Origin of the sequence: Endozoicomonas arenosclerae, from assembly GCF_001562015.1 — a bacterium.
Lineage (GTDB): Bacteria > Pseudomonadota > Gammaproteobacteria > Pseudomonadales > Endozoicomonadaceae > Endozoicomonas_A > Endozoicomonas_A arenosclerae.
In genome coordinates this window covers 1-47,068 of sequence record NZ_LASA01000136.1, presented here as the reverse complement: position 1 = coordinate 47,068, position 47,068 = coordinate 1, and the positions used below count along the sequence as shown (strand labels likewise).

Genomic DNA, 47,068 nt, shown 5'->3' with positions numbered 1-47,068 from the left:
AAAGATTGAGTGACATCAGGTGCAGACAGCTTACCCACACTTTCAAAGGCTTATGGTGTCCTGAAAAAACAGAAAGTGTCAGGTCATCAAAACGACGCTGACATTCTTTACAAGAATATCTCTGTCTGTCAGGCTGTGAATCGTCCTTGCCTTGGCGGGTTATGTCTGAGCTGGCACAGTGTGGGCATTTCACCCCGTCAGGCCAGCGAATCTGGCGTATCTGTTCAAAGCACTTGGCGTTGTCGAGGAGGTCATAAAGTTTCATGACACTTTTGTACAAGAAAACGTCTTCTATTCATAGTCAAATAACTCGTCCTCAACCAGCTCCCCAGAATCCATTAAGAGCCTCTCGGGTTAGGCATGAACCAACGCCTGATCGCGTACGACAACGAGCGTGCATTTGGGCTAGGTTATGACTTTGCCACTAAAAGGAATGTTAAAAAAAATGTAAGGACCTCACAGAAAAATTATCAGAATTACTTTCTTAAGAAGCTCTGTCTGATCTCTGACGAAGTGAGGGAAAATCTGCTACAACTTTCTAGAGAGGATGATCCTGCCGAGACGTTGGAAAATCATATTCAGGCTGTCGACTTTGATTCTTTCACCCTTGCCCCACATATGACCTCACTCCACAGGGCCATATTCAAGCAACGAATACTAAATGCTTTGAAACACTTCGAGCAGTGCCCATCTCTCTCAAGTATTAACCCTTAATTACTTCAAACGGTTTAAGTGCAATAGTTTGAGGTTTTACTGATTAAACTGAAGTCATCATGAATGTACGCCCCGTTCTGTTTGTCATAGGCCTGTTCCTGATGGTGCTGTCAGTACTTATGCTACTGCCGGCTCTGTATGATCTGGTGACAGGTGCAGACGGTGTTTATGCCTTTGCTTTATCCGCATTGATCACATTGCTGGCTGGAGCCCCCCTGTTTTATTTCTGTCGCCTTAAGGTGTTCAGCCTGAAACCCCGCCAGATATTCCTGCTGACTAACTGCTCCTGGTTTACGCTCAGCGCCTTTGCGGCACTGCCTCTGTATATCGAACTGAATATCAGTTACACCGATGCCTTTTTTGAAACCATGTCAGGTATCACTACCACAGGCTCAACGGTTCTGAGTGGCCTTGACCAAATGAACACGGGCATCCTGCTTTGGCGCTCCCTGCTTCAGTGGCTGGGGGGTATTGGCTTTATTGTACTGGCTGTTGCAGTACTGCCTTTTCTGAAGGTAGGTGGGATGAGATTGTTCCAGAGTGAATCATCTGACTGGTCAGACAAAGCCATGCCTCGTTCAGGCAGTATCGCTAAACGCATCGTCTTTATTTATCTGGGCCTGACAGTCTTCTGTGCCTACCTCTACTTTCTGGGTGGTATGAATGGCTTTGAAGCCATCAACCATGCCATGACCACCCTTTCTACGGGTGGCTACTCAACCTCTGACAGCTCCATGGCCCACTTTCAGAACCCTTTCATTCACTGGGTGGCAACAGTGTTCATGATCATGGGCTCACTGCCGTTTGTCCTGTTTGTTAAATTCCTCAGAGGTGATCCCCACTCATTGCTCAAAGATAATCAGGTTCAGGCTTTTCTCAACTTCCTGTTTATCCTTTGGGGGCTTTTCACCCTATGGCTGTTTATGAACAGTGATTATTCACTGTTTAAATCCTTGACCCTGGTCGCTTTTAATACCGTTTCTGTCATCACCACAACAGGCTATGCATTGACGGATTACACACTATGGGGAGGCTTTGCAGCTACGCTGTTTCTTTGTCTTACCGTTATTGGCGGCTGCTCCGGCTCTACAGCGGGCGGGATCAAGATTTTTCGTTTCCAGATTGGAGCCCGCCTGCTGGGGATACAGCTGAAGCAACTGGCTCATCCAAGAGCCTGCTTTGTACAAAGCTATAACGGTCAGCAAATCACCAGCGACATCCTCAGATCCCTGATCGCTTTTTGTTTCTTCTTCGCTCTTCTGACTACAACTCTAACGTTGTTGCTCAGCCTTTTGGGGCTTGATCTTGTCACCAGCTTAAGCGGTGCCGCGACGGCTGTAGCGAATGTAGGACCCGGACTGGGTGATGTGATTGGACCCGCAGGTAACTTTGCCTCACTGCCTGACACAGCCAAGTGGCTGCTCAGTGTCGGTATGCTGATGGGAAGACTGGAAGTTATAACCGTTCTGGTCCTGTTTACACCGGCATTCTGGCAGGATTAGGAGACATATCTTTATGTCTACGAAGTGGGCGTCACAGCCCACCAGTCAATACTCAATCTCAAAAACTGCAAAGCCTAAAAGCCCAGCATACAAACTGTTACAAAAAAGACCCGCACTCGCCTCCGTAACTGATGTAAATCAAATAGTATTTATTCCCACTCCTGTAGTATTCTTCGCCGCCAACGATAGCATTGAAAGCAGGCTTCAATCTGTTTGATGCTTACACCAGATCAGCCATAAGCAGAAAGTGTCGTTTTTCAAAAACTGTGAAACCAGACACTTCCAAAAGATGTATATTGCTTGCCAATGAATGATAATCCTCCGTCGCACCTTATCAGCCTGATTCGTCAGCGCACTTATAATAACGCCAGTCAAACGGCTATCCGTTTTTCCGCCCATCATCAATGGCAATCCATGAATTGGCAGCAGTTCGGAGAAAAGATCGACCAGGTCTCCCGCGCCCTGCTGACCGACAAGCTTCCTGTTCAAAGCAACATCGGCATCTGGTCACAGAATCTGCCTGAGTGGACTATTGCCGACCTGGGCACACTGCAAACTCGCTGCGTAACGGTGCCTATCTACCCGACCAGCACTGCGGAACAGGCTCGCTACATTATTGAAGACGCCGAAATCTCTATTCTGTTTGTCGGTGAACAGGAACAGTTTGATGGTGCTCTGGAACTGCTGGAAAAATGTGAGAATCTGAAAAAGGTGATCGTACTGGATCCCCTGACAGATCTGAAAGGTTGTAAACAAGCCCAATATTTCAGTGATTTCCTGAACAGTGCCCCTGAAGAGTGTGAGCTTCTGAAAGAACGACTGGACAGTCAGTCTCTCGATGATCTGTACACACTGATCTACACCTCAGGTACTACAGGTCAGCCTAAAGGGGTCATGCTGGACTACACCAGTATCGGCGCGTCCTTTGAATCCCATGATCATCTGATTCACATTGATCACACCGACGTATCCATAGCGTTCCTGCCCCTGAGCCATATTTTTGAAAGGGCCTGGAGCTATTACGTGCTAACCCGTGGTGCGGTGAACTGCTACCTGAAAGACCCAACAAAAATTGCAGAAGTCCTGCCTACGTTGAAGCCTACTGTCGTCTGTGCAGTTCCACGTTTCTACGAGAAGATCTACACCGGTGTAAACACCATGATTCAAAAAGGATCACCGGTTAAGCGGGCCATCTTCAAAATGGCCATGAAGGTCGGTCTCAGCACTATGGAGCTGAAGCGTCAGGGCAAAACCGTTCCGGGATACCTGGAAAGCCTCAATCAACTGGCTGACAAACTGGTCTTCGCAAAGATCAAGGAAAAGCTGGGTGGACGTATTCGCTTTATGCCTTGTGGTGGAGCACGTCTTGATGACGAGATTAATCGCTTCTTCCATGCCCTGGGTATCAATGTCAAAGTGGGTTACGGCATGACCGAAACGACCGCAACGGTCACCTGTTTCAGGGATACTGGCTACCAGTTCGGCAGCTGTGGCACACCTCTTCCCGGTATTCAGGTGAAAATCGGACAGGAAGGAGAAATCCTGGTCAAAGGCCAGACAGTCATGCGTGGCTACTATAAAAAGCCTGAAGAAACTGCGAAAACCTTTGATGCGGATGGTTGGTTGAAAACCGGCGATGCCGGTCTGATTGACGAAACCGGTCAGCTGCGAATTACTGAGCGCATCAAAGAACTGATGAAAACGTCCAACGGCAAATACATTGCTCCTCAGTACATTGAGGGCACTATCGGCAAAGATCAGTTTATCGAGCAGATTGCCATTGTCGCAGACGCCAAAAACTACGTTTCAGCTCTGATTGTACCGGCCTTTGAAGCGCTGGAAGAATACGCCAGGAGCATCAATCTGAAGTATGAAAGCAAAATGGACCTGATCCGCAATGCGGACATCCAGGCTATGTTCCAGGACCGGCTGGATCATATTCAGGGAGAACTGGCTCGATTCGAACAGGTCAAGAAATTCACCTTGCTGCCCCGTGAATTCTCGATCGAAATGGGCGAAATTACACCTACCCTGAAACTGCGTAGAAAGATCATCATGGAGCGTTTCCGCAAGGAGATTGAATCCATGTATAAGCCTGCCACGTCACACTAAGCATCTACAGCAGGCCACTCCTGATGAATGGCCTGACTACAAATTAGTGCAGTTATACCCCATACCGTTCACACTGAGCCTGTCGAAGTGCATTACCAGCATCCTTCGACAAGCTCAGGATTAACGGAGTAAGTATGTCCATATACGCGTGGCAAAACGAGAATAGACAGCTCGGCCTCCTAGAGTTGCAGCGGAAAGCCCTACTTGCTTCAACAGTACCAAGTCGCCTATTCTTCGCCGCTTCTGATTTTAGCCTTCATCCACCTAAAGGTTTACGTGCTCATGGAGCAATATAATTTCACCTATAACGACATCCATAACACCATTCGCGCCGCTGCCGAGAAGATCAAAGCGTCCGGATTCGAACCTGACTACCTGCTGGCTATTGGTGGCGGCGGTTTGATTCCTGCGCGTATCATGCGTACTTACATCAACAAACCTATCCTGACAGTTTCCCTGACCCGTTACAGTGATGAGGTGGGTACAGCGCCATCCGATACTCCTATCAAGCTGCAATGGCTGGAGCCTGACACTAACCTGGATGGCAAGAAAGTATTGGTCGTTGATGAAGTGGATGACGAGCGAACCACTCTGGAATTCACCCTGAACCATCTGTTCGAAAAACACGCAGAAACCGAGTTTGCCGCTTTTGTTGTGCACAATAAGCTCAAAGAGAAGAAAGGCATTCTGCCAGAGAAACTGAGCCATTTCTTTACCGGTGAAGATATCCACGACTACTGGATTAACTACGCCTGGGATGCAGAAGACATCGATCAATTCGGCAAAAAGTAATCACCAGGAGCCGGATGCAATGATCCGGCTTTACCTACCCTTTCGCCTCAGAAAACAAAGCTCCTGCCACTGAACCCAACAGTTTTCTTTGAACAGACAGACTCTCTTCACTCAATGCCGATTGGCCGGACAATTTTTCTAATGCCTGTGCAGAAGAGAAGTACCCGGTACTGATATTGAAGAGCGTGACAATGGCCAGTATCACTTCCAGCTCGGATGCCTCTTTTTGTAAACCAAGATAAAGAACATAGGAATGTTTTTTTGAATAGCTCATCATTCATCCTGAACAATGAAACAAAAACAATCCTTGTACTTAACAGCCAGAGGCTAAGGAAAGTTTTTTAAAAATAAAGAATGAGTTAATTATTTCAACATGCTTTCAAGCATAAACTTCAACAAACAATCGTAATTGGATGAAATGTCATAAGACTCATCGTTCAACCAGTTAACCATCATGGCATTGATCATACCTACGGTAATTTCGGCGCAAAACCCGGTATCAAGATCCGGCTTGAGATCATCCAGATTATTTTCATAGAGTGTACGAAAACAATCATTCATAAAGTTCAGCTGATTCGCACTTTGGGTCCGGTTATTGGAAAGATTAATAATCATATAATCGATCATCTCTCTTTCAACCCTGTCCGCCTGAGCAATATTGCTCTGCATTTCATTAAAGATATACTTCAGACAGGCTTCCAGGCCTTTACAGTTCGCCAGTGCGCCTTCAACGTTCAACCGTGTTCTCAGCAACAAGTCTGACTGACAGATTTGTATGAGTAAGTCATGCCTTGAAGGGTAATAATTATAAAAAGTCTTCTTGGCTATATCTGCCCTTTCACAGATGTCCTCGATCGTTGTGCCTTCAATGCCGTGCAGCCTGATCAGTTCAACTGTTTCCTGACAGATCTTTTCCCTGACGGCTTGTTTTTTTCGCTCACGACGACCAATGGGTTGTGCAGTCAATGATAAAACCTCTTGATGTCTGCCTGCTTCTTATCAGAAAGCTCTAGAGCCATGTCTTCTTTCAGTGCGACCTGAAATCAATCACTCAACAGCCTGCTAATCGTGCCAGTTTGGCTTGATTGTACCGATCTGTCCGCTAATTTCCATGTCCAATCCGTTTAGTCTCCAGGAATCAGCTGAATAGTTTCTGGCAAATTCCTGGTCAACCATAAATCTTCTAGCGTTAATCCCAAGGTTTCCAGCATCATTTCCTGCAAGAAGGTTTCATGGAAGAGAATGTCTCGAAATCCTGAGTGTCTTGAATAAGTTTTGAGGAATCAGTTCACAAAAAAACGATTCAGTGCACAAATATCAGGCAATATTTTCTTTATCCGGATCTTAAGAAAGGCTGCCACGCTGAGTGGCAGCCAGAATCAGAAGACTAAATCCTTCTTTGAGCTCTCAACGGATTTCTCAAAGAACGTCAGGCGGTGTTGGATTCTCGGCGTTCAAAATCCACTCTGTCCTCTGTCGGAATGCAGCTTTTGATTTTTCACTGGTAGGCGCTATCCAGAACTTGTCTTCTCTCAGCTCTTTCAGGGCGAATTCTGCCACTTCTGCCGGCTCAGTTGTTTCCAGCGTTCTGCCATACTCCGCCATCATCGCTTTCATATCATCAACCGAAGTAATCCCTGAGTCTGGCTTATCAGGGTCTATAGGCAGATCTTCAGGGCGATTACGCTCTGAATTAAAAATACCACTATTCACTACATGAGGCCCGGGGAACAAGGCACTGACCTTGACCGGTGACTGAGACATCAGACACTGGAAGTACAGGTTTTCAGTAATGGCCTGAACAGCTGCTTTCGTTGCTGTGTAAATAGGCGTGTTAGGCATCATTAAGAAGGCACCATTGCCTGAACCCGTAACAACAAAGTGAGCTTCCTGATTCTGCTCAACCAGCCTGGGCATAAAGGCATTGATCGTATGAATAACCCCCCAGGTATTCACACGGAAGCCCCACTCCCAGTCATTCACGTCGTAATCCCACATCATTCCGCCCTCACCCGTGCCCACACCGGCATTGGCAAAAACAAGATGAATGGCACCGTATTGTTCCAGTGTTGCATCGGCTAATGCTTTCATGGAGTCGCCATCGGTGACATCCGCTTTCTGGCCATAACATTCGTAACCAGACGCCTTCAAATCTGTAATAACATTATCCAGCGCTGTGGTTTCAATGTCTGAAACCACAACCTTCGCACCTTCTTTTGCCAACAGGGTAGCCAAAGCCCGCCCTACACCACTGGCACCACCGGTCACTACAGCGACTTTGCCTTTGAAGTCTTTCATTTTTCTTATTCTCCGCAGCTCTACCTAAAAGCCACTACAGGAGCCTATTTCGAGTCAGGCTCTTGAGAGGCCATGGATTCCAGAAGCATCCGTTGCCTTCAAACAAGGTGACAGAAGACCAACTAGATACTTGATTAAAAAGTTACACCATTGTATAAATTTTCACAATGGTTACATCAAGCCATCTGCAAAACAGATTTTTAGCCCCTGATGCAGTGGAAAAAATCTGCACTCGATAACAACAATAATGATGCGGAGAACGAGTATGGAGCTGGTAGAAGACGCGGTTGAAACAGTCAGTGTAGATATCCGCAAAATATCATCAGACGCACCAAAAGAAGCCCTTCCACCCATTGAGGAAGTATTCAATCCTCACTCCAAGGAGTATTGTGATAACCCGATTCCACAATGCATGGAGCTGAAAAAAAGAGGTCGACTGGTCTGGTACCCCCCCTGGCAATCCTGGATCATGACCCAGATCCCCGACATTCTTGACTGCTGGCGTACTGAATACCTTTCTTCCGATTTCTACGACTGGGAGTTTGCCCCACAACGTCCGCCAGAGAGTGAATGGACCAATTTCGAGCGGGCCATGATCGGCCATAGTCTGGTGGCTGACAAAGATCATCATCGCCTGATCCGGAAAGTTTCTTCACCAGCCTTCTCCAGAAATGTCGTTGATGCGATTGAGAAAAGAATTGAACCGGATGTCGTCAAACTCTTTGATGATCTGGGTGAACCAGAAACCTTTGACTATATGGAGAGCATTTCCAATCACATTCCCTTTATTTCCATCACCCGGATGGTGGGCATCCCTGAAAAATACTGGGAAGACTTCAAACCAGTGGTTTCAACCTTCACTGAAGCATGGAATGCGACCATCTCTGAAGAGCGCCGTGAAAAGGCCCGTGAAGACAGTAACCGCGCCATAGACATTATCAAACAGGTCATTGCCGAGCGTCGGGAATCCCCCCAGCAGGATGACTTCCTCAGCGCCCTGATTCAGGTAGAAAAAGAAAACCCTGATTTTCAGGAATGGGACATCATCACTTTGATACTGGCACTTATTGGAGCGGGTGCTGACACAACCCTTGTTGCCCAGCAATGGAGCGTCTATGCACTCATGAAGCATAAAGACCAGGCTTTTGAAGCACTGGAATCTCCGGAATCGTTTGGTAAAGCCTTTACTGAAATCATGCGCTGGGCACAAAACTCCAAAATGGGATTTGCCCGTTACGCACAGGAAGATATGGACGTTCTGGGTCAGCAGGTTAGAAAAGGTCAAATGATTCTGATGATGCCGCACCTGAAAGATTACGACCCTGAGTACTTCGATGAACCTGAAAAGTTTGATATCCACCGCAAGTTTGATCCGGATGTCCTTTTTGGTTACGGCCCTCGATTCTGCATTGGAGCAGCCCTGGCGCGCAGACAGCTTTACCTGACCATGTCTGAATTATTCAAACGATTCCCTGACGCAGAGCTGGCTTACGAGCCCGAAAAAGACGAAACAGATCACAACTCTGTGGCCTTTAAAAAGTTGATGATCAAAACCAACATCAAAAAATCCTGACGAATAGCCATCTGAGCTTTATAGGCCATCAGTGGACAATAAGAATAAACAGCCTTGATCGGCTGAAACGATTTTTCATCACACCTGATATTAAGCAGTCATGAACAAATTAAAAAGTTGATGAAAAATCTTTCAAGATAGAAAGGACATGAGATGAGCAAGCGATACAACAAACCCATACCCTATGGCTGGTATTGCGTTGAACTTTCCAAAAACCTGGAAGCCGGCGACGTCAAACCTCTGAAATATTTTGGTGAAGACCTGGTGCTGTTCAGAACCGAATCCGGTGAAGCCAAAGTACTGGATGCCTACTGTCCACATCTGGGTGCACACCTGGGACACGGCGGCATTGTTAAAGGAGAATCGGTCAGCTGTCCCTTTCATGCGTGGGAATTCGACGGAACCGGCATGCTGCAGGACATCCCTTATTCAAAGCGTATCCCGCCAAAAGTGAAGGGGAAGCCCTGCATTCGAAGCTACCCCGTTCAGGAAAAGAACGAGATGATATGGGCCTGGTATCACCCGGAGGAAGCCGAGCCTCTGTTTGAACTCGAAGTAATGGAAGAGTTTGGCCACCCGGACTGGACGGACATCGACGTTTACGAATGGAAAATCAACTCCATTGTTCAGGAAACCGGAGAAAACGCCGCAGACCTGGCTCACTTTGTCACTGTTCATGACTCCCCTTTCCTGCCTGATGGCAAGGTCACTTATGAAGACCACAAGCGCATAACCATCATGGATAACGAAACCAATGTGATGGACGAGAACGGTGTTGTCGATCGTTCCGGTGAAAACCTCGAGCCTGCCCACCTCTACTCGTTCAATAACGGTCCTGGCCAGACCGGCCAGCGATTCACCCGGATGTTTGAAATCGTCATGATGGGCACTATCACCCCCATTGATGACCAGAGCATTCACATGCGTTTTGTCTTCTCCTTGCCAAAAGCTCAGACCGCTATGAATGTCCTTTATGCCCATGGCGTCCGTGATGAAATTGTTCATCAGGTGAACCAGGACATCCCTATCTGGGAGCACAAAATCTACAAGGAACAACCGATCCTCTGTGAAGGTGATGGTCCTATAGGCCAGTACCGTAAATGGTTTGAGCAATTCTATGTCAAACCGGAAACCACCAGCATTCAGGAAACTGAGTACGCCGAGAAAGAACGTTTGATCGTCAGCCAGTAGTTCTAACCATCCATAAAAAGAAAAACAGAAGGAAAGACAATGAGCTCAGAACAACAAGTCCCTCAGACCAATCCAGGGGAAATCATCAACTGGCCCCTGCTGAAAATAAAATACGACACGGACCCGGCCTGCATCGAGAAACTGTTGCCGCCTGGAATCACTCCCGGAAAAAACCCAACGGTGAATATCACTGTCTATAACTTCCCGGTTCTGAACGAACCGGAATACGGTTATGTCATCAGTGTGGATGCGGATCATGATGGTATTACCGGAGAGTTTACTCTGGCCATCGGTATCGACCAGGAAGCTGCGGTATTTGGCAGTCAGGAGCGCTGGGGTCAGCCGAAGTTTCCGGCTACTACCCAATATTTCCGAATGATGGATCAGGTGACTGCCAAATTAACCCATCAGGGTTACACCTTTCTGGAGTTTTCCGGCAAAGTCACTGGCACCGGTGAAATCCCACCTGAGCATGAAACCAATGAATGGTGGCTGAAGTACTCCCGCTCTGTAGATGTCATGAGCACAGAGTTTGATTACCCCCCCCATGTCGTGCGTGTATACAGCAAGTACGGCACAGCTCATATCGAAGAGCTGGAGTGTGAACTCAAACTCAATGAAAGCCCCTGGGATCCTATTGCCACCCTGTTACCTGTGAAGAGCAAACCAAAAGCCCACTTATGGACACCTGTTTTCCTGGATCGTCGGATTACCCTGGCAGGAAAACTGGATGCCGAAGCCTTCTTCCCTTATGCCGACACCATTGGTGGTTCAAGATGGCCCGGTGAAAGTGGCGGACCCAAGAAAACACTTTATAAGGAGTAATCCATCTCATGAGCCTGCTATTAATGGCAGGCTCTTTACCTCAGAAAACAAATCAAAACTCCTAACCACTTCATATACTGCTATTTTTTGAGGTCTGTAATAACAACAAGGCCTATGGAAATGCAGTATTCCTCCAGACCTCTATGGACAGTCATCGTTTTGCTTTTGCTGATCATTCCGCTGGACAGCTCTGCTGGCTATTGCCCTGTATGCCAATGTGAAACCTCTCCGGCCCCAGGAGACTGCGAGAACCAGCAATGTATTCTTGGCAGTGATGATCCTGAAGAAGAAGAGTCCCGTGAAAATATCCGCAGACGGGTCCAAAGAGATTATCGGAGAACCTGGGGACAGATATTTGATGGCATACTTAGCCAGGTGAGCAATGCCCTGCTGCCTATTCCGCTGCGCAACTGGGAATCAGAACTGGAAAAACTGAGAGTCAAACTCATTAAAAAGCAAAACTGGAATGATATCGGCATTGATATCAACCGTGTGCTCTCAGAGCTGGAATACCAGCAAGCTCATCCTGAAATATACCCTGTACCAGAAGTAGTAGACACTACCCCTCAGCCAGAAAATACTCAGGTGACAGCGCCCGAATGGATTACTGGTATGCAGATATGGTCAACGAATGGTGATCCGAATGAATGCCCTAACCTCGACAATACTGATCAAACGATGCGACGGAGTGGTTATACGGTCAGTACTATCAACCCGAATCAGGGACAGGATGTCATTGAGTTTGTCAAAGAACTATTAAGAGTCTGTAGCCAGAAACTGCTATTAATCTACAGCTTTGGTATTGATGGAGAAAATATGGAACAGTACTACCTGATTGAAGTGGACAGTCAGGGTCAGATTTTCTCATTTGCAGATATAGAGGATCTGGAAGGCGTACAACACTTTAACAACCCGGAAGATTTTGTAGCCGAGAGCATTGTTGACTTTGATCCTGACTCAGGTGACTCAGTGACCATCCATGCCTACTTCCTCGATGAGAGAAGAAGACAAAGAGACTCCAGAGCCCCCGAGCCCAAGTAATGGGCCGGGAACATAATAATTATGCTTGAGCTGGAATAATCGGAGCAGGGCTGACAACATCCGCATTCTGCCCACGGTGGCGCAGCAAGTGATCCATCAGGGTTATCGCCATCATCGCTTCTGCTATAGGTACTGCACGGATGCCTACACAGGGATCGTGGCGACCTTTGGTCACTACCTCTACAGGCTCACCGTCCATGTTGATGCTCTTGCCCGGCGAGGTCATACTTGAGGTGGGTTTCAAAGCAATGTGCGCCACAATGTCCTGCCCGGAGCTAATACCACCGAGCACACCACCCGCTGAATTGGACAAAAAGCCTTCCGGTGTCAATTCATCGCGATGCTCTGTTCCTTTCTGAGACACAGACTCAAAGCCGTCACCGATTTCAATGCCTTTTACAGCATTAATGCTCATTAAAGAGTGAGCCAGATCTGCATCCAGACGGTCAAATACAGGCTCACCCAGTCCTGGCATAACACCCGTAGCCATCACGGTCACCTTGGCACCGGTTGAATTACCATCACGACGCAAGTCGTCGATCAGTTGTTCCATAGCGGGCACTTTATCGGCATCAGGGCAGAAGAAAGGATTATTGCGAACTTCGCTCCAATCTATTTTATCAATGCTGATGGTTCCAAGCTGGGAGAGGTAACCTTTGATCTCAATCCCCTGGCTTTCCAGATACTTACGGGCAATAGCGCCTGCAGCCACACGCATGGCTGTTTCACGGGCAGAGGAACGACCACCACCTCGATAGTCACGGAAGCCGTATTTATGGGCGTAAGTGTAATCAGCATGGCCTGGACGGAAACGATCCATAATATTGGAATAATCCTTGGAGCGCTGATCCACATTCTCGATCAGAAGACCAATGGGAGTGCCTGTGGTTTTACCTTCAAAAACCCCTGAAAGGATTTTCACCTGATCCGGTTCACGACGCTGTGTCGTGTATTTGGATGTCCCGGGCTTACGCAGATCCAGATCTTTCTGAAGATCCGCTTCTGTCAATGGAATTCCCGGAGGGCAACCATCCACAATACATCCGAGGGCAATACCATGGGACTCACCAAAGGTAGTGACCTTGAACAATTGGCCTATGCTGTTTCCTGCCATTTTGACTTCCCCCTCCTCTGACGGGCATCCGTCGTTGCTCCCGCCAGGGATCAATTCTTCACTGTGAAGCCTTCCCTATAATGAAAGGCTTCTGTCATTCATTGCAGCTTAAGCCGACTTTTAAAAAGAGACTGATACTGACGACAGTTCTCGGCATCCAGTACCAGAATACCATGACCGCCTGATTCAAACTCTGGCCAGATGAAAGGCACATCCGGGTACTCATCTCTCAGCGCCCAGTGGCTGTTGCCCACTTCCAGCACCAGCAACCCCTGCTCATCCAGAAAATCTGCAGCACGAGCCAGAATAACACGGGCCATATCCAGGCCATCTTCTCCGGCCGCCAGTCCCAACTCAGGCTCGTGCCCAAACTCATCCGGGAAATCAGCCATGTCTTCAGCATCCACATAAGGAGGATTGCTGATCATAAGCTGGTATTTTGGTTTTTCAGGTGCATGATCAATGGCTTCAAACAGATCAGAGCGAATAGCCTGAACCCGCCCCCATAGTTCCTGACTGTCAATATTAATACCGGCCACTTCCAAAGCATCTTCGGAAATATCCAGCAGATCAACCGTGGCTTCTGGAAATTCATTAGCCGCAGCAATACCAATACAGCCAGAGCCGGTGCAAAGATCCATCACTCTTTCGACCCGAACATCACCCAGCCAGGGCTGGAACTGTTGCTGGATAAGCTCAGCAATCGGCGAACGAGGCACTAAAACCCGTTCATCAACATAATAAGGCTGGCCACAGAACCAGGCCTGGTTAACCAGGTAAGCCAGCGGCTTGCGCTCAGTAATACGGCGCTCGATCAACTCCGCCACTTTCTCCTGTTCATTCAGGGAAAGTCGGCAGTTCATGTAAGATTCCGGCAACTCCCAGGGCAACTGCAGCACCTGGAACACCAGATGAAAAGCCTCGTCCAGGGCATTATCACTGCCATGCCCGAAGAACAGCCCGGCTTCGTTAAACCTGGAGGCCGCCCACCGGATAAAATCCCGAATACTGACCAGGCCATCATAAGGCTTAACTTCGCTATGGTGCTTGCCTGAAGGCATCCCACTGATTTCAGTCACACTTTCTCCTCAGGGAGCACAATCGGGATCTCCCCTGCAAAACCGCCATAAGGTAGCATATTCAACCACAGGCAAAGAACCATTTTTTCGTCCACTTTTTCACCGAAAGACCCTCTGGCCCTCCTGTCACCAGTATTGTCAGACCACAATACAGGGTAGAATGTCCCCATTTCAGGCATGACCTGTTTAGAGATGAGTCCAGTGGAATGACCGAAGACGACAAAGACGATCTGGAAGGCCTGTTTAAAGAGGCCATGATGGACGTGCGGCCATTAAAAAAAACCAACCGCTCCGCTGAGCTCAAAAAGCCCACCGCCAAGGTTCCGGATAGCACACTCAAAGCCAGACGCAGGGCTGCTCAGATGGATGACAAACCGGGCGGTGCTGCCCTGTCAGAGGCCTGGGTAGAGCCCATTGATCCGGAACAGAAACTGGATTACAGCCGACCGGGTATTCAGCACACCCGTATGCGCCAGCTGCGTCAGGGTTTGCTGCCTGTTCAATATCAACTGGACCTCCATGGCTACAAGATTGATGAAGCCAGGGATCTGTTGTCGGAATTTTTATTATTCTGCCGAAACGAAGGCATGTCTTGTGTAAGGATTATTCATGGGAAATCTCACCGCAGCACCAATCGCCAGAACACCCTTAAAAGTCATGTAAACCACTGGCTGCGGCAATTGCCCGAAGTACTGGCTTTTTGTTCGGCACCACCTTCGGAAGGCGGCACAGGTTCCGTACTGGTTCTGATCAAGCGAAAAGCCTGAAAGAGACTCAATGGCCTCCTTCCAATACCTGCAACCTGGATCGGCGATGCTCCAGTCGATCCAGCTGCTGCTCCGAGACCACCGTTGACAGCTCCTCCATCATGGCGTCCATTTCAAACTGTAGAGACTCTCTGGAGCGGGTAAAAATAGCCTGAACCTTTTCACCATAGCGATTCAGAATCGGGTCGAGCTTTTTCTTCTGTCGTACAGAAGGTTCAAGCACACTCTCGATCTGCACAACGAACCCATCCTTATAGGTGAATTGCCGCGCCGCCTGAACCTTGTCCCGCACCACCATTCCAACCACCAGAGCCCCCAGCAGGCATCCGATCATCAGAGTGGCCAGAAGAATCAGAAGGGATTTGGCCTTGCTGCTTTTTATAAGCATACCGTTGTCTATCTCATGACTGTTTGACATCACGCTCTCCTTTTACAGGGCCACCATCATCATTTCGGGTGTAATGTCCTGAAGCCCCAGAGCAGCCTCCAGAATATTGCCACTTTCAGGACCCAACGGAATCATCAGGTTGTAGGCCATGAAACAAACAACCAACGCTGCAACGGGCAGGCTGACACGATAAAAAAGCCCTGTCAGATCTCTGGACAAGCCGGTCCAGAAATCTTCCCGGGTATCCTGCTCAAGCCTTGCCATCACACGGTTTGAAAACCCTTCCGGGAGGGAACCGAAAGGTTCGCCCGACAATAATTGTTGTAATGACTTTTCCTGTTTATTCATCATACATAAAATCCCTCAAATCCTCGGCCAGTTGCTTTCTGGCCCGCGCCAACCTGGAAAGCACCGTTCCCTGGGGCAGCTTCAGTATTTCAGCCGTGTCGTCTGTGGAATAACCCAACACCAATCTCAGCATGGCTACGGATCGATATTGAGGCTTCAATTGGCGAAAGCTGGCACGAATCGCCTGTTGTTTTTCCCATTGGACGTCGCCTTGATGTCCATTCGTCATCTCTTCCAGGGGCTCACTCTCAGAATTGCGAAACCACTCCAGCCATTTTTTTCTTTTCCTCAGGGTGTCCACTGCCAGATTCATGGCAATGCGGGTGATCCAGGTCTTGAGACTGGCATCCCCTTGATAGGAAGCCAGGGAATGGTAAACCCGGATCATGGTCTCCTGAGCTACGTCTTCGGCTTCAGAAGCATCACCCAGCATACCGATAACAATGGTGGCCACCATTCCCTGATAACGTTCCACCAAAGTCTGAAAGGCTCTCTGGTTTCCTGAGAGAATGGCATCCACCAGCATTCTGTCGGTAGAGATCCCCTCTGTTTCCTGACTCACTTCCGACATTCCATACCTGCAACCAGCGGGTCAAAGCTCTGAGCATAGATGACAAATCTCATGCTGACTTACTGCCCAACGGCTTCCCTGATACAGAAAGCCTTTTATTAACACGGGGCTTCCAGCCTGGAGCACCAAACATGTAATGCCATCGTTGTGACCAGTTCTCAGCCCTGGCAACATCCCGGGCAATATTGATCCATTCATTCAGGGCAATCCGAAAAGGATTATGGCTGTTGACAGGTCTTGTGGTTCCGTAGACAACAGCTTCTTTTTCTTCCTCAAAGGTGCCGAACAGACGGTCATAGATAATCAACACTCCTCCATAGTTTTTGTTCAGGTACTTCCTGTTGGAGCCATGATGCACCCGGTGATGGGAAGGCGTGTTGAACACCCATTCCAGCGGTCCAAGCCTGCCTATCAGCTCAGTATGAATCCAGATCTGATAGAACAATCCGGCAGCCAGAGCCAACACCACCGCTATGGGATGAAAGCCCATCAGAACCAGTGGCGAGAAAAACAGCACAGTGCCTGAGATCAGCCCCGTCCAGCCAAGCCTTCCGGCTACGGACAGATTCATGTGCATGGGCGTATGATGGACACTGTGATTAGCCCATAGCCACCGTATTTCATGAGTCCAGCGGTGATGCCAGTAATAGAAGAATTCCACCAGCAGGAACAATACCAGCCCCATCCAAAGAGTGTTGATTTCCAGTGTCCACAGCCGGAAGCTGTAGACCCAGAACAGGAAACCAAGAGCAGCACCTGCCGTTGCCGCATCAATTAATCTTTTAATGACAGCTACCGAGAAGGAAGCTGCCGCTTCTTTCCAGGGGTAATCTGCCTTGCGTCGCAGGATCAACCACAACGCTTCCAGCAGTATGAATCCGGCCATCAAAACCAGAAATCCCACCCCGCCACTTAAAGTTACCGGTTCCATTGCTCAACCCTCCGTTAGTTACGGTTACGGAGTTTCTCTCTCATGCGGTCTTTCTGTTCTTCCTGAATCTTTTCGAACTCTTTGAACTGATTGACCGTCAGAATATTTTTGGCTTTCTCTGTCGTTTGTTCTTTAACACGTTTCATATCCTTACCCAGAGCACGCTTGTCAAAAAAGCTCAGCTCCTTGATGCTCTTCTTGCCAGCTCCCACTCCGTAAGTTTGCAAAATTGTCTTGCGGTGATTGCCACTTTCCCGGAGCAGAGCCAGCATTTTCTTTTCCTGATCCGATGACAGATTCAGACGACCCTGAATATCTTTCAGATTTTCGACAAACTCGGCTCTTTGTTCATCACTGAGGCGCTTTTGATCCGCCATAGAGAACGAGCTAAAGCCCAGTATCATGACCATGGCCATGAGAGCCGCCAACGCTTTTGAGAGAGAGAGAAAGAAACTACCGGTTTCATAAACATACCTTTTCAAATCTTCAGACAGCGAGCTCGTTTTGAACTCATCTGTCTGATTAGACGAAGGTAATATTCGTTTTAGTCCCGGCTTTTAAAAAATATTTTTCAGGATGAGGACGGATCAGCTTCAAGCAGCTGATGGGGCTCGTTTTGATGGCGGTTTTCCCACTGGTCGAGGGCTTCAATGGCCAACTGTCGACCAATGGCGGCAATCTCGTTAAAGCGATGGAATTCGTAGAACTGGCAAATATTGCGAGGCACATTCACCAGCACATCGGGCTGATAGCCCGCCATTTTGTAGCGAGAAAGAGACTCCTGCATAACTTCCATGGATTGGTTGGATATTTCCATCAGACTCATAGAAGCACTGAGTTCATCCTGTGATTTCTTGCTTTCACTTCCTCCAATCAGCTTATCGATCAGGCCATCAAAGATGGATTTGTTTTCTTTCTCTTCTATTTCAGCTACCTGCTGCTTCTGAAAAGGGGCTCCCAACAGATCCACTGCAACCACCATATCCGCCAAAGCAGACCCTGCAGGCGCCATGGGTAATGGATTCAAGACACCACCATCCACCAGCACCTGGCCATGCATTTCTACCGGACTGAATAAAGAAGGAATCGCACTGGAAGCACGGATAGCGGTCACCAGATCGCCTCGCTGAAACCAGACTTCTTTTCGAGTGGTCAGGCTTGTAGCAACAGCAGTATAAGGAACCGGCAAGTCTTCTATACGACAATCACCAATAATTTCGCGCATTCGCTCAAACAGGCGGTCACCCTTTATGACTCCGGGACGGCCGAGGGAGATATCGAGCAAACGGATGATCTCGAAAGAATCGATGGTTTCAGCCCACTGACAGTATTCATCCAGTTTACCCGTAGCCCAGAGACCACCGACCAGTGAGCCCATGGATGCACCGGAAATAGCGGTTATTTCATACCCTCTGGCTTCCAGCTCCCTGATAACGCCTACATGGGCGTAACCGCGGGCACCACCACTGCCTAAGACCAGAGCTACTCTTTTTGTCATTTCCCTACTATTCCTGTGAGTTCCTGACGCAGAAGGCGATAGCATGCACCCAGGAGCCTGTCGGACTCAAGGCAATTTCGGCCTAAAATCCAGAAAGAGCAGCCACAGCCTTGAGCATTCTAGAAAGCTTAAGTCCGACAGGCTCCTAGAAAATTGCCAGGTCTATACTGCCCTGAATCTTTTCATGGGTGACAATGATGTCTGGCAGGTACATTTGCATTCTGACCCTGATCTCACTGATGTTCTCTGCAACGGTTTCTGCAAGCAAAGTGCTCAAGAAAAGACCTGAGAAAGGCATCACTTTAATGGCTGAGCATCAACAGCTGCACAGACTGCTCTTTACCAAAGGACATTTACCCAAACTGGAGCAATGCCTGAAACACGATGATTCTGATTCGAAGTGGCGCAAAGAATATGCTCTCAGCTGCAGTGAAACCGTCTCAAAAATAGCTAAAACCTGGATCTTTTTGGTCAAGCACTTACAGATTCAGGCTAAAGACGACAAAAGACCTCTGCTTACCTTATCCCTGTTAGACGAAGTCTTCAAAAAGCTGACCGGTTATGAACGAATGAACCCGGCTCTGCCCCGGATGGCGACAACCGGTAACTTACTTCCAGTAAAAGATCTGTCTGTTATTCAAGATCACAGAAAACTGTATCAGTGGTTGAGCAGCATTAACCCAAATCTATCACCCGAACCTTACGCTTTTGTCTGTCTGGACAGAGAAATCGTATCTATAGTGCCGGTCACGGAAATTGAGGAACGTATTAAAGAAGTTTCTGCCTTACACAAATCAATCATATTCAAAATGCAGCAACTCAAAATCACACTCAGGCTGTCAGCAGATGACGATGGCTTGCTCAATCCTCAGGAGGATATGTTCAACAAACACCTGGCAATGAAACTGGCTGAACTGCTTCAAGAGAACCCTCTGTACAACTCTTGCCAATACAGGGATGAATACCCTGACTTCCAGCAAATGGGGAAAGATCTCGACCAGTTGCTTCAAACAGCTCCTGCTCAACGACCTCCTTTGTCAATTAGGATCATTCATAGACCATTTGCCACCATGGGCATCTCCCGAAACCATTATCTGGGCTTAAGACCTGCTGGATACAGCCTGCACGAAAGTGAGATGGAGAGGATACTCACGGCATTTCTGAATAAACATAATCAGGCTTTTGCCAAAGCCCGAAGTAAGGAAGAAATCATCAAATTGGCTTCGGCATTTTCCTGGGAGTTTATCAATCTCCACCCGTTGCCCGATGCTAATGGCAGAGCAGCTCGATTGCTGACCAGTTATATTCTTCTTGCCTACGGAATAAATCCACCTGTCTTTTTAAGTGACAGAGCGATTCAAACCACCCGAAAGCAGTGGCTGGAGTGGTTTCGTGAAGGAATATACGAATCTAGAAATACTACCGACACCCCACCACCGGGAAAAACACTGAGAGATTGGGCTGGTAAGATCAGGAAGGCTGCTCTTAAAGCCCGAGCAGCCATCAAAGATGAGTTATAAAATCCAGATCAGTCAGACACCACCAGCTCTTTAAGCTCTTGAGCTTTCAAGAAGAAAACATGGGGATACTCAATCTTCTTGATCCACTTGAAGGGCATCTGTCTTTCACCATAAAAAGCCCCCGCCAGCTGACCATAGACTGCTCCGGTTGTATCGGCATCTTCTCCGAGGTTGACGGCCAGCAAAGCGCCTTCTTCAAAGCTATCGCTGTTATGAAATGCCCATAGCACAGCTTCAAGGGTATGCATAACGTAACCACTGGCTCTGAGTTCATCCGCATTTTTGTTCTTGTATTCTGCCTTCGTCACCAGCTCACTGATCGACGGGCAGAGTGGATTTCTATCCCAATAATCCGCTTCCGGACTGTAAAGACCATCCAGCAGTTCTGACTTGGATACACCATGAAGAGCTCCCCAGATCAGGCCACTGAAATAGCGACAGGCATCCACGGCTTCTTCTGCCCCATGGGTGGTTTTGGAACTGAGGGCTGCATAGTGGACGGCATCATCAAAGCTGTTGTAGTAAAGGATGGGAACCGGTGCCAAGCGCATCAATGAGCCATTACCTGCCGACATAGGGTGGGTATCTCCAGCTTCCGGATTACCGGTTCTCTGATATCGGATCAAAGCATCCTGAACCGTATTACCGATATCAAAGCACTTGCCATTAACGCTGAACACACCACCCTGCCACCAGCGGGTATAAAGGTACATCTGATCATCGAGATCAAAAGCGGCCTTCCGCACCATACTGTGTGCCAGGCAGTACATCATACTGGTGTCGTCAGTCCACTCTCCTGCTTTGAGGTTGAATGGACCACCACCGACAATATCCTTGATCGGCTCAAAAGAGCCCGGCGGCTGAAACTCCAATGTTGTGCCCAGAGCATCACCTATAGCACAACCCAGTAATGCTCCCCGGAAGCGATTGATATCATCATCAGAGTCAATATCAATGCGATCATAGTACTCTTTGCATTCCTCATCTGTGGGGAAAGGTACCGCCTGACGGTAGACAAAGTACTTCATCAGCCACTGGGTTTTCTCAGGCTCCCGGGAGCCTGAGATTTTGTTGCTGAGAAAAGGAAAGCTCAAGCCTTCCTGGGCTCTTTTATCTCTCTCGATCATCTCAAGAATATCAGGAGGTATTGGCTTACCATCATCATCTAATATAATTTTCACTGATGAACTTCCATATATCGGCTTTTACTCCCCAAATCCCTGATGGCATAACCCATGGGATAACTGGGTCTCTTGCGGGTCGTCAACAAGCTGGGGGTTTGGCGTTTAGGCAACCATTTCATGACCATTTTTCTGGCTTTCAACAATGACAACAACAGGGCGCTGCAGACTTTGGGTGGCTGATCAAAGCCAACGGCCTGTTGCAGCCGTGCATCCATCAAAACATTCACGAAGGGAGAACCCAGCCAGTAAAGCCATTTTGGTAGATAAAATCCCAGAAACAGCTGTTTGGTCTTGTTGGCAATCAGTTCATTGGACTCTGCATAAACAAAATGTTCAGCCTCATAGGCCAGGTTGAACTGCTCAAACGCATCCATAGAGTCCGGGAGATTCTCTATGTTCATTCTCTCTCCCATAGCCCGGTAAAAGTTAAACCAGGCCTGCTTTTCATGGTCGGTCAGTTCTCGCCAACCAAAACGTTTCAACCAGCGGACAGGCTCAAAAACAAAAGTTGAAAGCACATAAAGAAAGTCATCATTTTTTATTTTATAGCGCCCATGCATGGCGTTGATTCTGGCTATTGCTTCCTTTCCTCTCGAACTGTCCAAACCATGCTCAAGTGGTTCAGCCAGTAGTAGCTCAGTGTCGTCATACCTCTTTCGGGGGTTCTTGCTGAACTCTCCCGTAGCAGCAAGCAACCTTGAAATGGACGGCACAGCATAAGTTCGGAACAGGGCAAACTCTAGCGACCGCTCACTGTCCCAGGGAAACACCGTCAACTGCAGGGTCCTGACAATCTCTTCGAATTCGGTCTCGGGATTCAATGTTTTTATATAAGCGCCAGGATCAGAAATTCTTTGCATGCCATTATCCATTGCTCAAAGCACATAGCCTAAGTCTACGGCTAATGCTTTCACCCATCAGCAAGAATTTTGAATGCCCAGCCCCGGCTCGCTTCCAGAAGATCAAACAACACTGAACAAAAAAGCACCAGAAAGATTAAAATATAATCAAGAATAGAAATGCCCCTATATCCTTCAGCCTGTTTAAGGAGTTACACCTAAATACTCTGTCAGTCGATGAATTTGAAAGAATGTTCTGGCAGAGTGCACGCCCGACTTGATAGCTTTGTAGCTAAGCAGATGTGTTCCTTTTTTATGGAGGCTCAATGTCGGAACTCTCTCAGGACTTCGCTCACTCACCGGTACCGGAATCGTCCAGGAAAGGCTTTTGGCCCATTCTTGTGGTTATGGTGGGTTTCACTTTTTTCTCGGCCAGCATGTGGTCGGGTGGAGCGCTTGGCCAGGGCCTCAACTTCTCACAGTTTCTGATTGCCGTGATGACCGGCAACCTGTTGCTGGGCCTTTATACTGCCGGACTCGCCTATATTGGCAGTAAATCCGGTCTGTCTACTCACCTGCTGACTCAATATGCGTTTGGCCGTTATGGTGCAAAACTGACTTCTCTGGTGCTTTCTTTTACTCAGGTGGGTTGGTTCGGCGTAGGTGTTGCCATGTTTGCACTGCCTGTTAACAAAGCAACAGGCATAGACGTCAACACTCTGGTGATGGCTTCCGGTATCCTGATGACCCTGACCGCCTTCTTTGGCTTCAAGGCCCTGACCATTCTAAGCTTTGTTGCAGTGCCTGCCATTCTTGTTCTGGGCGGCTTCTCAATATCCGAAGCCGTCACAGAAGTCGGTGGTCTCTCTGCCCTGTTTGGCCTGGAACCGGCTGAATCCATGGGTTATGCAGCAGCCATCAGCATTTGTGTAGGCTCCTTTATCAGTGGCGGCACCCTGACAGCAGATTTCACTCGCTTTGCAAAGTCACCAAAGGTCGCTGTCTCAGCCACTCTGATCGCCTTTTTCCTGGGTAACACACTGATGTTTACCTTCGGAGCTATTGGCTCAATGGTCTATGATCAAGCCGACATTTCAGAAGTGATGTTTATTCAGGGCCTGATTCTCCCTGCGGTTATCTGCCTGGGCCTGAACATCTGGACCACCAACGACAATGCTCTGTACGTCTCTGGTCTGGGTTTCGCCAGCATTACCGGACTAAGCAAAAACCTCATGGTTGTAATCAACGGTACCCTGGGCACTCTGTTTGCCTTGTGGCTGAACAACAACTTTGTTGGCTGGCTCAGCCTTCTGAATACCGCACTGCCTCCAATAGGTGCCATTCTTTTGGCCGACTATATTTTCATCCGTCGAGGCGAATACCGCCAGTACCAACAGAACTCATTTATTGGCGTCAACACTTCTGCCATGATCTCCTGGCTTCTGGGTGTTCTGGCTGCTTCCTACCTGCCGGGTATCGCTCCAGTAAATGGTGTGCTGGTAGCAGCAATCTGCCACGTTTTCTTCGAAAAAACCGCACTCTTCCAGCAGAAACAGACCGAGGTGAACCATGCGTCTTGAGAATGTTCGTCTGCATCAACAGGAAGGTCTTTTCGACATTCTGTTTGATAAGGGAACGATTCAAAGTATCACCGCTGCTGACACTCAGCGTCAGCCAGGGATTGAAAGCCTTGATGCCCGGGGTAAGCTGGCACTTCCTCCGTTCATTGATCCCCATGTGCATCTGGATACCTGCCTGACTGCAGGAGAACCGGTCTGGAACCGCAGTGGTACCTTATTTGAAGGTATTCAGAACTGGTCAGAGCGCAAGAAAAGCCTGAGCCATGACGATGTAAAAGATCGCGCCAGAAAAGCACTGGGCTGGTATCTGGGTCAGGGTGTTCAACATGTTCGCAGTCACGTGGACACAACTGATCCGAGTCTGACAGCGGCTCATGCCCTGCTTGAACTGAAAGAAGAAGTTAAAGACCTGATTGATATCCAGCTGGTCGCTTTCCCGCAGGAAGGGATTCCCTCCTACCCGAAGGGAGCTGATCTGCTGGAAGAAGCCATGAAGCTGGGTTGCGATGCGGTGGGTGGCATCCCTCACTTTGAATACACCCGCGAGTATGCACTGGACTCTCTGAAAACAGTGTTTGATCTGGCTGAAAAATACGACAGCCTGATCGATATTCATTGTGACGAGATAGACGACGAACAATCAAGATTTGTTGAAACCGTGGCCTGCATGGCTCTGGAGCGCAATATGGGTCAGCGTGTGACCGCCAGTCACACCACTGCCATGCATTCCTATAACAATGCTTATGTTGTGAAACTGATGCGTCTTCTGAAGCGCTCTGGTATCCACTTTATTGCCAATCCAGTCACCAACCTGAACCTTCAGGGGCGAATGGATACTTACCCGAAGCGCCGTGGTATTACCCGTATTCCAGAATTGCTTGATGCCGGTGTAAATGCTTGCTTCGGCCAGGACGACATTGTTGACCAGTGGTTCCCGATGCAGGGCTGCAACATGCTACAAGTGTTGTTTACAGGACTGGTAGGCTGTCAGATGACCGGACTGGATCAGATCAACCAGGGCATTGACCTGATCACCACCAACAGTGCGAAGTGCCTGAATATTCAGGATCAGTACGGAATTGAAGAAGGCAAACCAGCCAACCTGATTCTGCTGGATTCAGAAAGTGTGTTTGATGCTATTCGACGTCAGTCAGTAGTGACTCACTCTTTCCGCCATGGTCAGTTGATTGCTGAAACCAGACCTGCTGAAGCAATCATTAAGGGTAATCATTCGCTATCGGGTGATATTGATTATTCGTTCAGCCCTAGCTAAGAACTTGTCTGAGATAACTTCCGATTCACGCACGGATACCGTTCACCCTGAGCTTGTCGAAGGGTAGTGGCATTGGGCTTCGACAGGCTCAGCCCGAACGGGTTTTAGGGGGGGTCATCAAGGAAATAAATTTAGATAAGACCTAACCCTCCCCGAAACAGCCTCTCATAGTATGTATGAGAGGCTTAATCTTCCCTGCTCTTTTACTTCAGATTCAAATAGCCAGTCATGACATTAAAAATGTCAGGCTGGGCCAGCATGGTAGGTACCCTGCCAACCCCTTCCTTATTGGCAAACAGCGGCACATTTACGCCGGTGTGTTCCTCAGCAAACAAACCGTTAGTAGCATAGTTGACCGACATGGTGACACCTTCCGGTGTTTCCACCCGGGCAACATAGCCTGGAGAGTACGCCGGCAGGTCGAAGGCTTTAAAGAGACTGGTGTCTGGCATTAATTGTGCTGCCTGACCATGGTCTGCTGTCACCAATACCAGAGTGTTTTCATTCTTCTCGGCAAACTTCAGGGCGACGTCCAATGCTTCTGTCAGCTGTTGCAGTTCACCAATCTGACCACAGGCTCTGCGCTGATGAGAAGCCTTGTCGATGGAAGCGGATTCCACCATCAGGAAGAAACCCTTGTCATTATTAGCAGACAACCTTTCGATGGCCACCGAAGTCATGCTTTTCAAGGTAGGCGTATCCCCAAACTCTGAATTTGGAACACATTTCACGGTATCCGGAAGCTCTACCGAGCCCAGATACTTGTGAACGTAATTCAGCATGCTAGGATTAGGTTTCTCTGCCTCTCGTTCGCCTTCGTACGACATCCGTTCGGGCAAATTGCCTTCAGCAAACAGCCCAAGAAGCTTTTTATCTGCAGGAGCAGATTTCATATCCGCTGAACTGTCGGCAAAATAGAAACCATTATCTTTTGCCTGCTCAAGAACGCTTTGGGTACTGCCTTCTGCCTGCTTGGAAAAGTGTTCCATGCCACCGCCAAGCAGTACATCGACATTGGACGCTGCCAGCTGCTCTGAAATGGAACCAGGCCCGCCTTTGGCTTTAACGTCCTGAGAGCAATCCACAGGCTTACGCTTGTAAATCAGAGCGTCCACCATCATTTCCGGATTTTCACACTCTCGCTGACTGATGTTCGCAACAAAAGATGAAGGTGTTGCATCCGTAATACTGGCGGTTGTGACTATGCCCGCCTTCATACCCGCCTGTTTTGCCAGGTCTACAATGGTGACAAGGTCTTTGTCGTATTTAGCGGAGGTTGCTATACGTCCACGGCTTGTTATTTCACCGGTAGCCATAGAAGTCGCACTGTTGGCTGAATCAGCAACATAAAGCGGCTTGGATGGATCTTTATCATCAACCGTGAGTACCTGGACACTGCTTCTCAATGCCATTTCATCAAGATTGATTTTCCCCCTCGATCCGGCCAGATAGTTTCGGGCAATGGTGATCTGATGATCGTCCATTCCATCACCCACAATCAGGATCACATTACGGGGAGCAGTGGCTTCAGACTCCACCGCAATGGCAGCTGAAGAGCTGATCAATGCCAGAGACAGGCATAGGGGTTTGAGTAGTTTTGACTTCATGATTCTTCTGCTAGTTGTTCTTCTTTTTGGCAGACAGTCTGGAACAATGCCGCCAGGAGGCTGACCGAGAATAGCGCCCGAGCATAAAATTCAGTAGAACGAGGCTATTTTTTCGATGGATTCGTGCGAATAGTTAACCTATTTAATCGAATTCATCGAAAAAATAGACCGTTCTTTCTGGATTTTAGGCCGGGCTGTCTATTCTCGGTCAGCCTCCTCGTTACTGCATCTGAGCGACCGTCATCATACAGTCATCTTAACCTGTCAGGATACTGAGTTGTCACCCAACTGGTCAGGATCAGTTCAGGGAGGATAGCATTCACCCTTAGGGTTCAGATAGTCCAAATGGAGCATATCAATGCATCCATCCGTTGATTTGCGGTGAAATCCAGCGCTGATCAGGCTAGAATGACGCGCTTGAACCCAATGACTCAATAATAACGCTATAAAACCTGAGGTAAGTCAGCTTTTCCTCAGGCTGCCCTTTCGACTTTTTGATTGCATTCGAACCATGAAAAACAGCGATTTACAGGCTCGCTTTAACGCCATACGCTCCAACAAGATATTTGAACTCTTTGTTGTCGGTATCATCATTTTTTCTGCCCTGGTGATCGGCGCAAAAACCTACCACCTGCCTCCCTACCTTGAAGGCACCATCAATGTTCTGGATATAGGTATCACGGTTTTCTTCCTGGTGGAGATTATGGTTCGCTTCTTTGGCGAAGAGAGTAAAAAGAACTTCTTCAAATCCGGCTGGAATATTTTTGACACCCTGATTGTCATTGTCAGCCTGATCCCGGTCAATGATACTGAAATGGCATTAGTGGGTCGTCTGATTCGTATTTTCAGAGTTTTGAGGATGATCTCTATCATTCCGGAACTAAGGCTGCTATTGAACTCACTGCTCAAAGCCCTGCCCCAGCTGGGCTACGTTATGCTGCTGATGTTCATTATCTTTTACATTTACGCAGCCGTGGGCAGCACATTCTTCCTGGATATCAACCCCGAACTCTGGGGCAATATTTCCATCAGCATGCTCACCCTGTTCCGGGTCATGACCTTTGAGGACTGGACCGATGTCATGTATGAAACCATGACAGTTTACCCTCTAAGTTGGGCTTACTACCTGAGCTTTATTTTCTTCACCACCTTTGCCTTCCTGAATATGATCATCGGGATTGTAGTGAATGTTCTGGAAGAAGAACGCCAGAATGTGCGCAAGGAAGAAGAAGCCCTTGAAAACGCTGGTCAACCAACTATTGAAGATCTCCATCAGCAGCTGGCTGAAATCAAGACACTGATCCAGCAGAATCAGAAATAAATGCCTTCTGGCCGGGGTAACCACCCCGGCCAATCATTTTCCTTCAGCTGTCACTCACCCCCACCCAAATTAGCCGCCAAAACATTATTAAAGGCTCTGGTCAGAGGGCTTTCCCTGTCCATGAGGGTTTTGTGGAAAGTATGTAGCTGCCAGTCCTTAACCAGAGCAACATCACTGGGCTTCCCTGTTAAGGCGCGCTCAATCTGATCTCTAAGCATTTCATGTCTTTGCAGCAATGCCTGAGTCGCTGGCTCATCCAGCCCATGGTGCCGGGCCAGAGCCAGGACACTTTCCCTGTCAGTCAGCATAAATCGTTGTGCCGTATCTGCATCAATCTGTCGTGGTACCCTCAAAGTGGCATAGCAGGTCAAATCACTGCGTCCCAGCAATTCACTTTTTTCTGGATGAGAGGCAAAACTGTATTCATTGTCGATCAACCAGGGCTGCCAAATAACTTCGCCACTGATTTCAACTTTCTTATAGAGGATGTTGGTTGGATTACGATCTACACTGCCAGCTAGAAAATCCAGCACATGCACATCAGCCATTCGTTTCTGAATATCCGGGGCAGAAAAATCGATCTCAACAGCAGGTCCTATAAAACACTCTTTCTCAACAGTAAGCAGCCCTTCATCAAACATCATATGAAGCTGCATGGGGGTGGGCCCACCCTGACTGAAATCATTGGCCCGAGGATCAATCTTTAAACGATAACCTTTGTACATTTCATCGCCATTGAAGATATCCAGCAAGACATTGCCGTCTCTGAAAGCTTCAAGACCTTTTTTAACAGAACGATACTGCTCCTCAACGACAGGTTTCCCCTGTACAAACGCTTGACTGCAACCCACTTTACCACCGTGCAGGGCATAAACAGTTCTTGGAGTAACTCCGATCTGAAGTAACTGGTCCAGATCTGAAAATAGCACCGAACGGTTGGCCAGTTTCGCCTCAAAACCGTCTCCATTGATGCCAAACGCATTCGCTGCCATTGAAACCACTCTGGTATTACATGAGGGTTTAAAAACACCTGTGCTGCCACCCCTGTAGTAAACTTTTGATACTGAAGCGCAGTTCCCTTTTGCAAAATCGTCTTCAAAAAAATCCACCTGTTCGTCAGAAACAATATTTCTGTTCCATGGGAGACCCAGCTTGCTTTTGGCATCATTAATCTGCTTTCTTCGGGCACCAAGGTAGGAATGTTCACTGTTCACCAGAGAGCATTTTCGAGCGTCAAATCCGGAGTTGTTTCTTGCCTCATTTAATGTCACTTGATTATTAACCCTGTTCTCTAGCTGATCAGGATCAATATCGATCAAATCGCGACTGGCAAAAGCACTTCCACTGCCCTTTAGCCATTGTGATACAACCCCTGGGTCAATGTAAAAACTGACTCCATGACTGACTGGTCTCATGCTCCACCCCCCTTTTTTACCTCCTTTAACCCCTCTATTCTGCCTTGTACATTGGACAAAATCACTGACAGAGCTGATAGAAGAGCTAACATTCAGTTCGACACTCTATCCAGCTCAAGCTGCCGACCATCCGCCAGATGAAGAGTTACTCTAACTAGCTGGCATTTCCTGTTGCTAAAACGGTAATAGATCGTTAAGTACCCCTGCTCTGCACGACTTGTCGAATAAAGTTGCGCCGAAAAAACAGGCGACCTTTGACTACCAACAAGAATACCCATAGGGTCTATTTGCACGTCTTCATCGACTATTTGATAAGGCGGCTTCAGTAATGTGAAAGGTATTTCAGGATCAACACAGCTGCCATAACCGGTTGGCAATGACGCTACATATCCATATGTCATTCCCACTTCCGGAACTAACGAAGGCCCCCTGAATCCTTGAACCACTATATCCCTGCTTGTTAAACCTGACTGAACATTTGAAATCTGGGATGAGAGATGACTTTGCAGACTTGACGTTATATCACTGGCACAGAAAGCGGACGCCCAGTTTCCACCAGAAAGACTGTATCCGTTATCGGATGTTCTTGAGAAACTGTGCGCAGGGGTTACCAATCTGAGCACATCATTCGTCAGGTCTTCATCACCCACGACAGTTACAGTGTAATGAGTTATGCCCGACTGATTTCGCGATGTAACATCAACCAGCCAGCTTTCGTCACTGCCTGCCAGTCTCGCCTTCCATCGAACCGCATTTGCTGATTGGAGAGACATCGCTCCAAGTATCAATACACTACAAATGCCCCATAAAAGACTCTTGATTGATATTAATGGGACAGGGAGAGTCTTCATAAGATGATATTCCATTCAGTTTAGTGTCTGATGGAGAATCCCAGGTTGTCTCAGTGTAGTGGCTTTCTCAGGAGACGTTATCCTCGCGATAGCTCTGTGCAAGCTGAAGAAGCTGCTGGCGGGTTTCTGTTAATGATAAACGCATTTCGGGTTCATAGTGGGTCAGGCCAATGACCAAAGCTTTGAAAGAGATATGACCCGCCTCCATGGCTCTGTCCAGAAAGTCCTCTTTCTCAATAACATCCATCTTGCTGAATTCGACCAATCGATCAGACACTACCGATGTATCTTGTGATTCACTCCTATGACCCTCTCGGGTGTAATCACCAGGATTAACCCCGGTACTCAAAGCCATAAGAAGAACACCAAAACTCCATAGGTCGATATTAATGCCAGATATGGGATGATCCTTCTTCTGCTTTTCAAGCAACAACTCAGGCGGCATATACAAAGCGGTTCCATAAAACCCGGACAACCCCTGCCTCCCTGTCACTTTCTTCAAACCACCATAATCTAATAGTTTTATATGTTGCCCGGTTGAATCCACATGGATGTTTTCCGGCTTCAAATCTCGATGCACAATATCCAGCCCATGCAGGTGTAACAAGGCTTCCACTATTTGCAGACCGATTTTTACTGTGCATTCGGGCCCCATAGCAATACCAGGAATGACCTTCTTTTTGGTAATAGCATCATAAAGATTAGCGCCATCCAGAAACTCAGTAATAACTGCCACAAGACGGATGTAGCCTATTTCTGAATCAGGCACCTGATCGAGACTTCTTATTGCCCCGTACAAATCTGTTTTCATATTCTGAATCAACAAGGCATGAACTTCCATGAGGTTAGGATGATCAAGACCTAATCCCAACGCTTCACCAGCTTGCTTGGATAAAGCCAGCTTCTGACTCTTGATTAACTTGACAGCAAAAGGATTCTGCTCTGAGTCCTTGTATAAACTCACAGAGCCAAAGTGCCCCTGATCAATCGCACTGTCAGGCTGTAATTTGAAGAGAAGGTTCAAAGCGCTTTCAGGAGAGAAAGCACGGGCACGAGCATCCCAGCCACCCACTGGCTTGAGCTCAGCAGGCTGAACAGGCTCAACGTTTCGACTTAAAACTCTGGCCCCAGACATTGGATCTATAAATTCAGTGACCGGTAAAACTTTAGCAGCGGAAGAAAGCTGGACCTTTGCTTCGGATGAGTCTGTACCGCCCGTAATCTGGGTGCCAGTAACCACGTTTTGTTTTGGAAAACGTATGGCCAGACTCATTCCCTTTACTCCATTTATTCTTTCCCGGGGATTTAGACCCTAAATAGTGAGGAGTATTCAGAACAGAGTGGTCAGTAGAACTAACTGGGAGTGGGGAGAATGCACGTTTATCCAGACCGATAAACGTGCATAGAAGGCTTTAGAACAGACGGTTCAAACCATCCAGAGCCGCCACACGGTAGGCTTCTGCCATGGTGGGGTAGTTGAAGGTGGTGTTCAGGAAATAACGGATATTGTTCGCTTCCCCTTTCTGGGACATAACCGCCTGACCGATGTGCACGATCTCGGAGGCCTGGTCACCAAAGCAGTGAATACCCAAGACTTCACCGGTATCCCGGTGGAACAGGATTTTCAGCATACCCACAGTTTCACCGGTGATTTGCGCTCTGGCCAGTCGTGAGAAGAAAGCTTTACCGACTTCATAAGGAACCGCAGCTGCTGTCAGTTCTTCTTCTGTCTTACCCAGGGAACTGATTTCCGGAATGGTGTAGATACCGGTAGGTACTTCGTTCACGAAACGCCACTGGCCAGTATTTTCCATGTTACCTGAGGCTGAACGCCCCTGGTCATAGGCAGCACTGGCAAGGCTAGGCCAGCCAATAACATCACCTGCTGCATAGATATGTTCAATTTCGGTCTGGTAGTTTTCGTTCACCGACAGCTGTCCACGACTGTTTGGTTTCAGGCCAATCAGCTCCAGACCCATATCCTGAGTATTACCGGTACGACCGTTAGCCCAAAGCAGAATGTCGGCCTTCAGCTTCTTGCCGGACTTCATGTGCATCACCACGCCGTCTTCCAGAGTTTCCACCTTCTGGTACTCTTCATTGTGACGGATGATTACGTTCATCTTACGCAGCTGGTAACCCAGAGCATCAGAAATCTCCTTATCCAGGAAGGACAGCAGACGATCACGAGTGTCCACCAGATCCACCAGCACACCCAGGCCTGAGAAAATAGAAGCATACTCAGAACCAATTACACCAGCTCCGTAGATAATCATCCGGCGCGGTGTTGTGGTCAGCTGGAGAATAGAATCACTGTCGTAAACTCTGGTGTGACGGAAGTTAACATCCGCAGGCTGGTAAGGACGGGAACCGGTGGCGATCAGGACATTAGCGCCATGAAGCTTTTCGACATGGCCGTTTTCCTGTTGAACTTCTACGGTGTGCTCATCAACAAAGGAAGCGTGTCCGAAGTAAAGGTCTATGCGATTGCGGGCATAATACATGGTGCGAGACTGCACCTGCTTTTGAATGACTCGCTCAGCGGTTTTTAATACCTTTGGGAAGCTGAACCAGCGGGGTTCACCGATCTCACGGAACATGGGATTGGTGTTAAAGTCCATGATCTGTTTGACGGAATGTCTCAGAGCCTTGGAAGGTATGGTACCCAGGTGGGTACAGTTTCCGCCCACAAAAGCATTTTGCTCAACAACAGCAACTTTCTTGCCCAGCTTGACAGCATTCATTGCTGCCCCTTCGCCAGCCGGTCCGGAACCCAGCACAACCAGGTCGTAGTGACTTACGCCCATCCTTTAACCCCTCAAAGCGGTCCAGGTAGCATTGCAACAGGTCTCGATCTGCGTAAGCAGAGATCCACGATACTGCAACGCTTCCTTTTCATTCTTAATCTTTTTAAACAATTAGTACAACGACGATCGGTCATCTGTACTCGGAAACTCCGGTTTTGCCGGATGTTATTATCTGTCAGGCACCAGTCCAAAGAATCAGGACTCGTCAGGAACCGCTTTCAGGCAATGCTGGAGCAGTTAACTATTGTCTCTGAGAGCTTCCTGATTTTTATTCATCAGAAAGCTCATCTGAAGCCTTTCAGGCTTTCTTTACAGCCTTGTCGGCTGCGGCATCGTAAAACAGATGATCCATATTCTGGTGCTGGCCTTCCGAGAAAGGATCTGTTTTGTCACCACCGCCACAGATCATGCAGCCGTCTTTCAGGCCCAGGGTGCTCAAACCACCGCAGGAACCCTTGATCGGCTTGTTGGCAATAATTACGCCAATGGCCATCAAGGCTATTATTCCCAGAAAGGCTCCAAAGGTAATCAGCATCAGTGTCATGATATTGCCCTCCTGACTATATGCCTAGAATAAGAACGCTGTCGTTTGCTATCAACAAAACGTTCATCATTTAATTCTGTTTCGACAAATAAGGTTTGAAAGCATCACTATTGACGGTATCAAACCCCTTATCTGTATGATAGGTGAAATGGGCGGCGATTCCTTCCCTGTTCGCCAGTTTCAGGCCTTCTTCGTCACCTAAAACCATGAACATGGTCGCCAGAGCATCTGCTTCTGCCACATTATCATGAATGACCGCTACTTCTGCCAGACGACCCATTTCCGGGTGACCGGTTTTGGGGTTAATCGTGTGGGAGTACTTATGACCATCCACTTCGAAATAATTCAGGTAGTCACCGGAAGTGGCCAGCGCCTTGTTTTCCAGTGCAACAATCAGTGCCGGCTGGTTTCCTGACATGGCCGGGCCACGAATACCCAGTTTCCAGGGTGTGCCACTTGGCTTGTCAGCACCGACCTTAACCTCGCCACCAATTTCCACCATGTAGCTTTTGATACCTTCGGATTCCAGCAGGTAAGCCACTTTGTCTACGCCATAGCCTTTAGCAATGGAACTGAGATCAACAAATACGTCTTTGGTGCGGGTTAGCGTGTCGTTACGGGTATCAGCAATTACCGCCTGGTAACCCACTTTCGCCCTGGCTTCAGCTACGGCTTCTTCAGAAGGCAGTTCAGCGGGATAGTTCTTCAACATCCACTCGACAAACTCCGGAGCTTTCTCGTCATCGGAGCTGGAAGCTTCGGCACTGCTTTCAACAGGCTGTTTGTTTGCGTCAGCAGGACCAAACCCCCAAAGGTTTACCAGTGGTCCTATGGTGACATCGTAAGCACCATCCGACATACGGGAAATAACAAGGCTTCTGTCTACAAGGTCCACCAGCTCATCGGAAGCCTTGAAAGGCTTGCCAATCTCAGAGCGATTGAATTGCATCAGTTCGGATTCATTACGGTAGGTAGACATGCTGTCATTGACAGCTTCCAGCAGGGTATCCACCTGCTTTTTAACATCATCCGCAGAGTGGGAAAAAGGCGTTGCTGCATAGGTGATGCTGTAGGTAGTGCCCATGGTTTCGCCCTGTATATGCTTCAGGGTCGGGCGCAAAGACATCGCATAAAAGCCTGCGGCCAGCAGGATTAAGCCGATCACCAGTGACCGCTTGTAGGATTTGGACAACAACCTGTACTCTCCCGTAGAAGCTGGAAATGCCATCCTGACACTTCCAGGGTTCGTTCAAGGGCGCAGAGTGTACCACCGAGAGAGGTAGATCGTCATCCGTACAGAACACGAGTTCTATATTCACTTTGACTTAGAGTTCATCCTTAAAGACAGGGAGATTCGGATTTACCGCTCCCTGATCATCCACCACCTGTGTGGTAAAGGAATGGAAATAATTCAACCCGGTTAATGGATAGTTCAGCCCCTCCATCTTGTCGGGACGGGTGTATTTTGCAGAAGCTTTTTCCCATCTGCAGTGTTTAGGCTCTATCCAGGCCCCTTTCTTCCAGGCTTCTCCTGCGTTCAGGCCGGTATCACATTGGTAGACGTACTGCCCAAAACCTTCAAAGTCCCCTTCTGCAGAAAAGATAATGCCCTTTTTCATACTGATCATATGGTGATGGGCATAGCGTTTTTCGTCACCTTCTGCTGGCAGGAGATCTGCATCATCCTGAATGTCATGACTGACTCTGAACGTTTTAGGGTAACCATCTTCAAGCAGGCGGGGCTCTTTACCGTCGAGTACTTTTGAGCTTACCGCTTTCCCCCAGGCACCTATATAAAGCATGCTCACTGGCTCAACAGGGTATCGAACCACTACCAGCTGGTGATGCTTACCCCTGAGAACCACTGCACGGGTGTAAGGGTCAACATTGAGGCCACTGAAATCACCTCTTAAAGAGGTATTATCACCCACGACGTGGGTCTCTCCTTCATCAGACACCGCTGTTCCAAAGCTGGTTTCACCGTATTGCACCAGACCGTCGCCTTTATCATTGATCGCTTCGTCTTTTATATCTTCCCAGCGACTGGCGGGTTTTCCGTCTTTGAGGGATACACTTTGCAAAAGGGCTCTGGAGTAGTAACTCTTCTTTTTCTTCAGGTTTCTTTCCATCACACCCAACACATGAAAAGTTCCGGTCTTATCCTGATAGATATCCAGCCCGGTCATGGGTTTGGAATGATCAACCCCATCTCTGCCATCGCCCATTGAAAGATAAGTTTTGTTGCTCCAACCCTTAACAGTCACTAATGCCTTTTTATCTAGATCAATAATAAATAGATGGCCATGTTGAGCGGCGAACAGCCAGTTCTGGTTATGAAGCTCGTTAAACCTGGGACTGTGAGCCAGAAATATTGGCGAGTTGGCATAGGATAAATTCAGATATCCAAAATCAGGTGAAGGCGAAACTACTCTGGAAACTTTGTTATCAGACGAGCCAAAATAGACATAACCATTCGAGCACCCAAAAGCAAACTGGTTATCCCCCAGAGGCTGGTGAAATGCACTCAAGCTGTGTTGGTGCGCCACATGTTCATTAAGAATGGGGAGCCAGAGGGTATATTCATTCATCAAACAGCCAGGCAGGTTGCCGTTAAAAACGGTTTTCCACTCTTTACTGTCCTTACTGCTTTCAACAACCACCGCATTGCCATCCGAGCTCACGGCACCCAGCTGATGAACAAACTGGTCTTTTGCCCCGGAATCCAGAGACAAAAACAGAGCCGTAGAGGAAAACAACAGCGCTTTACTGATCCGAATCATTTCTATCTCCACATCTATAAAGAAGGTAGAAACCAGACACAGAGGATGAGTCAAACAGATCCTGATGACTGGCCTATCAAGATTTTGACTCGATAACCCGGTAAGGGTTCAATGAAACAGACAAGAGTAGACTGCAAGGGCGGGAAATGCCCTGCAAGGTAGGTGTATCAGGCAGTAACCCAGAGAATTACCGCATCTTCCTCACTGAGGGAAACCAGGGCATGGCCCATTTCTGCATCGTAATAGGCGCTGTCACCCTCTTCCAGTTCTACGGGTTGATAGAACTCGGTGTACAGCATGATTTTGCCGCTGAGTACCAGCAGAAATTCTTCGCCTTCATGCCTAACCCAATCCTGATAATCCTCAAACGAGCGGGCACAAACCGTTGTTCTATAGGGCACCATCTTTTTACCCGACAACTCTGTCGCCAGCAACTCATGCTCATAGGTTGTCGTTGGATGCAGTCGCCCCTGCCCGTTGCGGGTAATATCACGGCGCCCACTGGCGGCCTTCTTTTCTATAGGTTGGGAGAACAACTGGGGAATATCGATACCCAGGCCATTCACCAGCTTGGTCACAGCGGTAAAGGTAGGGGAAATCTGCTCGTTTTCTATCTTGGACAGAGTGGATCGCGCCAGTCCGGTTTTCTGGCTGGCTTCTTCCAGTGTCAGGTTCAGGCTCAGTCTGATCTCCCGAACTCTCTGACCCAGCTGAAGAGGTTCAACGGCTGCCTCGCGGTGGCTGCGGGTGATAACAACCGACTGCTGTTCCTTCTTTAAAAAGTGTGCCTGATCTGACATTTATAATTATCTCGACATCCTGATGCCCTCGATACTATCTAAGCACCTTCTAAAAAGAAAGGTTTCCAATGTTCACTGTCTGTTGACTCAAACTGTTTGCCCTATACATTAGAAATAACTAATATACAGTCATGAAAGATTTAGAAACCTTGCAGGCCAATGCCCACGAAGCCGCCAAGCTACTCAAAGTTCTGGCTAACCCTAACCGGCTAATGACGGTCTGCATGTTGTTGGAGGAAGAGCTCTCAGTGGGAGAGCTCAACCAAAGGTTACCGCTGTCACAGTCCGCGCTCTCCCAGCATCTAGCTGTTCTGAGAGAAGAAGGACTGGTAGCAACCCGAAAAGAGGCACAAGTCGTTTATTACCGTCTGGCCCGACCTGAAGCTCGTAAAATATTGGCAGCACTTTACGAAATATATTGCCAGTAACCACAGAAAGACCCATCGGGGTCTTTTTAAAGGCTTGTTATATTAGATTATTCTAAATTAGATATTCCTTATAGGAGAAACACCTTGTCTGTAAACTGGATTTCACCGAAACAATTTTCTGAACTGAAAGACGACATTCTCTGTCTGGATATCCGCAGTGAGCAGGAACACCTGCAATCCCACATACCGGGCAGCTGTCTGGTAGGTCAGCACAATATTGCTCTAGTGCCTAACGAGTCACTGTTGATCTACTGCCAGAGCGGTATTCGAACAGAAATGCTGAGCAAAACCCTGGAGGCCAGAATAAAAAGAACATTTTTCTGCTTGAAGGGGGGCTGAATGCCTGGAATGCTCAGGGCATGGATGTACAGGGCACGCAGAGCCCGGGAATGCCTCTGCAGAGACAGGTTCATCTGATTGCCGGATTACTGATTCTTACTTTCACCCTGCTCAGTTTCACCGTTAGCCCCCTGTTTATGGCAGGACTCCTGATCATCGGGAGTGGATTGACTCTGGCCGGTCTGACCGGTTTCTGTGGTATGGCAAAACTGTTGGCTCTGGCTCCGTGGAACCAGGTACAATCCAAAACCTGACCTTACGCCCACCTAAATTCCAATAAAAATCTCTGAAGACGGTATTTCTACAGCACTAAAGCTATAAAAAGGGTCAGAAATACCGGAAATTCTTCCACCAAAAGTTTCCAATATTACACATTCAGCGTTGTATTTAAGTCTTCAATTCATTAAATTAGGCGTACCGTCAGGATAAGAAACTTTAAAACTGACCATCCTGGCTGCTGACCATCTGACTGCACAGACACAGTTTGTGTCTCATAAAAAAACTGCCAAATAACAATAAGAAAACAACAATTAGCGTGGAGTGAAGTTTCAATATGGAAACACTGACCGATATCATCGGCGCTATCAATGGCGTCGTATGGGGACCCATGATGCTGGTCCTCATTCTGGGGGTAGGACTCTTCCTGATGCTGGGCCTGAAATTGATGCCTATCCTCAAGCTGGGCACCGGCTTCAAGCTGCTCTGGCAAGGCCGCAATTCCGGCGATAAAAACTCTGGTGAAATCTCTCCCTTTCAAGCTCTGATGACCGCTCTTTCTGCCACTATCGGTACCGGTAATATTGCCGGTGTCGCAACAGCAGTATTCATGGGTGGACCCGGAGCACTTTTCTGGATGTGGTGTACCGCTCTTGTCGGTATGGCGACCAAATTCTCTGAAGCTGTCCTGGCTGTTAAGTACCGTGAAGTGGATGAAAATGGCAACCACTACGGTGGCCCGATGTACTACATCAAGAACGGTCTGGGCTCACGCTGGGCATGGCTGGGCACAACCTTCGCTATTTTCGGCGCCATTGCCGGCTTCGGTATTGGTAACACGGTTCAGTCCAACTCTGTAGCTGACGTTCTGCACAGTAACTTCAACCTGCCTCCAATCGTCACCGGTTTTGCTCTGATGTTCCTGGTGGGCGCAGTTCTGATCGGTGGCATCCGTCGTATCGGTGCGGTCGCCAGTACTCTGGTTCCCCTGATGGCCATCGCCTACCTGGTTGCAGGTCTGGTGGTTCTGGCTATCAATGCTGACCAGATTCCGGCAGCACTGAGCCTGGTCTTCACTCACGCCTTTACCCCTACTGCTGCTACCGGCGGCTTTGCGGGTGCTGCTGTATGGGCTGCTATCCGCTTTGGTGTGGCTCGTGGTGTCTTCTCTAACGAAGCCGGCCTGGGTTCTGCTCCTATCGCTCATGCTGCAGCCAGAACCAATGATCCCGTTCGTCAGGGTCTGGTGGCAATGCTGGGTACTTTCCTGGATACCATTGTCGTCTGCTCCATTACCGGTCTGGTTATCATTACTTCTGGTGCCTGGACTTCCGGAGCTACCGGTGCTGCGCTAACTTCTGCCGCATTCGCTGATGCCCTGCCAGGCGTAGGTAACTATCTGGTAGCTATCTCTCTGGCTATATTTGCTTTCACTACCATTTTGGGCTGGAGCTTCTATGGCGAGCGCTGTGTCGTTTACCTCATGGGTCCAAGAGCAGTAAAAGCTTACCGTTTCCTGTGGATTATTGCGGTTCCTGTTGGTGCCACCGTCAGCCTGGACTTCATCTGGCTGGTAGCTGACACCCTGAACGCCATGATGGCTATTCCTAACCTGATTGCTCTGGCTCTGCTGAGCCCTGTGGTATTCAAGCTGGTGCGTGAATACTTCAACAGGCAGGCCGAAGCTGAACAGGCAAAGCCAGTAACTGACTGATCACTCTCGCAGAATGAGCCAGAGATAAAGCTGGCCATTTCTACACTAAGGCATAAACAGCACTTAACTGTTTATGCCTTTTTTCTTCAAAGCTCCCCCTCTTTCCTTTATCCGCTTCCAAGCCTGCCAGATTTGCATATATTCCAGATCAATCATGGCGGATCAGGTTCTCTCTCAAAAAAGCTAAACCCTACCCTCCTGTCACTGCTACTTTTTTATCACCGCCATTTGTTTCAGTTATCGGTCAGGAGTCGCTTTTATGGCCAGTGAAGGTGTAAGAAACCACCGAATGCCTGACAAGGAGTATCAGGATAACTTTTCTGATATCAAACCTGCGTTTACACCTAAGCAGGCTCATATTGAAGCCAGTCGCTGCCTGTATTGTCATGACGCACCCTGCATTTCTGCCTGCCCTACCGGCATCAATATTCCGTCGTTTATCAACCGTATTGCCTCGAGCAATGACCCTGGCGCTGCCCAGGTCATTCTGGAAGCCAATATTCTCGGCGGCAGTTGTGCCAGAGTCTGTCCCACAGAAGTCCTGTGTGAACAGGCCTGTGTAAGAAACCACCCTCCAGAATGCCAGCCTGTGATGATAGGTCGTTTACAAAGGCACGCCATCGAGCATCGGCAGAAAGCCCCCCACCCGTTTAGTCGGTCAGAAAGAACCGGCCGAAACATTGCGGTGGTAGGTGCAGGTCCGGCAGGCCTCGCCTGTGCACACAAGCTTGCCAGGCAAGGGCATAACATCACCCTGTTCGATGCCCATAGCAAACCCGGAGGGCTGAACGAGTACGGCATTGCTGCCTACAAACTGGTGGACAACTATGCGCAGCAGGAAATCAGTTTCATATTGGAAATCGGTGGAATCACGCTGGAGACAGGCCGCAGGCTGAATCTCGATCATCAACTTGCTGACCTGGCCATTCAGTATGATGCCGTGTTCCTGGGCATTGGACTGGGATTAACAAAAACACTGGGACTGCCCGAAGAACAGTGCGAAGGGGTTCAGGATGCCTTAGAGGCCATAGAAGCTATCCGACAGACTCGAAATCTATCTGAATTACCTGTGAGTTCAAAGGTGGTCGTCATAGGAGGTGGCAATACCGCCATTGATGTAGCCTGCCAATTGAGACGACTGGGTGCAGAGGAAGTCACCATTGCTTATCGAAGGGGTTTTCAGGCTATGTCCGCTACCCGGCATGAACAGTTGTTTGCCAGGGAAAACGGGGTACGCATTCTGCCCTGGCTGAAGCCCATAGGCTTTGAGACCCAGGCCGGACACTTAAAAGGCGTTCGTTTTGTTAAAACAACTGAGGACAATACAGGGCAGCTGATCGATACCAATGAGCAAGTTTTTATTCCCGCAGAAAGAACATACAAGGCCATTGGACAATCATTGAGCGCGGAGTGCTTTTCGTCTTGCCAGCTCGCTCAAAGCCGGAATGGAAAAATCAGGGTAGATGATCATTTCAGAACTTCCATGAACAATGTCTGGGCTGGGGGTGACTGCGTCGACAAGGGGGAAGACCTGACCGTCCATGCAGTACAACATGGCAAACTGGCCGCTGAAGCAATCCACCAGTTCCTGCAACAGCTTGAAGTATAGGCAGTAGAAGGCAATGGCAGACCTTAGCACCGAGTTTCTCGGAATTCAGTCCCCCAACCCTTTCTGGCTGGCTTCAGCCCCGCCCACGGACAAGGCTTACAATATTTACCGGGCATTTTCTGCAGGCTGGGGTGGCGCAGTCTGGAAAACACTGGGCGAAGACCCGGCACCCGTCAATGTCTGCTCAAGATACTCGGCCCATCGTGACACTCACGGTCGCATACTGGGTATTAACAACATCGAACTGATCTCTGACCGGCCATTACAGATTAATCTTGATGAAATTGCTCAGACCAAAAAGGACTGGCCTGACAGAGCTTTGATTGTTTCTTTAATGGTGCCCTGTGAAGAAGAGAGCTGGAAACGAATTCTCCAACAGGTTGAAGCGACGGGTTGCGATGGTGTCGAACTTAACTTCGGTTGCCCCCACGGTATGCCGGAGTTAGGTATGGGAGCTGCTGTAGGGCAAGTACCTGCGCTCATTACCAAGGTAACTCAATGGTGCAAAAAACATACACGACTTCCGGTTATTGTAAAACTGACGCCTAATGTTACCGATATTGTTCAGACTGCTCATGCTGCCAAAACGGGTGGAGCAGACGCTGTTTCTCTCATCAATACCATTAACTCCATCACCGGCATCAATCTCGATACGATGGTGGGCTATCCATCGGTGGCCAATCATTACACCAGCGGTGGGTATTGCGGAGAGGCCGTAAAACCCATTGCCCTGAATATGGTGGGTCAACTGGCACGGCATGATGAAACAGCCAGTCTGACTGTTTCCGCCATTGGCGGTATTACCACCTGGAAGGATGCCGCGGAATTCCTGTCACTGGGAGCAACCACCCTGCAGGTATGCACAGCAGTGATGCTTAACGGATTTAAAATCATTGATGATCTGGCAGACGGACTTTCCAGATGGATGGATCAAAAAGGATACCGGAATTTAGCCGAATTCAGAGGCGCTGCGGTTCCCAGCCTCACCGACTGGAAAAAACTCGATCAGACCTATAAAAGCATCGCTCATATTGATCAGAACACATGCATACAATGCGGCCGCTGTTTTGCCGCCTGCGAAGACACAGAGCATCAAGCAATATCTTTCTCATCGAATGACGATACTGATCGAAAGTTCGAAGTCATTCCCGGGGAATGCGTGGGGTGCAACCTTTGTCAAATAACCTGCCCGGTTGACGGTTGCATCACTATGGTCAATCAGGATACTGAGGCATAAATCGTGAAAGAGCACTCATGCATCATTGAACACAAGGGCACTTTTGAACTGGAAGCAGGCAAGGATTTACACGCCAGCAAACTGTACAACAGTGACATAGCACCGACCCGACTCTCTCAAAGAACCTGGGAAACAAGACACTTTGCTTTCCTGTGGGTGGGTATTGCGGTGTGTGTGCCGACCTATACCGTAGGCGGAGTGCTGACCACATACTTTGGCCTTTCCGTGACCGAGGCCATTCTGACCGTTTTACTGGCCAATATCCTGGTACTGGTACCTCTCTGCCTGAATGCTTTTCCGGGAACCAAATACGGCATTCCCTTTCCGGTGCTGGCACGTTCCAGCTTTGGCACACTGGGTTCCAATTTACCCTGTCTGGTCAGGGCCATGATCGCGTGTGGCTGGTTCGGTATTCAAACGCTTTTTGGCGGACTGGCCGTTCACCTTTTGTTCTCAAGCCTCTCCGATCCGTGGGCCCGCCTGGGCTCTGTTGGAGAAGTACTGGGCTTTTTCCTTTTCATGATCCTGAATCTGGCCATCGTTATCCGGGGATCAAACGCCATAAAAACGCTGGAAGCCCTCTCTGCGCCCTTGCTCCTCACCGTTGCCGTGGGCCTCATTTTCTGGTCTTTTCCAAAGGTAGACTTTAACTCAATACTGTCAGAGCCTCCCAGTCGTCCTGAAGGAACATCGGTCTGGCCCTATTTTTTCTCAGGGCTTACCGCAATGGTGGGATTCTGGGCGACCCTGTCCCTTAACATTTCTGACTTCAGTCGGTTTGCCCGATCCCAGAAAGATCAGGTCGTTGGACAGATTATCGGCCTGCCTTTAACCATGTGCCTTTTTGCTTCGCTCGGGGTGATCATGACTGCCGCCTCTCCCGACCTTGTAGGAGAAAGCATCTCTGACCCCATTCATCTTATTGGCAAAATAGACCAGCCTTTCTGGGTTGCCCTGTCCATGCTGGTCATCATTATCGCAACCGTCTCAACCAATACCGCAGCCAATATTGTTTCGCCGACCAATGATTTTCAGAACCTCTCCCCCCGATGGATCAACCAGACCCGGGGTGTATTACTGACAGGAGCCATCGGATTATCTCTGGTCGCCTGGGAGTTGTTAAAAAAGCTGGGCCTGCTTGATACCCAACTGTCGGTAGAGAACCTCTTCAGCAGCTGGCTATTAGGGTATTCCGGACTGATAGGTCCTATTGCCGGTATTATGATGGTTGATTACTTTCTGATTAAACGACAACGTCTTAACCTGATTGATCTCTACACCCTGAAGGGAGAATATCCTGCTGTTAACCGATGGGGCATCTTGGCCTTTCTGATACCGGCAACACTGGCTATTCTGAGTCTTTTGATGGGGTCATTAACCTGGCTGAACGACTACAGCTGGTTTGCGGGTACGGCTCTTGGCGGTGGACTTTATTATACCTTCAACCGTCTGCGTCCAGTCACTCAAAGAAGCACAGTCAGTTCACCACAGCTTTGAAACGCTCTAATAAAGAGTTCATTCTATTGTGCCTGGAAAGGATTTAATAACTGGGTGGAGAATATTCAGTCCCCAGATAACTTCTGTATCGACAGGTATTTCTCCCGCTCTGCCCCTCTATCTTTGGTAGATCCTGCAAATCTTCCGGGGTAAGACAATCTTCTTCATAACAGGCCTCATAGACTCCCAGCGAAGCTCCATACAGTCCACCCACTACAGAAGCAGGAACAGCAGGAACAAAAGCAATCTTCTCACCCACATAAGTAAGGTTCTCGGGTGATAAAAAACGAATGGCTCTGGCAGCCAGTGATTTCTCCGGGGGCTTTGATGCAGCTTCGGGAAAAGCCTTATGGATCCCCCCAATCAATAGTCGACTCAGTTTATCGCCCAGTTTGTTGCCCAAAGCTGTCACATATCGCCCGAAAGCATCCGCCTTTCTCACAGCAGAGCTCACGACAGTATAAATCGTTTCAAAAACGGCCTCTTTGGAAACTGTTGGCAGCTGGAATTTCATAAACTCACCCCCGTGGATTTCCCCCTTTGTTCAACAGGAATGTCCTGTTTAATGCCCCGTTTATTTAAATGAATAACCGGTTCACAAACCATTATGGAACAGCCCACCGTTTTAATCCCTAACCAGTCTGTAAGAGATATTAACTTGCCAAAATGACTTGTCAGTCATCCTGGGAATTGAACCATCATTAAGAGTGTGAATTTACATTTTTTAAATAACTGATTTTTTCATTTAATCTTATGGCCAGCCTCTGGCAATAAGGCTCTTAATGGATTCCGGTGAACTATCCAAACAGCACCTCCAGAAGACCGGTTAGAGCCGCTTTCCCGCGCTTCTTGATATTGTGCAGGCACTCGAAGAAACCCAAATACAGCGGTAACTTCTCTTGTGATATACCCCGATGAGGACGCAACCAGGAACGCAACAGCGACCAGAGCCCCTCCATTGTATTCACATGAACCTCATGAAAACCGTCGCCGTCCTCATCTCGTGTATATTCACCAGCTCCATGGCAGACAGATTTATGGCCATAACCTCATTCTGTTTCACCGCTGTGGACCACCTCAGGGGGCTTATCGTATACGGACTGTCTGAGTTGCCGAGTCATTTTTTACAAAAATATCGCTGCCTGTCAGTCTGTGGCTAGTCCTTGCCTTGGCGGGTTATGTCTGAGCTAGCACAGTGTACGCATTTCACCCCCTCAGGCCAGCGAATCTGGCGTATCTTTTCAAAGCACTTGGCGTTGTCGAGGAGGTCATAAAGTTTCATGACGCTTTTGTACAAAAAAACGTCTTCTATTCATAGTCAAATATATCCTCCTGTTTCCAGCTCCCCGTAACCCATTAAGAATCTAAAAGAATATTGGCAGGGATTCTTGCAAAAAGGGAGGGAGGTCGAATTGCGATGCGTGTGTGGCTGGTCGGGAGATTCATGAAAAATATAAAAACCATATTCACAATCTGGGATATTCTTAACGACAGTTTTAAGAGAAAATGAAAGGTTATCGTGTGTTTATAAGAGTCATAGTCTTTCTGATTACGTTATCAGTATCTTCGGTTTTTGCAGTGTCACAGACTTTTACTCAATGCAGATTGGCTTTGCATGACTCCTTATTACTCACTGAAGTTTGCACATTAGTTGACAGTTATCTGGCGCGTCAGGGCTTGGATTCGACTCGAGAATCTGTTGCCGGTTACAGTGTTTATGGAAAATATCGTTTATATAGGAATATAACTCAGGTTGAAGCAAGACGGAATGATTTTAGATTCCGCTATCATGGTAGTGCGCAAGCATTATGGCGCCTTCAAGCAGGAGATAGCTCAAGTTTTTTGAGAGGGGTCATCCAACAGGACGTAGAGGAAGAAACTAGAAATGGAATCTTTCAGATGGAAAGTGACATGCGACTTGAGAGTGCGGCTTTCTTGGCCTACTTGTATACAGTTACTCTTCCTGAGGGTGGTGTTGATAGATATACTTGGACTGTTTATCCTGAACCTTCAAATAGGCTGGGTATTTACGCTAGCTGCTTTGTAGGTCAAGTAGTTAATTTGATGACGCCTGATTGCGTGATTGCAAACCCTGCGCAGCCTACTGATGCTCAATTGGAATCTTTGACGAATGAGCGGACAGCGATTCTGCAAAGTCTGGATCAAAGGCCTGTAAGTAAAATTAGTATGGGGACGATAAATCAAAAAAGCGTCACTCGAGTCATTCGTTGTCAAGACTTTCAGACGCTTAACTCTACACCATTGGCTCTGGTTTGCCCCTACATTAGTACCGAGAATGAAAGAGATTCGGAAATGGTAAATTATAGGGATGGGAGGGCGCTGCTCAAAAGAGCTATTCGTGAAAAAATGAATCTTAATCCAGGTATTAAGACGTTGTTTAGGGCGTTGCTTGAGACTGCCTCATTCTGAAGGTGTCGAGGCGATGCAAAATTTGATTGCACATTGCCTGAGTAAAAAGAGCTCTCTCCAGGGCAAAAACATGAACACACATTGAAAGTATTTTCCAATCCTGAAATGAGCCTGAAGGCAGGTACTACTACCTAACCCTCGGCTTGTCGCTCATGAACTAATTGAAACAGGATTTCTCTGGCTTGTTGCAGCTTTCTGGCCGCTTCATTATCGGTCATGGCTTCCGCTTTGTCCTTTAGTTGGTCCAGTGTAATCCCTTCTTTCAGGTACTGTTCTGGTTCCTTCAGTGACAGGAACTTTTCGTAAGGGGTCATCATGTTTTCATAGCGGTAC

47 protein-coding genes are annotated in these 47,068 nt (G+C 48.2%); 20 read left to right on the top strand and 27 right to left on the bottom strand.

What is annotated here, in order from left to right:
* Positions 1 to 265: transposase (locus WG89_RS29585; protein ID WP_172806880.1), on the bottom strand; the 265-nt coding region annotated here is incomplete at its 3' end.
* A 508-nt stretch (positions 266 to 773) separates the two neighbouring features.
* Between WG89_RS29585 and WG89_RS20950 the strand changes: the two genes are divergently transcribed.
* The 3 genes from WG89_RS20950 (at position 774) to WG89_RS20940 (ending at position 5,120) form a co-directional block, all read left to right on the top strand.
* A complete protein-coding gene (locus WG89_RS20950; protein ID WP_062269469.1) occupies positions 774 to 2,216 on the top strand; it encodes a TrkH family potassium uptake protein in 1,443 nt (480 codons plus the stop codon).
* Between the two features lie 306 nt (positions 2,217 to 2,522).
* Complete coding sequence (locus WG89_RS20945; protein ID WP_062269467.1) at positions 2,523 to 4,328, top strand: AMP-dependent synthetase/ligase; 1,806 nt, start codon at positions 2,523 to 2,525, stop codon at positions 4,326 to 4,328.
* 282 nt (positions 4,329 to 4,610) lie between these two features.
* Positions 4,611 to 5,120, top strand: coding sequence for a phosphoribosyltransferase (locus WG89_RS20940; RefSeq protein WP_062269465.1), 510 nt, complete (start codon positions 4,611 to 4,613; stop codon positions 5,118 to 5,120).
* 34 nt (positions 5,121 to 5,154) lie between these two features.
* Here WG89_RS20940 and WG89_RS20935 read toward each other — a convergent pair whose 3' ends face one another.
* The 3 genes from WG89_RS20935 to WG89_RS20925 all read right to left on the bottom strand — a co-directional run bounded on the left by WG89_RS20935 (position 5,155) and on the right by WG89_RS20925 (position 7,418).
* Positions 5,155 to 5,397, bottom strand: a complete 243-nt coding sequence (locus tag WG89_RS20935) for a hypothetical protein (protein ID WP_172806879.1) — start codon at positions 5,395 to 5,397, stop codon at positions 5,155 to 5,157.
* 86 nt (positions 5,398 to 5,483) lie between these two features.
* Positions 5,484 to 6,086, bottom strand: a complete 603-nt coding sequence (locus WG89_RS20930; protein ID WP_245662949.1) for a TetR/AcrR family transcriptional regulator — start codon at positions 6,084 to 6,086, stop codon at positions 5,484 to 5,486.
* A 453-nt stretch (positions 6,087 to 6,539) separates the two neighbouring features.
* Entirely contained in the window at positions 6,540 to 7,418 is an 879-nt protein-coding gene (locus WG89_RS20925) for an SDR family NAD(P)-dependent oxidoreductase (protein WP_062269461.1), read from the bottom strand.
* 265 nt (positions 7,419 to 7,683) lie between these two features.
* On the opposite strand from WG89_RS20925, the gene WG89_RS20920 reads away from it, so the two are divergent.
* From WG89_RS20920 to WG89_RS20905, 4 genes are all read left to right on the top strand, one after another.
* The gene (locus WG89_RS20920) at positions 7,684 to 8,991 is read left to right on the top strand and encodes a cytochrome P450 (RefSeq protein ID WP_079253958.1); all 1,308 of its coding nucleotides are present in this window, start codon (positions 7,684 to 7,686) and stop codon (positions 8,989 to 8,991) included.
* 153 nt (positions 8,992 to 9,144) lie between these two features.
* Positions 9,145 to 10,182, top strand: coding sequence for a Rieske 2Fe-2S domain-containing protein (locus WG89_RS20915; RefSeq protein WP_062269460.1), 1,038 nt, complete (start codon positions 9,145 to 9,147; stop codon positions 10,180 to 10,182).
* Positions 10,183 to 10,221: 39 nt separating this feature from the next.
* Complete coding sequence (locus WG89_RS20910; protein ID WP_062269458.1) at positions 10,222 to 11,007, top strand: acetoacetate decarboxylase family protein; 786 nt, start codon at positions 10,222 to 10,224, stop codon at positions 11,005 to 11,007.
* A 120-nt stretch (positions 11,008 to 11,127) separates the two neighbouring features.
* On the top strand, positions 11,128 to 12,048 hold the full coding sequence (locus tag WG89_RS20905) for a hypothetical protein (protein ID WP_062269456.1): 921 nt from the start codon (positions 11,128 to 11,130) through the stop codon (positions 12,046 to 12,048).
* Between the two features lie 19 nt (positions 12,049 to 12,067).
* Here WG89_RS20905 and aroC read toward each other — a convergent pair whose 3' ends face one another.
* Together aroC and prmB are read right to left on the bottom strand one after the other, a co-directional pair.
* Positions 12,068 to 13,162, bottom strand: a complete 1,095-nt coding sequence (gene aroC, locus WG89_RS20900) for a chorismate synthase (RefSeq protein WP_062269454.1) — start codon at positions 13,160 to 13,162, stop codon at positions 12,068 to 12,070.
* 98 nt (positions 13,163 to 13,260) lie between these two features.
* The gene (gene prmB / locus WG89_RS20895) at positions 13,261 to 14,241 is read right to left on the bottom strand and encodes a 50S ribosomal protein L3 N(5)-glutamine methyltransferase (protein WP_342669270.1); all 981 of its coding nucleotides are present in this window, start codon (positions 14,239 to 14,241) and stop codon (positions 13,261 to 13,263) included.
* Between the two features lie 206 nt (positions 14,242 to 14,447).
* Here prmB and WG89_RS20885 point away from each other — a divergent pair, with 206 nt between their 5' ends.
* Positions 14,448 to 15,008: a Smr/MutS family protein gene (locus WG89_RS20885; RefSeq protein ID WP_062269449.1), complete on the top strand. Its 561-nt coding sequence runs from the start codon at positions 14,448 to 14,450 to the stop codon at positions 15,006 to 15,008.
* Between the two features lie 7 nt (positions 15,009 to 15,015).
* Here WG89_RS20885 and WG89_RS20880 read toward each other — a convergent pair whose 3' ends face one another.
* From WG89_RS20880 to WG89_RS20855, 6 genes are all read right to left on the bottom strand, one after another.
* A complete protein-coding gene (locus WG89_RS20880; protein ID WP_062269447.1) occupies positions 15,016 to 15,426 on the bottom strand; it encodes a hypothetical protein in 411 nt (136 codons plus the stop codon).
* Between the two features lie 12 nt (positions 15,427 to 15,438).
* The gene (locus tag WG89_RS20875) at positions 15,439 to 15,747 is read right to left on the bottom strand and encodes a hypothetical protein (RefSeq protein WP_062269445.1); all 309 of its coding nucleotides are present in this window, start codon (positions 15,745 to 15,747) and stop codon (positions 15,439 to 15,441) included.
* Complete coding sequence (locus WG89_RS20870; protein WP_062269443.1) at positions 15,737 to 16,315, bottom strand: RNA polymerase sigma factor; 579 nt, start codon at positions 16,313 to 16,315, stop codon at positions 15,737 to 15,739. Before WG89_RS20870 ends, WG89_RS20875 begins: the two co-directional genes overlap by 11 nt.
* A gap of 49 nt (positions 16,316 to 16,364) precedes the next feature.
* Complete coding sequence (locus tag WG89_RS20865; protein WP_062269441.1) at positions 16,365 to 17,246, bottom strand: sterol desaturase family protein; 882 nt, start codon at positions 17,244 to 17,246, stop codon at positions 16,365 to 16,367.
* A 14-nt stretch (positions 17,247 to 17,260) separates the two neighbouring features.
* Positions 17,261 to 17,728, bottom strand: coding sequence for a hypothetical protein (locus tag WG89_RS20860; protein WP_062269439.1), 468 nt, complete (start codon positions 17,726 to 17,728; stop codon positions 17,261 to 17,263).
* A gap of 89 nt (positions 17,729 to 17,817) precedes the next feature.
* Entirely contained in the window at positions 17,818 to 18,744 is a 927-nt protein-coding gene (locus WG89_RS20855; RefSeq protein ID WP_062269437.1) for a patatin-like phospholipase family protein, read from the bottom strand.
* Positions 18,745 to 18,938: 194 nt separating this feature from the next.
* On the opposite strand from WG89_RS20855, the gene WG89_RS20850 reads away from it, so the two are divergent.
* Positions 18,939 to 20,264 carry a Fic family protein gene (locus WG89_RS20850; protein WP_079253957.1) on the top strand — a complete coding sequence of 442 codons (1,326 nt, stop codon included), beginning with the start codon at positions 18,939 to 18,941 and terminating at the stop codon, positions 20,262 to 20,264.
* Positions 20,265 to 20,272: 8 nt separating this feature from the next.
* Here WG89_RS20850 and WG89_RS20845 read toward each other — a convergent pair whose 3' ends face one another.
* The gene (locus WG89_RS20845) at positions 20,273 to 21,445 is read right to left on the bottom strand and encodes an ADP-ribosylglycohydrolase family protein (protein WP_216638531.1); all 1,173 of its coding nucleotides are present in this window, start codon (positions 21,443 to 21,445) and stop codon (positions 20,273 to 20,275) included.
* On the bottom strand, positions 21,442 to 22,308 hold the full coding sequence (locus WG89_RS20840) for an oxygenase MpaB family protein (RefSeq protein ID WP_062269433.1): 867 nt from the start codon (positions 22,306 to 22,308) through the stop codon (positions 21,442 to 21,444). Before WG89_RS20840 ends, WG89_RS20845 begins: the two co-directional genes overlap by 4 nt.
* Before the next feature lie 305 nt (positions 22,309 to 22,613).
* On the opposite strand from WG89_RS20840, the gene codB reads away from it, so the two are divergent.
* On the top strand, positions 22,614 to 23,867 hold the full coding sequence (gene codB, locus WG89_RS20835) for a cytosine permease (protein ID WP_062269431.1): 1,254 nt from the start codon (positions 22,614 to 22,616) through the stop codon (positions 23,865 to 23,867).
* Complete coding sequence (codA, locus tag WG89_RS20830) at positions 23,857 to 25,140, top strand: cytosine deaminase (RefSeq protein WP_062269429.1); 1,284 nt, start codon at positions 23,857 to 23,859, stop codon at positions 25,138 to 25,140. The genes codB and codA overlap by 11 nt, the downstream gene beginning before the upstream one ends.
* Before the next feature lie 203 nt (positions 25,141 to 25,343).
* On the opposite strand, the gene WG89_RS20825 is transcribed toward codA, so the two are convergent.
* On the bottom strand, positions 25,344 to 26,747 hold the full coding sequence (locus WG89_RS20825) for an alkaline phosphatase (protein ID WP_062269427.1): 1,404 nt from the start codon (positions 26,745 to 26,747) through the stop codon (positions 25,344 to 25,346).
* Between the two features lie 511 nt (positions 26,748 to 27,258).
* On the opposite strand from WG89_RS20825, the gene WG89_RS20820 reads away from it, so the two are divergent.
* Positions 27,259 to 28,068 carry an ion transporter gene (locus WG89_RS20820; RefSeq protein ID WP_062269425.1) on the top strand — a complete coding sequence of 270 codons (810 nt, stop codon included), beginning with the start codon at positions 27,259 to 27,261 and terminating at the stop codon, positions 28,066 to 28,068.
* 50 nt (positions 28,069 to 28,118) lie between these two features.
* Here the strand turns inward: WG89_RS20820 and WG89_RS20815 are convergent, their stop codons facing one another.
* From WG89_RS20815 to WG89_RS20780, 8 genes are all read right to left on the bottom strand, one after another.
* Entirely contained in the window at positions 28,119 to 29,483 is a 1,365-nt protein-coding gene (locus WG89_RS20815) for a hypothetical protein (RefSeq protein WP_062269423.1), read from the bottom strand.
* Positions 29,484 to 29,575: 92 nt separating this feature from the next.
* Complete coding sequence (locus WG89_RS20810; RefSeq protein ID WP_153301732.1) at positions 29,576 to 30,256, bottom strand: hypothetical protein; 681 nt, start codon at positions 30,254 to 30,256, stop codon at positions 29,576 to 29,578.
* A gap of 145 nt (positions 30,257 to 30,401) precedes the next feature.
* On the bottom strand, positions 30,402 to 31,607 hold the full coding sequence (locus WG89_RS20805) for a protein kinase domain-containing protein (RefSeq protein ID WP_062269419.1): 1,206 nt from the start codon (positions 31,605 to 31,607) through the stop codon (positions 30,402 to 30,404).
* Between the two features lie 139 nt (positions 31,608 to 31,746).
* Entirely contained in the window at positions 31,747 to 33,141 is a 1,395-nt protein-coding gene (sthA, locus tag WG89_RS20800; RefSeq protein ID WP_062269417.1) for a Si-specific NAD(P)(+) transhydrogenase, read from the bottom strand.
* A gap of 298 nt (positions 33,142 to 33,439) precedes the next feature.
* Positions 33,440 to 33,685: a (Na+)-NQR maturation NqrM gene (nqrM, locus tag WG89_RS20795; RefSeq protein WP_062269415.1), complete on the bottom strand. Its 246-nt coding sequence runs from the start codon at positions 33,683 to 33,685 to the stop codon at positions 33,440 to 33,442.
* Between the two features lie 70 nt (positions 33,686 to 33,755).
* Positions 33,756 to 34,913 (bottom strand): FAD:protein FMN transferase, encoded by a 1,158-nt coding sequence (locus tag WG89_RS20790; protein WP_062269413.1) that lies wholly within the window; start codon positions 34,911 to 34,913, stop codon positions 33,756 to 33,758.
* Positions 34,914 to 35,010: 97 nt separating this feature from the next.
* A complete protein-coding gene (locus WG89_RS20785) occupies positions 35,011 to 36,519 on the bottom strand; it encodes a hypothetical protein (protein ID WP_062269412.1) in 1,509 nt (502 codons plus the stop codon).
* A 113-nt stretch (positions 36,520 to 36,632) separates the two neighbouring features.
* Positions 36,633 to 37,265 carry a helix-turn-helix domain-containing protein gene (locus tag WG89_RS20780; RefSeq protein ID WP_062269410.1) on the bottom strand — a complete coding sequence of 211 codons (633 nt, stop codon included), beginning with the start codon at positions 37,263 to 37,265 and terminating at the stop codon, positions 36,633 to 36,635.
* 131 nt (positions 37,266 to 37,396) lie between these two features.
* On the opposite strand from WG89_RS20780, the gene WG89_RS20775 reads away from it, so the two are divergent.
* The 7 genes from WG89_RS20775 (at position 37,397) to WG89_RS20745 (ending at position 44,305) form a co-directional block, all read left to right on the top strand.
* The gene (locus WG89_RS20775) at positions 37,397 to 37,693 is read left to right on the top strand and encodes an ArsR/SmtB family transcription factor (RefSeq protein ID WP_062269408.1); all 297 of its coding nucleotides are present in this window, start codon (positions 37,397 to 37,399) and stop codon (positions 37,691 to 37,693) included.
* 84 nt (positions 37,694 to 37,777) lie between these two features.
* A complete protein-coding gene (locus WG89_RS20770; protein WP_062269406.1) occupies positions 37,778 to 38,032 on the top strand; it encodes a rhodanese-like domain-containing protein in 255 nt (84 codons plus the stop codon).
* Between the two features lie 20 nt (positions 38,033 to 38,052).
* Positions 38,053 to 38,286, top strand: coding sequence for a YgaP family membrane protein (locus WG89_RS20765; protein WP_062269404.1), 234 nt, complete (start codon positions 38,053 to 38,055; stop codon positions 38,284 to 38,286).
* A 299-nt stretch (positions 38,287 to 38,585) separates the two neighbouring features.
* Positions 38,586 to 39,962 (top strand): alanine/glycine:cation symporter family protein, encoded by a 1,377-nt coding sequence (locus WG89_RS20760; protein ID WP_062269401.1) that lies wholly within the window; start codon positions 38,586 to 38,588, stop codon positions 39,960 to 39,962.
* Positions 39,963 to 40,221: 259 nt separating this feature from the next.
* A complete protein-coding gene (locus WG89_RS20755) occupies positions 40,222 to 41,571 on the top strand; it encodes an NAD(P)-dependent oxidoreductase (RefSeq protein WP_062269399.1) in 1,350 nt (449 codons plus the stop codon).
* Between the two features lie 13 nt (positions 41,572 to 41,584).
* Positions 41,585 to 42,808 (top strand): NAD-dependent dihydropyrimidine dehydrogenase subunit PreA, encoded by a 1,224-nt coding sequence (gene preA / locus WG89_RS20750; protein WP_062269397.1) that lies wholly within the window; start codon positions 41,585 to 41,587, stop codon positions 42,806 to 42,808.
* Positions 42,809 to 44,305: an NCS1 family nucleobase:cation symporter-1 gene (locus WG89_RS20745; RefSeq protein ID WP_062269395.1), complete on the top strand. Its 1,497-nt coding sequence runs from the start codon at positions 42,809 to 42,811 to the stop codon at positions 44,303 to 44,305.
* A 43-nt stretch (positions 44,306 to 44,348) separates the two neighbouring features.
* On the opposite strand, the gene WG89_RS20740 is transcribed toward WG89_RS20745, so the two are convergent.
* The 3 genes from WG89_RS20740 to WG89_RS32980 form a co-directional block, all read right to left on the bottom strand.
* Positions 44,349 to 44,819: a hypothetical protein gene (locus WG89_RS20740; RefSeq protein WP_062269393.1), complete on the bottom strand. Its 471-nt coding sequence runs from the start codon at positions 44,817 to 44,819 to the stop codon at positions 44,349 to 44,351.
* A 283-nt stretch (positions 44,820 to 45,102) separates the two neighbouring features.
* Positions 45,103 to 45,273 carry a hypothetical protein gene (locus WG89_RS31740; RefSeq protein ID WP_216638530.1) on the bottom strand — a complete coding sequence of 57 codons (171 nt, stop codon included), beginning with the start codon at positions 45,271 to 45,273 and terminating at the stop codon, positions 45,103 to 45,105.
* Positions 45,274 to 45,461: 188 nt separating this feature from the next.
* On the bottom strand, positions 45,462 to 45,587 hold the full coding sequence (locus tag WG89_RS32980; protein WP_216638529.1) for a transposase: 126 nt from the start codon (positions 45,585 to 45,587) through the stop codon (positions 45,462 to 45,464).
* Between the two features lie 224 nt (positions 45,588 to 45,811).
* On the opposite strand from WG89_RS32980, the gene WG89_RS20735 reads away from it, so the two are divergent.
* Positions 45,812 to 46,735 (top strand): hypothetical protein, encoded by a 924-nt coding sequence (locus WG89_RS20735; RefSeq protein ID WP_062269391.1) that lies wholly within the window; start codon positions 45,812 to 45,814, stop codon positions 46,733 to 46,735.
* Between the two features lie 131 nt (positions 46,736 to 46,866).
* On the opposite strand, the gene WG89_RS20730 is transcribed toward WG89_RS20735, so the two are convergent.
* Positions 46,867 to 47,068: hypothetical protein (locus WG89_RS20730; protein WP_062260213.1), on the bottom strand; the 202-nt coding region annotated here is incomplete at its 5' end.

Coding starts and splice junctions, on each gene's coding strand:
- WG89_RS20820 (WP_062269425.1), top strand. CDS start 27,259: ATGAAAAACAGCGATTTACAGGCTCGCTTTAACGCCATACGCTCCAAC.
- WG89_RS20885 (WP_062269449.1), top strand. CDS start 14,448: ATGACCGAAGACGACAAAGACGATCTGGAAGGCCTGTTTAAAGAGGCC.
- WG89_RS20735 (WP_062269391.1), top strand. CDS start 45,812: ATGAAAGGTTATCGTGTGTTTATAAGAGTCATAGTCTTTCTGATTACG.
- WG89_RS20775 (WP_062269408.1), top strand. CDS start 37,397: ATGAAAGATTTAGAAACCTTGCAGGCCAATGCCCACGAAGCCGCCAAG.
- codB (WP_062269431.1), top strand. CDS start 22,614: ATGTCGGAACTCTCTCAGGACTTCGCTCACTCACCGGTACCGGAATCG.
- WG89_RS20810 (WP_153301732.1), bottom strand. CDS start 30,256: ATGTCTCTCCAATCAGCAAATGCGGTTCGATGGAAGGCGAGACTGGCA.
- WG89_RS20875 (WP_062269445.1), bottom strand. CDS start 15,747: ATGATGAATAAACAGGAAAAGTCATTACAACAATTATTGTCGGGCGAA.
- preA (WP_062269397.1), top strand. CDS start 41,585: ATGGCAGACCTTAGCACCGAGTTTCTCGGAATTCAGTCCCCCAACCCT.
- WG89_RS20880 (WP_062269447.1), bottom strand. CDS start 15,426: ATGTCAAACAGTCATGAGATAGACAACGGTATGCTTATAAAAAGCAGC.
- WG89_RS20950 (WP_062269469.1), top strand. CDS start 774: ATGAATGTACGCCCCGTTCTGTTTGTCATAGGCCTGTTCCTGATGGTG.
- WG89_RS20825 (WP_062269427.1), bottom strand. CDS start 26,747: ATGAAGTCAAAACTACTCAAACCCCTATGCCTGTCTCTGGCATTGATC.
- WG89_RS20765 (WP_062269404.1), top strand. CDS start 38,053: ATGGATGTACAGGGCACGCAGAGCCCGGGAATGCCTCTGCAGAGACAG.
- WG89_RS20870 (WP_062269443.1), bottom strand. CDS start 16,315: ATGTCGGAAGTGAGTCAGGAAACAGAGGGGATCTCTACCGACAGAATG.
- WG89_RS20755 (WP_062269399.1), top strand. CDS start 40,222: ATGGCCAGTGAAGGTGTAAGAAACCACCGAATGCCTGACAAGGAGTAT.
- WG89_RS20850 (WP_079253957.1), top strand. CDS start 18,939: ATGATGTCTGGCAGGTACATTTGCATTCTGACCCTGATCTCACTGATG.
- WG89_RS20925 (WP_062269461.1), bottom strand. CDS start 7,418: ATGAAAGACTTCAAAGGCAAAGTCGCTGTAGTGACCGGTGGTGCCAGT.
- WG89_RS20840 (WP_062269433.1), bottom strand. CDS start 22,308: ATGCAAAGAATTTCTGATCCTGGCGCTTATATAAAAACATTGAATCCC.
- WG89_RS20935 (WP_172806879.1), bottom strand. CDS start 5,397: ATGATGAGCTATTCAAAAAAACATTCCTATGTTCTTTATCTTGGTTTA.
- codA (WP_062269429.1), top strand. CDS start 23,857: ATGCGTCTTGAGAATGTTCGTCTGCATCAACAGGAAGGTCTTTTCGAC.
- WG89_RS20790 (WP_062269413.1), bottom strand. CDS start 34,913: ATGGCATTTCCAGCTTCTACGGGAGAGTACAGGTTGTTGTCCAAATCC.
- WG89_RS20740 (WP_062269393.1), bottom strand. CDS start 44,819: ATGAAATTCCAGCTGCCAACAGTTTCCAAAGAGGCCGTTTTTGAAACG.
- WG89_RS20940 (WP_062269465.1), top strand. CDS start 4,611: ATGGAGCAATATAATTTCACCTATAACGACATCCATAACACCATTCGC.
- sthA (WP_062269417.1), bottom strand. CDS start 33,141: ATGGGCGTAAGTCACTACGACCTGGTTGTGCTGGGTTCCGGACCGGCT.
- WG89_RS20915 (WP_062269460.1), top strand. CDS start 9,145: ATGAGCAAGCGATACAACAAACCCATACCCTATGGCTGGTATTGCGTT.
- WG89_RS32980 (WP_216638529.1), bottom strand. CDS start 45,587: ATGAAACTTTATGACCTCCTCGACAACGCCAAGTGCTTTGAAAAGATA.
- WG89_RS20855 (WP_062269437.1), bottom strand. CDS start 18,744: ATGACAAAAAGAGTAGCTCTGGTCTTAGGCAGTGGTGGTGCCCGCGGT.
- WG89_RS20760 (WP_062269401.1), top strand. CDS start 38,586: ATGGAAACACTGACCGATATCATCGGCGCTATCAATGGCGTCGTATGG.
- nqrM (WP_062269415.1), bottom strand. CDS start 33,685: ATGACACTGATGCTGATTACCTTTGGAGCCTTTCTGGGAATAATAGCC.
- aroC (WP_062269454.1), bottom strand. CDS start 13,162: ATGGCAGGAAACAGCATAGGCCAATTGTTCAAGGTCACTACCTTTGGT.
- WG89_RS20945 (WP_062269467.1), top strand. CDS start 2,523: ATGAATGATAATCCTCCGTCGCACCTTATCAGCCTGATTCGTCAGCGC.
- WG89_RS20865 (WP_062269441.1), bottom strand. CDS start 17,246: ATGGAACCGGTAACTTTAAGTGGCGGGGTGGGATTTCTGGTTTTGATG.
- WG89_RS20815 (WP_062269423.1), bottom strand. CDS start 29,483: ATGAGACCAGTCAGTCATGGAGTCAGTTTTTACATTGACCCAGGGGTT.
- WG89_RS20780 (WP_062269410.1), bottom strand. CDS start 37,265: ATGTCAGATCAGGCACACTTTTTAAAGAAGGAACAGCAGTCGGTTGTT.
- WG89_RS20920 (WP_079253958.1), top strand. CDS start 7,684: ATGGAGCTGGTAGAAGACGCGGTTGAAACAGTCAGTGTAGATATCCGC.
- WG89_RS20910 (WP_062269458.1), top strand. CDS start 10,222: ATGAGCTCAGAACAACAAGTCCCTCAGACCAATCCAGGGGAAATCATC.
- WG89_RS20805 (WP_062269419.1), bottom strand. CDS start 31,607: ATGAGTCTGGCCATACGTTTTCCAAAACAAAACGTGGTTACTGGCACC.
- WG89_RS20905 (WP_062269456.1), top strand. CDS start 11,128: ATGCAGTATTCCTCCAGACCTCTATGGACAGTCATCGTTTTGCTTTTG.